This is a genomic window from Kitasatospora cheerisanensis KCTC 2395 (assembly GCF_000696185.1).
Classification (GTDB): Bacteria; Actinomycetota; Actinomycetes; order Streptomycetales; family Streptomycetaceae; genus Kitasatospora; species Kitasatospora cheerisanensis.
This window is the reverse complement of record NZ_KK853998.1, coordinates 1-50,647: the sequence shown is the minus strand read 5'-3', so window position 1 is coordinate 50,647 and position 50,647 is coordinate 1. Positions and strand designations below refer to the sequence as shown.

The window sequence follows — 50,647 nt, the reverse complement described above, 5'->3', positions numbered from 1 at the left end:
GGTGCGGGGCGGTCGGCGGTGGGGGTGCGGGTCAGGCCGGCCGGGATCTCGCGGCGGCGGCTCTCGCTGGTGCGGACGCGGTCGGTGAGGCGTTCGGCGATGGCGATCAGCGCGTCGAGGCCGGTGAGGTGGTCGGGCAGGCCGTGCTCGGCGGCGTGCAGCCACACGTCCTGGGCGATGTCCTCGTCGAGGTCGATGGCGGTGGGGCCGATGGCGGCGAGGAGTTCGGTGACAGCGGCCTGCAGGCGGCACGCGTAGCGGGTGTAGAGGTGGGTGAGGTCGGCGGGCTGGTGGTGGATGATGGTGTCCACGGTCGTTCTTCCTCTCGCCTGGTGGGCGTGGTGGTGCGCGGCCGGTCGGGCCTCGGGGGCGCAATCCCCGAGGCCCTCTTCTGTGTGGTCGTGCTGGTCGTACGGACCAGCACGGCCGCCGCCCACCCCGGTGTGCGGCGGGGTGGGCGGCGGCCGTGAAGGGCCGTGCGTGACGCGCTGTCAGGCGACGGGGGCCTGCGTGAAACAGGCGAATTCGTCGGTGACATCGGCACCGGCCTCGTCGAGGACCTCGATGCTCCAGGCGTGGCCGCGGGCGGCGGCCCGCATCACGACGGGACCGATCAGGTCGACCTGGCGCCGGGTCAGGGTCCGCTCCATCAGCCTCGCGTCGGGGCCGCAGGAGTACCGCAGCAGAACGGTCTCCTCGACCGGCTGCGCGGCGGGCGCCGGGGCGAGCCGGCGGACCGCGATGTACGGCACGGCCAGGCCGCGGTGGGTCCGGGCCGGGCCGACCACGCGGACGTGCCGGCCGACGGCGTAGTGGTCGGCGGGCATCTCCATCGCCCGGGCGAGGTCCAGGGCGGCCAGGCCCCGCGCGCCGCTGGCGGTGCGCAGGTGCAGCCACAGGGTGCGGCCGGTGTGGCGCCGGTCCGTGATGATGCCGGTGGCGGTGACGAGGCGGGCGTCGGTGAGCCGGTGCAGCGGCGCACTGGCGGGGCCGGCCAGGCCGAGAAACGTCGCCTTGAACGCGCTGCCGATGTGAGTGCCGGTCGGGGCGGTGGTCATCGGGGTAGTGGTGGTCAGGGTATCGAGCGTGGCGGTCACGAGGCCTCCGGGGCAACGAGAAGCGGCGGCCCGGAGAGATCCGGGCCGCCGCAGCGAGAATGAGATGACAGAGGGTCAGGCAGTGGTTCCGGCAGCGGCTCGGGCCGCCGCCCGGCGGATCGGACTCGCCTCCCGGATCGCGGCCTCGGTACGGGCCTCGGCCAGCGCACGGGCGGTCTCGCGGGTGTCGCGCTCCTCGACCTGGAGGTCCGGGCCGTAGAGACGCCGGCGGGTGTCCGCGTGCAGCGCGTGGGAGGTGGTCCGGCGGACCATGTCGGCGTTCTCGGCCTTGGGGTACCGCTCGGCCCACTGGGCGGTCCGGCGCCGCAGCCGCTGCTCGGCCTGGCCGCGCTCGGCGATCCGCTGCCCCTGCTCGGTGCGGGCCTGGGCCGCACGGCGCTCCGGCTCCCGGTACAGCGCGACCCGCAGGTCGCCCTCCAGCCGCAGGCCGTCGGCGCACTGCTGCGCCGGGTCGGTGCAGGCGGCGCAGCGGGAGCGGTGCGTCTCGTAAGCGCGGCGGGCGGAGTCGGCGGTCGGCGCGGCCGGGGTGAGCTGGTGAAGCGCCGGCGGGACCGGCGTCTTCACCTTCCGCAGGACCTTGGTCGGCCGGCGGGCGGCGACGTCGGCGCTGGCCTCAACCTGCTGTTCCCGCAGCCGAACCAGCGTCACGTCGATCGTGACCAGGCGGTTCGAGTTGCTGCAGCGGCGGGCACCGGGAGTGCCGGCCTTCGTGGTGTGGTGCGGGACCAGCTTCCACTGCCTGGTGCCCTTGTTCAGGGTCAAGGGGCACCAGGTCTGGCAGGCCGGGCAGGCCAGGACCTCGGCGCGGTGGGTGAGCTGGACCGAGGCGATGGGGAGCATCGACACCAGGAGCGCTGGCTGGGAGGAGACGTTGGTGGTGCGGGTCCGGCTCTTGCGCTGCCGGGCGGTGGGGATCGCGGTCGAGGTGGTCATTAGGTGCTCCTCGTCTGTGCGGAGAGAGGTGAGGGCCGCGTGGTGCTCTCTCCGACCGCCAGGCCGCGCGGGAATCCCGGCGTCCTGGAGAGCGGACAGCGCATCAGCACTGCCTGCGAGGCAGTCGCACGGGTTTGGTGGAGCTACCCGGCACCCGGTGGGCGGCGACTACCTGCGGTTTCGCATTGAGCGAGGTGACCAACAAACACCACCTTGCCCTCTTGCCCCGCTTGTTGGGACAAGTTGTATAGTGATCGTGCACCCACGCGGAGCTACAAGTCAAGGGGGGACGCACAACATGTACCAACAGGCTGGTTCAGTAGGGCAAGATGAGCCCATGAGCAAACCGTTGTATCGCCAGGTCGCCGACACCCTTCGGGCGGAGATCGCAGACGGAGTCTTCGGACCCGGCGACGACCTTCCCTCCGAGCGGGAGTTGCGCGAGCGCTTCGACGCCTCCCGCAACACGGTCCGGCAGGGCTTGCAGCTGCTGGTCTCGGAAGGCTTGCTCAACTCCTCACAGGGCCGCGCCTACCAGGTCAGGTCCCACGAGATCTTCGTCCTCAACGCGTCCAAGTTCGAAAACCTGCAGTTCTCCCAGCGAGAGGATGGTGACTCGTACGACAACGAGGTGCTGCACTCCGGACGACAGCCCCACCAGGAGTTCCGAGTCGAGATGGTGAAGGTCCCGCAGGACATCGCCGAGCGGCTCAAGGTCGCGCCAGGCGAACAGGGGGTCCTCCGGTTCTGCCGTCGCTTCGTTGACGACACGCCCTGGTCGACACAGGCCACTCACTACCCGAAGTGGCTGGTCGACGCACACCCCCGCCTCGCCGAACCCGACGATATCGAAGAGGGCAGCACTAGATACCTGGCCGACCGAGGTATCGAGCAAATCGGCTACCACGACGAACTGATGACCCGGATGCCGACTCCGGAAGAGGCCCGCGAACTCCAGATCGGCCCCGGCGTTCCGCTGCTGATCTGGATCCGCACCGGCTTCAGCACGGACAAGCCGGTGCGCTGCACGCGCACCACGTTCCGCGGCGACCTGAACCACATCACCTACGACCTGGGCGATCTCCGAGCCCTCACCACCAGAGGCGACCTTCATTGATCATCACCCGCGCAACGCCGACCGATCTGCCGCTGCTCCTCCAATACCGGCAGGAGGCAGCGGCCTGGCTCAGCGAGCTAGGGATCAACCAGTGGAGCAACGCCTTCCCCGAGGCCCACATCCTGGCGAGCATCGAGGCGGGCAACGTCTTCCTATTGAAGGACGGGCCCCACACCGCTGGCACGATCACGCTCGACAGTGAGCCCGAGCCGGACCTTTGGACAGAAGCCGAACTGCGCGAGCCGTCCATGCACCTCCACAAGCTGATCGTGAGCCGTACTTACGCGGGTCAAGGCCTCGGCAGTCGCCTGGTGGACTGGGCTAGCGACCGCACTGCGCAGGCTGGCGGCCACTGGGTCCGAATCAACGTGTGGAGCACCAACGATCGTCTCCAGGCCTACTGGGGCCGCCAAGGCTTCCAGCATGTGCGGACCGTGGTTGGCGGCGGAATCGGAGGCGCTGGTGTTGCTGGGTGGCTCGGCCAACGCGCGGCGCACCGGAGCGATCGACACGGATTCGTCGAGGTGATCTAACGACCGTTCACCGGCACTCCCCCCTTCTGCCGGCACCCGGCGTCGATCACCGTGCCTCGACAAAAGGGGCCGCAGAAAGTGACACGACACGGTGACAGTGAGATGTCACCGGCACTTGTCACCTCCGAACAACCCGACCGCAATGCCACACTCGCCGCATAGACAGCTGGGGAGGGAACTTCAATGGCTGGTGACCGTCCGGACTGGACGCGTCGAATGGTTGAGTACAAGTCCGCAGTCGCCGCGACCTTCAGCACCACCACTAGCACGTTGTTCCCCGAGCGCGGTCGGCCGGACGATCGCGCCGAAATCCTCCAGGTCAGCGGCATGCGACGGGACCGAAGTGACGCCCCCGCATACACACGGCACCCCGTCATGGAGTTGACCGCATGGGTCCTCCAGCGAGGTGCCGTCTGCGTGGGGACACACCTCACCCCCCGAAGGGGGCTGGTGTGGTGACTTAGACCATAGGGGTGCCGGCCCTTGCCGGGGCTGGCTACCCCAAGACCGCATTCAGTGGATGCCACCACCACGTGCGGTCTCTCGATCCGCTCGGTTTGCCGACCGAGCGAGGGCCCGGAACGGACCTCGGCTTGCCGGCCGGGGCCCAGGAAGGGCGGAACTACAGGTTCTCCAGAACCAGGCCCCCGGAAGGGGCCCAACTTGCTGTACCAGCTCCCGCCAAGGAGCTGCTGTTGCCGTACCTCCGCGAGGAGGCCCGTTGTACCGGCCCCAGACGAGGGGGCCGTTGCCGTATCCAGTTGAGAAAAGGAGGGCTCTGTCATTTTGCAGCAGCTCAGCACCCCTTTCCAGTCTTCCCATGTCGCGGCCGAAGGGCACGGCGTCCCCAGTCCAAGCCCGCGCGACGCGGGTGAGGAGGGGAGAGATCTCTCTTCCCCCGTTCCTGCCTTGGGATTCGATGGCGGACCAGTTGACGGACCGGTTGTCGGAGACACCACCTCGCTCCCCACGGGAGTGACGTACATCACACGTCCGGATGTACGTGTCGGGGGTGCCGATGACAGCCCCTCGGATGTAGGTCCGGCCGCGCAGCATATTCCCGGCCAGCGCCGGCAGTCGGTCGATATTGCTCCGGCGCCAGCCCAGGTGGCGTGGGTGCCGCAGGAGCAGCAGTTGGTGTCCGGGGCGGCGGGGCGAGTCACCCTGGACGGGTACTCGTGGCGACAGGCCGCGCACTGGGTGCACGGCGCTGGCCTGTACGTTGCGACGCACGGTCCGCGATTTGGGGAGACGACGCTGCGGCTGGTGGAGGTGCTGGCGGAGCTGACGCCGTGCCGGCCGACGATCGCGTACCTGATGCGGCGGCTCGGTTGCTCGCGTCGGACCGTGCAGTACCACCTGGGGATCCTGCGGTCGACCGGACTGCTGGCCTGGCGGTCGATCGGCACCCGGCTGCCGATGACGGAAGGCCAGAAGCGGGTGGAGAGCCTGGCGTCGGAGTACGAGCGGCTGATCCCGGTCTCCTACGACCAGGCGCTGGGGATCCGCACCGCGGGCGAGGGCCTGGAACGCCGGATGGTCGGCATCTCGGAGGAGGGCCGGACAATCATCGCGGAGCTCGGGAAGAAAGCCGCGACGAAGCCCCGGCGAGTCTGCCGCACCGTTCGTCACAAGAGCATCGGACGGCCCGTCAAGAACCCTCGTTGCACCCCAATGGTGGGTGGTACCACCCACTACCTGAGCTCTCCCTCCGTGGGTGATCAAAAGACTACGGGCGGCGCCCGTGTCGAGAAGTCAGCCACCAGGAAGAAGCGCCCGGCGCGGCCGACCGGAGAGCGGCGCCGTACGGTGCTCGGCCAGGTCGTCACCGCCGCGATGATGGCGGCCGGTGACCGGATGGCCCAGGTCGCCTACCGGCGGGTGCCGTGGGTCCGGCGGGCCAGCCACGACCAGCTGCGATGGGTGCTGAACGACATCGCGGACCGCGGCTGGGGCCCGGAGCGGGCGGTGGCGTGGCTGGCCGAGATCGCGGGCCAGTACGGCGCCGGGGCGCTGTGGCGGCCGGAACGCCCGCACGCCCTGATCGCCCACGCCCTGCGCCAGGAGACCGAGCAGGACGCCTACGACCAGCAGCTGCGGCAGGACGTCGCCGCCCGCGTCGAGCCGATGGACAACGCGGCGATGCGTGAGCTGGCGGGCCTGGCCGGCCTGTTCGCGCTGATGGACACCCCCGGGCCGAACCCGGAGTCCGGCCCGGCCGAGGAGACCCTCGCGCAGGCCCACTGGGCGCCGCGCACCGTCGTCGCCGCGATCGACGACGACGTGGACGCCGCGATCGACCGCTACGGCATCGACCTGGTCGCCCGCTACGCCGGGCTGGCCGCCAACCCCAACGTGCAGATCGGAGTCCGGTGAGCGCCACCGACCCCACCAGCAGCGCCGTCCGGGCGGCCGCCGAGCACCACGACGGCCACGACCAGGCCCACGACGACGTTCGCGAGCCGCAGCTCTCCGGTGCGGACCTCGCCCGGACCATGCTGCGCGCCGCCCAGCGGGCCGCCCGCACCTCCAGCCACGCCCCGGCCAAGCGGAAGCCGCCGACCGCGCGGGAGATCGCCCAGCTCGGCCGCGACGCCTGCGAACCCGCCCTCGCGGGCGGCGTCATTGCGACGATGGCCGACATCGCCGGCTGGGCCACCGGCACCGCCCGCGGAACCCTCCACAACAAGTGGGCGACCATCGTCGGCGACCAGCACGCCCGCCACTGGACCCTCGCCGGATTCGACACCACCACCAGCACCCTGCGCATCCTCGCCGACACCCCGGCCTGGGCCACCCAGCTGCGCCTGCACCAGCGCGACGTCCTGCGCCGCCTCGAGCAGCACCTGCCCGCCGGAAGCGTCCGCGCCCTCGACGTCCGCGTCGGCCGCGCCAGCAGCGAGAGTGCGGACCTGGACAACGACCCGCACTACACCCCGCTCGCCCCAGCCCTGCACCCCGTGGCCGACAGCGGCGTCTACCGGCAGCTGCGCCAGCAGATGACCGAGTTCACCGCCGACCGCCAGGCCGCCATCGAGGAGGCCGCCGCGGAACGCGAGGAGATACTGCGCCGCCACTACAACCGCCTCCGCGAGCCGGAGACCACCGACTGGCTGCCGGTCGAGGAGGACCCGCAGCTGGCGGCCGCGACCGCCCACGCCCGCGAGCAGCGCCAGCGGCACCGCGCCGCACTCCTGCGGGCCCGCGCCGAGCGAGCCGGAGCCACCCCGCTGACCACCGCCCGCCGTGCGGCCAAGGCACCGGCCGCCGTGCGAGGCGCCGCGTGACCTGCTGTCGGTCACCACCCGTGCTGAGTCCATTGGTGACGCCCGCCAGAACGTCGGGCAGCCGCAGCCGGTTGCGGAGCTGGGCGGCTCCTCCCAACGCAGGGTCGGGTGCTCGCGCGGCGACGACTCGGCGCGACCGAGGAACGCGCCGAGCGCGCCCGGCTGACCCCGCTCGCGCGGGGAGGAGCCCTTGCGGCCCAGGAAGGAGGCGAGTGTGCCCGGCTGACCCCCGCTCGCGCGGGGAGGAGTGATTCGGGCGGCCGTCGTTTCGGCGGCACGCCGGCTGACCCCCGCTCGCACGGGGAGGAGGTCGCAGGGAGGACCTTGCCGGTGGCACTCTCCGGCTGACCCCCGCTTGCGCGGGGAGGAGGACCTGGAGGGCATGCTGCCGGAGTGGGCTCGCGGCTGACCCCCGCCTGCGCGGGGAGGACGATGATCCACGTGGCCAGTTTTTCGGCGTCGGCGGCTGACCCCCGCTCGCGCGGGGAGGAGCGACCCACCCGGTTCAGGACGCGCCGCTTCGGCGGCTGACCCCCGCTCGCGCGGGGAGGAGACGCCAGCGATGTACTCGTCCCAGCGCTGCAGCGGCTGACCCCCGCTCGCGCGGGGAGGAGTTCAGGGAGAAGCCGCGCGGCCTGGGCTACCGCGGCTGACCCCCGCTCGCGCGGGGAGGAGTGGTCGCTGACCAACACCAGCGCCCCGCAGTACGGCTGACCCCCGCTCGCGCGGGGAGGAGGCTTCGCGACCTGCAGCGTTGTGGCGGCTTTGCATTTTCTTTGCAGTGCCTGGCGGTTGAGGGAGGTTCAGATCTCAAGGGGCGGCGTGCGGGGGCATCGTGTCACGGCAGTACGACGGTTCTCCCGGTGATGCAGATTTCAGACCCGCGCCGACTGAAGCGCGGGGACCACCCGGCCCGGCCGCCGCGGCGGCGCCGAGGACCGCCGACGGCCGACCCCGATCGAACAGGGAGAACCCGGGACTCCGAGGCGAGAGCCTGCATCCCGCCGGCTGACCCCCGCTCGCGCGGGGAGGAGAGCAGCAACGGTTCTCCGCCCCGGCGGGCCGGCGGCTGACCCCCGCTCACGCGGGGACGACGACGGCAAGGTTCGCGGCGGCCGGCCGCAGGGCGGCTGACCCCCGCTCGCGCGGGGAGGAGCGCACCGTCACCAACGTGCAGGCCGGGCCCGGCGGCTGACCCCCGCCTGCGCGGGATCGAGGACGCTGACCCGGTCTTCTCGGACACTTCGCCCAGACCCGCCCGGTCACCCGATCAGCGGCTCCCATTCCCGCCGAAGTGGCCCCCGAACTCACCGAAGAGCACCCGTCCCGGGCGAGCACCCCACCGCCACGAACGGTCTACACCCGGCTCCCGTTCACACCGAAGTAGTGGCTCTCATATGACCCGACAAAATCACAGCGGCCACGTCCACCAGCTTCGAGTGGACCTCAGCATGCCAGGGATGCCCGAGCCGCTGCGGCAGAACATCCAGAGCAACCTTGCCGAGCACGAACGGGCCTTGCCGAGCACGACTCTGCCCGGCCAGGACTCCCCAGCCCAGGAACAGCCCCGTGACCAGCAACCTTGTCAGGCCGAGACCCGTGACCTCGCCGCAGCGATCTCACGCCTGCTCGCTGGCGAGCCCATCCGCAGCGACGGCAAGCTCACCGTCTCCGTCCTCGCGGCCGAGGCCGCCATCGCGCGGCAGCGACTCTACGAACACCACCGCGAAGCGCTCACGGACTTCAAGACCCGAGCCGGTGGCGGCCCGCTCGTCCCGAACCAACAAGCTCTCCAGCAACGACTCGACGACGTCACAACCAAGATCAAGAAACTCGAAGCCGAGAAGCAGCTGATGAAAGACCAGATCGCATCCCTGACCGTCGTGGTCGTCGAACTCACCCACGAGGCCCAGGCCAAGAACATCATCAAACTCCCACCCCGGCGGCGCCGAGCCAAGTGACGCCAGCGAGCTGCCCACACAGCTGATCCCCGCTTGTTAATTTGGGCTCCGCCAAGGCGTTGCCCCACTTTCCGCACGCCAATGTCTGGTGCGACGGAATACGCTTGTGGTCTCAAACGCTTCGCGCCCGAGCGCTACCCGGGCAGTTCTCTCAACCATGTCGGCTGCGGCATTTGAAGCCCAGCGTTTCTTGGCGACAGCGGCGAAAGCCTTCGCCAGGTCATGTCCAGAGCAGTACTGTTCGCGATCTGAGGCAGTAGAAATTTCCCGCTCAAGCAGGTCCTGCAAGCCAGGGAAGTCGGCAGGGTCCTTCTCAGCGCGCTTGCACGCGATCTCGATCAACTTGGCCAGGTCGACAGTTCCCCGTGTGACGTTTATTACTGCAGGCAAGGGGAAGTCCCTAAGGCCGAGCCCAAGGCCGTCGCGATGCGATATGAATCTGAGCATGCCCACAGGAAATGCCAAGTCCACGCATGCCTTGAAGATTTCCTGCTGCCCGCATCCAGGGGTTCCGTGCTTGAAGCTGAGATTGGTGCAGAAGCTGGCCGCGAGATCCTCGTAGACAAATGGGGCAAAAAAGATGCAGGCATCCAGGTCATAGTAGTCCGTGTAAGTGACCCCTGGATGATCCAGCCCCTCTTCCAGGGTGCCTACCCAGTCTCGATCCAGGGCTGCATAAATAGCAGTCAATGTCGGATTCTTGTGAACTCTCGATACCGCGCCAAGTGCAGTGGTCTTACTATGGGCCGGAACCGTGGCGAAGTGGTCGTGATCGATGAATCGGTCCAATACTGCACAGTCTCCTCGGCCTTCCACGATGATGAATCCGCGGAGATCATTGGAGCGTGTCATGATTAGGTCGGCATAAAGTTCGTCGGGGCCAATTTCTTCCAGCATGCCCGTCTACTCCGCACTTGGGCCGAGGCGGACCATCCTGTCCGCCCACTTGCCAGCGATCTGAGGCGAATGGGTGGCTACGATTGTCCGGAATTGAACCAGGTCGGCGATTCGCCGCAGGTCGCTCATGAAGCGCTTCTGCCACGACACGTGAAGGGAGATTTCTGGCTCATCGATCAAGACGATAGCCCCCGGATTGACATTGAATAGCAAGTCGTAGACTAGGACTAGTTCATGTTGTTCTCCCGAGGACAGGGATGCCAAGTCGAGTTCCTGGCCGTCATCGCTAACCAGGCGAAATCCGTGGTCGCGATCGATTTCTAGATCCTTGAAGAGGAATCGACTGTTAACGATGTCACGAAGCAGTGATACTCGCGCTAGGACATCTTTGAAAGTTGATAGCTTTTCCTCTGTATCTTCAAGATAAGTCCACAGGACGGCGCGCTGCCAATCCTCCATGTGCTCCGGGATCTCGATCACCCCAGAGCGTTCATCGATAAGCGAAATATCACCGAGCTGACGCCTTAGATCTTCTTGATCGTCGTAGCGGTCTCTAATCTCTTGCTCGCTGGCCACATGCATCAGGGACGTTCCCAGGAGCCGGCGAGGATAGGTGCGGTCCCGCTCCTGAGAGGTGCGTGAGTTCTCAGCCAGCTCCTTGGAGAGCCTCTTGCTGAGATCCTGCGAGAATTCCTCGACCTTCGTTGAGGCTGGCCGCCTCCGTCGCCGATCCTCCTCGCGCGGCTGTACAAGCAATCGATGGGTGTCGATCACGTGGACGCGAAGGCCGGACAGGAATTTCTTCAAGGTGTCGGGGGCGCTGTCAAGCAGGAGTTCGCGAACATTTGTGGGAAGTTCCGAATGCCAAGGGTCCTGCGATTCCCAAAACCTGGTGATCGCCATGTGGTGGGCGAGTGTATTGCGCAGCTCGCGTTCATGCGCGCTGAGATTGCGGGAATCCCGGTCGATCCATGTGGAAATATCGGTATCGAGCGGGCTTTTTGCTGCTGGCGACCACTTGGTGGTTTCCAGGTTTTGGGCGGTTAGGGTGAAAGTAATTCCAAGCTCTCGAGGTCGATTTCGGCGCTGGTCGTCGCTGTCTAGCTTTGGCGTTTTCTTGATTACGGTTAGGCGGGTATTGTCACTGAAGCTCAGGTTCAGGGTGCCGAATGGGAGTTCAAGAAGAGTGTCGAGCTGAATGGGCCAGGCAACGGCGCTCAGAAGCTCAAGGAGCTTGGTCTTGCCGACGCCATTTGGCCCGTGCACAATCACAAATGAGTCTGATTCGGGAAATGGAACTTCGTGGTGGAATCGGTCCAACAGGCCCGTTACTTCGACCTTTGTCAACGCGCGCGCTTCGTTCATGCCTCGGCCACTCCGCTCTGTGCTCGATGGTGCCTTTAGGCGAGGCCGATGCTATGCGGGGTCGGGGTCGTGTGTCCCCAACTTCCGTAAATGAGGTGGTACGGCGGTTTCGAAGCCACGTACTGGCGGTCTCCCGCCGGATGCCGGCTGCATCTCCCGCCTTGTGGGCCGGAGAGCTGCAGGGGTCTGTGAGTGGAGCGCGCTGACGCGGCGGCGCCCAGCCAGTTGGGCGACGGGGTCGGCCTCTATATACACAAGCGCGGGGCAAGCCTCAGCGATGGGCACCCGTGAGCTCCGGACTGGGTGGCTGCGACAGGCCAGACATCAAGGTTGCCGGGCATGCCCAGCACCAGGGCCTCGACAGGTGTCGGCTGGGGGGAGAGAACGCCGAAGCCGTGCAGGTTCAGGCCGGCTGACCCCCGCTCGCGCGGGGAGGAGTTCATGTTGCCGGCGTTGACGGTGTACGACTGCGGCTGACCCCCGCTCGCGCGGTGAGGAGTCCGTCCACTCGTAGCCGGCCGCGCGGGCCGCCGGCTGACCCCGCTCGCGCGGGGACGACCGGTACTTCTCCAGTGACGACTTCCCGACTAGCGGCTGACCCCCGCTCGCGCGGGGACGACTCCGGGACGTTGCGGAACTGTGCGAACCGCGCCGGCTGACCCCCGCTCGCGCGGGGAGGAGGCCACCATCAGTGGGACGGCACCGTGTGGCAGCGGCTGACCCCCGCTCGCGCGGGGAGGAGAACTACTTCGTGGTGGACCCGGCGAAGTTCGACGGCTGACCCCCGCTTGCGCGGGGAGGAGGGTCGTGCGCAGCTTCACCCGCGGGTCGTGCGCGGCTGACCCCCGCTGGCGCGGGGAGGAGGTGCGCCCGCAGGTGGGGCAGGTGCCGGTGGGCGGCTGACCCCCGCTCGCGCGGGGAGGAGCCGTTCTCCGGGCTCGGCAGCAGATCTGCGAGCGGCTGACCCCCGCTCGCGCGGGGAGGAGGCGGCCAGCGAGTTGACGCGCATCGACTCCGCCGGCTGCCCCCCGCTTGCGCGGGGACGACCGGAAGCTGACCGCGGGTCAGCAGGTGCTCCGGCGCCAGCGGCTGACCCCCGCGTGCGCGGAAAGGACGTCCCCGAACATGGGGAACAAATAGCGCTCGGCGGCTGACCCCCGCCTGCGCGGGGAGGACCTGCGCTTCATCCCCATCGGCCTCAGTGGCGGCGGCTGACCCCGCCTGCGCGGGGAGGACTGCGGGGTGCGCTGGCCGGCCTTCCGGCCCTCCGGCTGACCCCCGCCTGCGCGGGGAGGACAACGCGGTCTACGGACTCGCGGTGAAGAAGGGCGGCTGACCCCCGCTTGCGCGGGGAGGAGGCCCACTCGATCGTCTCGTAGGCCTCGGGGATCGGCTGACCCCCGCTTGCGCGGGGAGGAGGAGCGCATCCGCACTGCCAGCGACGCCGGAGTCGGCTGACCCCCGCTTGCGCGGGGAGGAGTCCACGTCGTCGGGGGTGTGCGCGCCGAATAGCGGCTGACCCCCGCTTGCGCGGGGAGGAGGCGAGAACGGTAATTTCCCGCTCGGGAAGTGGCGGCTGACCCCCGCTTGCGCGGGGAGGAGGAAATTGGCCCCGACGAACTTTATGCCGACCTAGGCTGACCCCCGCTTGCGCGGGGAGGAGCGAGGTCAAGGGCCGGGGGCATCAGCAGTCTCCGGCTGACCCCCGCTTGCGCGGGGAGGAGACCATGGCCACTCTGTCTGACGTCCTGCACACCGGCTGACCCCCGCTCGCGCGGGGAGGGGGACAGCACCGACCAGCCCCGCTACCCCTTCACCGGCTGACCCCCGCTCGCGCGGGGAGGACCTGGCCGGCGCGGTCCGCACCGTCCGGCTCAGCGGCTGACCCCCGCTTGCGCGGGGAGGACACCGTCAACGACCTCGACGGCGACCTCATGACCGGCTGACCCCCGCTTGCGCGGGGAGGACCGCCACCGGTCGTGACTCGGCGTGAAGTTCATCGGCTGACCCCCGCTTGCGCGGGGAGGACTTGCCGGGCCTCGGGGCCCAGATCCGGATCGACGGCTGACCCCCGCTTGCGCGGGGAGGACGACGCCGGCCGCATGCATTCGGTGCATCACCTCGGCTGACCCCCGCTTGCGCGGGGAGGACGCCTGGTCCTCGTCGGCCTCGGGTGCCTCCAGCGGCTGACCCCCGCTTGCGCGGGGAGGACTCGCGCTCCGCGTCCCGGGCGGCCCGCAGTGCCGGCTGACCCCCGCTTGCGCGGGGAGGACGTGGACGTCGTGTGCACTTCTGAACCGGTGACCGGCTGACCCCCGCTTGCGCGGGGAGGACTGGATGAGGACGGCGCGGTTCGGGTCGAGGGTCGGCTGACCCCCGCTTGCGCGGGGAGGACGCAGGCGTGGGCGTCCGGTGGGCGATGGGCGGCTGACCCCCGCTTGCGCGGGGAGGACGTCATCGGTTTCACGTTCAAGGCGGCGTCGGGCGGCTGACCCCCGCTTGCGCGGGGAGGACGTCTCCGGCACCGTCCTCCAGATCACCGGCAACGGCTGACCCCCGCTTGCGCGGGGAGGACTCCGAGCCGCGGAACGCGATCGGCAGCAGCAGCGGCTGACCCCCGCTTGCGCGGGGAGGACACTTCGCGACCTGCAGCGTTATGACGGCTTTGCACTTTCTTTGCCGTACCTGGCGGTTGAGGGAGATTCAGATCTCAAGGGGCTGCATGCGGGGGCATCGTGTCACGGCAGTACGACGATGCCCCCGGTGAGCGAAGACCTCGAGGCCCGCACCCGACTGAACCCGGGGACGACCCGGCCGCCGCGGCGGTGCCGAGGACCGCCGACAGCCGACCCCCGACCGAGCGGAGAGGATCGGGAGGCGTTCGAGCGCGCCGGCGATCCGGACGGCCGACCCCCGCATGCGCGGGGAAGACAACAGAAGCGCCTGCGGCGTCGGCGCCGTCAGCGGCTGACCACCGCTTGCGCGGGGAGGACATCTCGCTGCGTGCTGAGCTGGCCCGGATCTACGGCTGACCCCCGCTCGCACGGAGACGACGCTCAGGAAGGCCATTGGATGATCCACCAGCGATCCAATCACCGGCCCCTGCCCCTCGACATTCCCCGGGCCGTAGAGTTTCGCCCACGGAAACTGAGTCGACCGGTGAATGGAGAGCGGGCCCGTTGCAGGAGGACGTGTGGTCGATGGCCGCCTGGACACCGTGGGTGTCCTGGGACCAGGCGCTGGCTGTCGCGCCGCGCGAGCCCGGTGTCTACCTCGCCCGTTCCGGCCCGGCCGGGCCGCTCATCTACGTGGGGATGGCCGGACCTCGCAACGGTCAGGGGATCCGAGGCCGACTACGCGTCTACACAAGCGGTCTCTCGTCCGGACTGGGCGAGGCGGCCATGGACCAGGCACTCGCCGACCCCAAGTGGCTGCGCGAGCGGCTCGCGGAGGCAGAATCCGGCCGCGCCTCGCGGATCCGGGAGTGGGGACGCGCCGCGCTCGAGCGCGCCCGGATCGACCTGTGCTGGGCCGTGACCGCCACCGGCACCGAGGCCACCGACCTCGAGGAGCGCGTCCAGCGCGCCCTAGTCGGCAAGTTGCTGTGGAACCGGCAAACCCCCAATTGAGGCGCCGCCGGGGCTCCGGCCTCGGCATCGGCGACCAAATCGGCTGACCGCTGACCCCCGCTCGCGCGGGGACGACGGACTGCAGCTCGTCCGCGTCCAGTTCGCCGGCGGCTGACCCCCGCTCGCGCGGGAACGACGCCGGATACCGATTGGCGAGCTGGGCCCACAGCGGCTGACTCCTGCTCGCCCGGGGAGGACGCCCCGGGACGCGTTGCCCGCCTGCTCCTTGAGCGGCTGACCCCCGCCTGCGCGGGGAGGACCAGATCCAGTCGATCGCCACCAAGGTCTCGGACGGCTGACCCCCGCCTGCGCGGGGAGGACTTCAGCACCCAGCGCAGCTGGTCGTGGGATGCCGGCTGACCCCCGCTCGCGCGGGGACGACGCCGTGCCCTTTCCGGCCTTCGCAGCGCCACGCGGCTGACCCCCGCTGGCGCGGGGACGACGATCGCCCTCATCTGACCCCGCCCCGCGATACCTTGACCGCCCGGCCACGCCAGGCTCAACCGCAGGAGCCCGCCACCATGATTTCGCTCCCGAACCCGCACCGTCGTACGGTCATCGACCAGATGGTGCTCGGAACCACCGACGCTGGCACCACCAACACGATGATCGACGCCCTGCTCTCCGCTCACGAACGGCGGGCCGGCGCGGCTGCCGCCGGGCGGGTGCTCGCTCTCCAGGTCCGCGAACCCGGCCCCCACGCCGATCCGCCCGGCAACTGACCCGAGAACAGCGGGGTCAATGTCCCGCCCTCCGCGCCCGCGGCAAGGCACGGATGCTCGGCGGCCTCACTCCGGTCGTCCGGCTCTACGGCCACGGCGCAGCATCTCGCTCACCCACATCGACCTGCGCGACGAGACCATCAGGGCCGGCCAAGGATGGCCGCCTACCCGCGTCACTACCGCCGAGGAGACCCCCGCGATGACCCAGCCCCAGCCCATGGCCACCTCAGTCGATCGCCGCGTACGCCTGTGGGGACGCGATGTCGTCTGCGCTGTCCAGGACACCCCGACATGGCGACACGGCACGACCCTCTGCGGGGTGGGGCTGACCACTCCGGACGAGCGGCAGCAGCCCAACACCCCCGTCACCTGTCCCAAGTGCATCCGCGTCCAGGAGACCTCGCGATGACCCAGACCACCGGCACCTGCCCCACCTGCGGACGCGAAGGACTGCGGGCTGACCCCCGCTCGCGCGGGGACGACTGCTCGGCGAAGAACCGTACCTCTCGCCCGTCCGGCTGACCCCCGCCTGTGCGGGGAGGACGATCCACCACCCGACGGTCGCCCACGGAAGATCGGCTGACCCCCGCTCGCGGGGAGGACTACCGGAAGCGCACCGACGACGCCGGCGTCCACCGCTGACCCCCGCTCGCGCGGGGAGGACCTTACCAACGACGTCGCCGCGGCGGCGGAAATCGGCTGACCCCCGCTCGCGCGGGGAGGACCACGCGACGGTGACGCGCACCAGGCGCTGGCGCGGCTGACCCCCGCTCGCGCGGGGAGGACCGCACGGCCACCGAGGTGCTGATCTCGGTGGTCGGCTGACCCCCGCTCGCGCGGGGAGGACCTCATGACCGCCGGCGGCGCCCTCGCCGTCACCGGCTGACCCCCGCTCGCGCGGGGAGGACGCGCCCGGCCTCCGCCCATCCGTCACACTCCGCGGCTGACCCCCGCTCGCGCGGGGAGGACGCTTCACGACCTGCAGCGTTATGGTGACTTTGCACTTTCTTTGCCACGTCTGGCTGTTGAGGGAGGTTCAGATATCAAGGAGCTGCGTGCGGGGGCATCGTGGCACGAAAGTACGGCAATGTCCCCGGTGAGCGCCGACCTCGAGGCCCACGCCCACTGAACCCCGGGGACGATCCGGCCGTCGGCGGCGCCGAGGACCGCCGACGGCCGGCCCCCGCTTGCGCGGGGAGGACGCCGCCACGGAATCGTTCAGCTCCGGGGTGAGCGGCTGACCCCCGCTCGCGCGGGGAGGAGACCTGCGCCCGCTGCGTCGTCCTCGCCGGCACCGGCTGACCCCCGCTCGCGCGGGGAGGAGGCCGCCCTGCTCGCCGATGACCAAACCCTCCGCGGCTGACCCCCGCTCGCGCGGGGAGGAACCGTTCTCCGGGCTCGGCAGCAGATCTGCGAGCGGCTGACCCCCGCTCGCGCGGGGAGGAGTGACCATGTCGGCGGAGCGCTGAGTGACATGCCGGCTGACCCCCGCTTGCGCGGGGAGGAGAGGAACTGGCGGGAGACACCGCGCACTGGGCGCGGCTGACCCCCGCTTGCGCGGGGAGGAGAACCACAGCACCAGCACCGCGGACGTCATCGACGGCTGACCCCCGCTTGCGCGGGGAGGAGGCGGCGGGGGTTTGCTTGGTCATGTGCTGCTCCGGCTGACCCCCGCTTGCGCGGGGAGGAGGCTTCGCGACCTGCAGCGTTGTGGCGGCTTTGCGTTTTCTTTGCAGTGCCTGGCGGTTGAGGGAGGTTCAGATCTCAAGGGGCTGCGTGCGGGTGCATCGTGTCACGGCGGTACGACGGTTCTCCCGGTGATGCAGATTCCAGACCCGCGCCGACTGAAGCGCGGGGACCACCCGCCCGCCGCGGCGGCGCCGAGGACCGCCGACGGCCGACCCCGATCGAACAGGGAGGACTCGGGACTCCGGGGCGAGGGCCCGCGTCCCGGCGGCTGACCACCGCTCGCACAAAAAGGACGTCTCTCGATCTCGGGCCTTTACGCCGGAAAGGGGCTGACCCCCGCCTGCGCGGGGAGGACCAGGAACGGTTCTCTGCCGAACTGGCGAAGCCCGGCTGACCCTCGCTCGCACGGGGACGACGGCACGGGGGCGGTGCACGACAGCGAGCCGGTCGGCTGACCCCCGCTCGCGCGGGGAGGACTCACCTGACCGAAAGAGCCGACCCTTGCCCGACGGCTGACCCCCGCTCGCGCGGGGAGGACGAGCCCCACCCCGACCAGCGGGCCAGCACCTGCGGCTGACCCCCGCTCGCGCGGGGAGGACTCGGCGAGCCGGGCCTGCAGCTCCGCCCGATCCGGCTGACCCCCGCTCGCGCGGGGAGGACTCGGCGAGCCGGGCCTGCAGCTCCGCCCGATCCGGCTGACCCCCGCTCGCGCGGGGAGGGCTGCCGGGGATCGCCCAGGTTGAAGCCACCCCACGGCTGACCCCCGCCTGCGCGGGGAGGACCGGTGCGCCCGCAGCTGAGCCTCGATCAGCTCCGGCTGCCCCCGGCCTGCGCGGGGAGGACGGCACCGGGCGCTCGGCGACTGCCGCGCGGTCCGGCTGACCCCCGCCTGCGCGGGGAGCACCTGCGACACCGGCTTTAGGAGAGCCGGGCTAAGGGCCCCGCCTGCGAGGGGAGAACATCGCCAGGATGTGGTGTCCAGACGGAATCGGATCGGCTGACCCCCGCTCGCGCGGGGACGACGCCAGCTCGGTCTCCCGTTCCTGCACGGCCGCCGGCTGACCCCCGCTCGCGCGGGGACGACATCGCCAGGTCCTCGCCCCGGACCGGGTCCAGCGGCTGACCCCCGCTCGCGCGGGGACGACGGCGCCGGTGGTGCTGAACTCCATGGTCTGTCCGGCTGACCCCCGCTCGCGCGGGGACGACTGGTCGAGACGGATGCTGGCGATACCGGCGGCCGGCTGACCCCCGCTCGCGCGGGGACGACCCCGCGCGTGCGAGGGCAACTCCGAGCCGACGGCGGCTGACCCCCGCTCGCGCGGGGACGACGCTTCACGACCTGCAGCGTTATGGCGACTCTGCACTTTCTTTGCCACGCCTGGCTGTTGAGGAAGGTTCAGATATCAAGGACCGGTGCGCGGGGGCATCGTGTCACGGCGGTACGACGATGCCCCCGGTGAGCGCCGACCTCAAGGCCCGCGCCCACTGACCCCGGGGACGATCCGGCCGCCGCGGCGGCGCGGAGGACCGTCGACGGCCGACCCCCGATCGAGCGGGGAGGACCGCTGACGGCTCGCCGGGAGTCTCGAAGGCCGCGGCTGACCCCCGCCTGCGCGGGGAGGACCGCCGAGATCCGAACCGCGGCCGTTCCCGTGACGGCTGACCCCCGCTCGCGTGAGGAGGAGAAGCGGACCAGGCCCGACAACCCGACCACCCACGGCTGACCCCCGCTCGCGCGGGGAGGAGGCCGTCCTCCTCCTGGCCGTCCTGCGCAAGGGCGGCTGACCCCGCTCGCGCGGGGAGGAGCAGCCCATCGTGCGCAGCTCGGCGGCGAGGTCCGGCTGACCCCCGCTCGCGCGGGGAGGAGAGCACGAGGAGCACGAGGAGGAGGAGGAGGAGGAGGAGGAGGAGGAGGAGCCGGGGCTGACCCCCGCTGGCGCGGGGAGGAGAGGCCCTTGGCCTCTGCCCGGCCGGGGCGCCCGGCTGACCCCCGCTGGCGCGGGGAGGAGGCCAGGACGCCCTGCAGAGCCCTCCGCACCCCCGGCTGACCCCCGCTGGCGCGGGGAGGAGTCGCTGCCAGCGGGGGCCGGTCCCCAATGGGGCGGCTGACCCCCGCTGGCGCGGGGAGGAGGCTTCGCGACCTGCAGCGTTGTGGCGGCTTTGCGTTTTCTTTGCAGTGCCTGGCGGTTGAGGGAGGTTCAGATCTCAAGGGGCTGCGTGCGGGGGCATCGTGTCACGGTGGTACGACGACGCCCCCGGTGAGCGCAGGCTCCAGGGCTGAAGCGCGGGGACGACCCTGCCGCCACGTCGGCCGCCGAGGACCGCCGATGGCAGACCTCCGATCGAACAGGGACGACATCAGTCGACGTGCCCGACCCCGGATCCGGCGCGGCTGACCTCCGCTCGCGCGGGGAGGACTGACCCAAGGCCAGACCGACCCGGCCGGACCTCGGCTGCCCCCGCCTGCGCGGGGAGGACCCCGGCACCCGCAGCGGCACACCCGCCGCCTACGGCTGACCCCCGCTTGCGCGGGGAGGACACGCGCTGCTCGATCGCCGGCTGACCCCCGCTCGCGCGGGGAGGACACCAGTGAGTCACGGCCCGCGGTCGAAGCGTTCGGCTGATCCCGGCCTGCGCGGGGAGAGGTGGCAGTTGCAGTTCGCGGTCTCGGAGTCCGGCTGCCCCCCGCTCGCGCGGGGACGACGACTCGGGGCGGCCAGGCCCAGGTGCCGGGCTGGGTGTCGGCTGACCCCCGCTCGCGCAGGGAGGACTGCCGGGGCTCGCCCAGGTTGAAGCCACCCCACGGCTGACCCCCGCCTGCGCGGGGAGGACCCGTACAGCTCGACGTTGTCCTTGCGGATGAGCGGCTGACCCCCGCCTGCGCGGGGAGGACCTCATCGCCTGGACGTCCGGCACCGCTGGCGACGGCTGACCCCCGCCTGCGCGGGGAGGACTCCTGCGTCCCCGGGCACTCCCGGCGCCGCACCGGCTGACCCCCGCCTGCGCGGGGAGGACCGGTGCGCCCGCAGCTGAGCCTCGATCAGCTGCGGCTGCCCCCGGCCTGCGCGGGGAGGACGGCACCGGGCGCTCGGCGACTGCCGCGCGGTCCGGCTGACCCCCGCTCGCGCGGGGAGGACAACCCGCAGCTCGTCTGCACCCAGTACGTCACCGGCTGGCCCCCACCTGCGCGGGGAGGACACGGCCCCAGTTTGGGCAAGTCGGCCGAGTCCCGGCTGCCCCCCGCCTGGGCGGGGAGAACGGGCACTTCGGATGCGGGAAACGGGAAAATTGAGGCTGCCCCCGCCTGCGCGGGGAGGACCCGTCCTTCCTCCGTGCCCTCCGTGCCGGCGACGGCTGACCCCCGCTTGCGCGGGGAGGAGCTGGAGCCCGGGGAGAACCGGCCCGAGGGGCGCGGCTGACCCCCGCTCGCGCGGGGAGGAGATGGGCATGCCCGAGTACGACGTCACCGAGCACGGCTGACCCCCGCTCGCGCGGGGAGGAGGCGGAACCGGTAGCCGTCGAGGCGTCCGGCCGGGGCTGACCCCCGCTCGCGGGGGGAGGAGGCCAAGGGCCGCGTGATCCTCGCCAGCCAGTACCGGCTGACCCCCGCTCGCGCGGGGAGGAGTACGCGCTGAACGGTTCGGCCCGGACTGCGGGCGGCTGACCCCCGCTCGCGCGGGGAGGAGCGCCGTGCGTACTACCTGCGCTACGCCACCCTCGGCTGACCCCCGCTCGCGCGGGGAGGAGCGCTTGAACGCGTCCTTCAGGTCGTCGGTGATCGGCTGACCCCCGCTCGCGCGGGGAGGAGGCCGACAGCCCCGACCCGAAGGACCCCAGTGACGGCTGACCCCCGCTCGCGCGGGGAGGAGATCAGCTCCAGCAGGCGCGTCAGCCCGAGGAACGGCTGACCCCCGCTCGCGCGGGGAGGAGGCTTCGCGACCTGCAGCGTTGTGGCGGCTTTGCGTTTTCTTTGCCATGCCCGGCGGTTGAGGGAGGTTCAGATCTCAAGGGGCTGCGTGCGGGTGAATCGTGTCACGGCGGTACGACGGTTCTCCCGGTGATGCAGATTCCAGGGGCCCCGCGCCGGCTGACGCGCGGGAACGACCCGGCCGCCGCGGCGGTGCCGAGGACCGCCGACGGCCGGCCCCGATCGAACAGGGAGAACCCGGGACTCCGGGGCGAGGGCCTGCATCCCGGCGGCTGACCACCGCTCGCACAAAAAGGACGTCTCTCGATCTCCGGTCTTTACGCCGTAAAGGGGCTGACCCCCGCCTGCGCGGGGAGGATGCGCGTCGAAGCCATCCACGGCTGGGCCGGCTGACCCCCGCTTGCGCGGGGAGGACAAGCTGCCGGGTGCCGGCCTCAACCCGAAGACCGGCTGACCCCCGCTCGCGCGGGGAGGACCCGCTGATCCGGAGTCAACTCGCGCTCCTCGCCGGCTGACCCCCGCTCGCGCGGGGAGGAGCAGACCATCGCCGAGTAGGCGATGTCGATGTACGGCTGACCCCCGCTCGCGCGGGGAGGAGAGCTGGTCGATGTCGGCCTGGATCTGGACGCGCGGCTGACCCCCGCTCGCGCGGGGAGGAGTACTCGACCAGGGCGGGCATCGTCTTCGTCACCGGCTGACCCCCGCTCGCGCGGGGAGGACGCCAGCGCCTCCCGCTCCGGTTCCGTCAGCACCGGCTGACCCCCGCTTGCGCAGGGAGGACGGTGCCCGCGTACACACCTGCTGCTGCGCGTACGGCTGACCCCCGCTTGCGCGGGGAGGAGGCGGGCGCCGGCTGGCTCGCCGGGGCGGGGTTCGGCTGACCCCCGCCTGCGCGGGGATAGCCGGTGCTCAGGTCTAGAACGCAAGCTCGACGGCACCTTCGAAGGGGTGAGTCGTTCGTCACGATTGGGTGAACTGCCGGAAGGGTACTGGATCCCGGTGTAACAAGGACCCACCAGCTTCACGTGCAAGGGCAGGCGGTGGGATGGCAAACAACGGCGGCAAGCGGCGCGGCCGCGTCGTGGACATGAGTGCGGGCGAACCGGCACACTACAAGCCGCCTCCATGCCCTCCGGCGGTCGAGTCCAACACCCGCATCGAGATCACGGACACGGATGAACTCCGGATCCGCATGCAGGTCTACAAGGATTTGATCACGTTCTTCGCCATCATGCAGATGGTGTGGGATGACGGAGAATGGAAGGAAGTCGCCCGGATCGACTGCTGCCACAGCACGATCCACCGGCATCAGTTTGTCCTTCCTGACGGCCGCGATATCCACGATCACCAGCTGATCGTTGAGATCCCGCCCGATGGCGGGGAACGCTGGAGCGTGGTGAACGACGGCTACCACAAAGCGTTGGCAGTGATGTACGAAGAGTGGGAGACGAACGTGCAGAGGTGGCGAGATGGCCGGTGACCGGGCCCTGCGACTGAAGGCCGGATTTGCTCTGGCCAAGGCCCTCGGCGATCGCGACATGCGGAAGCTCTTCGAGCAGCACGGTTACCGCTCAGGGGACGAAGTCGTAACCGCGCTCGAGTCGGATCTCATCCAAGATGTCTTTGCCAGGCTTCGCCGATACTCTCCGCCTGTAGTCGTAGCCATCTACTGGCCTGACACAGGGGAGCTCAAGTTCACGTCCTTCTCCCCTTCCCAGGAAGTTGCCTCTGAGGATCAGAAGGAAGAAGTCGGCGGCACCAGCACCATCGGCATGCTCTATCGTCATGCCGAGGCTCAGCAGAACCCTCGCTTCGTGTTCAAGATGAACTGGGCAAACCCACAAGTAGACATTCAGACCTTTGCGTTGTCCGGAGCCTGCTAGGGGCTGTCTGAGTGATCATCCGGCTGGTTGGCGACCGGTGCCGGCGCGAGGGACGCGGATCCCGTCGAGAACCTCAGCCGACGAGCGGCTGACCCCCGCTCGTGCGGGGAGGAGCAGGTTCGGCCGCCGGAGTAGGCCTGGTACAACGGCTGACCCCCGCTCGCGCGGGGACGACATGTTGTCGCGGATCGACGTGTCGGAGCCCATCGGCTGACCCCCGCTCGCGCGGGGAGGCGCACCGGGCCGACTACGGCGACGTCGCCGCCGCTGGCTGCCCCCCGCTCGCGCGAGGAGGAGGTCGTAGGCCTCCCAGACCTGCCCGAAGCCGCCGGCTGACCCCCGCTTGCGCGGGGAGGACGCCTCGCACACCACTTCGCCCGCGGTGTGGGCCGGCTGACCCCCGCTTACGCGGGGAGGACGGCGGTGAGGCGGTCCTTCACGCGGCCTGGGCCGGCTGACCCCCGCTTGCGCGGGGATGACGGCGCGAACCGCTGGCTGTGGCGCGGGAGCTCCGGCTGACCCCCGCCTGCGCGGGGATGACGGGCGCCTGCTGTGCTGCGGCTGCGTGGGCGGCGGCTGACCCCCGCCTGCGCGGGGATGACTCCGCCCGCGTCCGGAAGTACACCGGCCAGGACGGCTGACCCCCGCCTGCGCGGGGATGACCCTTCACGACCTGCAGCGTAATGGCGACTTTGCACTTTCTTTGCCACGCCTGGCGGTTGAGAGGGATTCAGATCTCAAGGAGCTGCGTGCGGGGGCATCGTGTCACGGCGATACGACGATGCCCCAGGACCTCGAGGCCTGCGCCAGCTGCCCCCGCTCGCGCGGGGAGGAGGCCGCCGCCTACGTCCGCACCGAGACGTTCGGCTGACCCCCGCTCGCGCGGGGAGGAGGTCCAGCGGGCGTGCTCGGACAGACCGCCGAGCGGCTGACCCCCGCTCGCGCGGGGAGGAGGTCTCCTCCCGCGGCCCGGGCGGCGACGTCAGCGGCTGACCCCCGCTCGCGCAGGGAGGAGGCAGACCCGGCCGCCGGCGGCTACCTGAGCCACGGCTGACCCCCGCTCGCGCAGGGAGGAGCTCGCGGCCAGCAGCAGGGCCTCGGCGAAGGTCGGCTGACCCCCGCTCGCGCAGGGAGGACCGCCGAGGAGCTGGAGGCCGACGCCAAGGCACGGCTGACCCCCGCTCGCGCAGGGAGGAGGCGACGGAGAGGGAAGGATAACGGTGATTATCCGGCTGACCCCCGCTCGCGCGGGGAGGAGTTGCTGCTCCAGTTCGGCGACGCGGGCGCGCGCGGCTGACCCCCGCTCGCGCGGGGAGGAGCGCAGCTTGTCCCGGTACTCGTCCTCCGGCAACGGCTGACCCCCGCTCGCGCGGGGAGGAGTCCGGGTCCTCCACGGACTCGGCGGCCAGCGCCGGCTGACCCCCGCTCGCGCGGGGAGGAGCGCCGAGATCCCGGTGCAGGCGTGCGCGGTGCTGGCTGACCCCCGCTCGCGCGGGGAGGAGGACAGGCGCTCGGCCACCAGGGCGTCGTACGCCGGCTGACCCCCGCTCGCGCGGGGAGGAGCCCCAGGCCCGGACGGCACGGCACCAACCACCGGCTGACCCCCGCTCGCGCGGGGAGGAGCGGTGCGCCCGCAGCTGAGCCTCGACCAACTCCGGCTGACCCCCGCTCGCGCGGGGAGGAGGCCCCGCTGCTGATCAACGAGACCGCCACCAGCGGCTGACCCCCGCTCGCGCGGGGAGGAGTACTCCAGGCCGACCTCGCCGTACAGCTGCCACGGCTGACCCCCGCTCGCGCGGGGAGGAGTGGTTCGTCGGCATCAGCACGCGGTTCGACAACGGCTGACCCCCGCTCGCGCGGGGAGGAGCGGCGGCCAGAATCGCGGCCTCTTCCTGCCGACGGCTGACCCCCGCTCGCGCGGGGAGGAGATCGCCGCGATCCGGATGTCCGCCACGTCGTGCGGCTGACCCCCGCTCGCGCGGGGAGGAGCTGTTGATCCCGCCGTGCCGCTGCTCGATGTTCGGCTGACCCCCGCTCGCGCGGGGAGGAGACCGCCTTGCCGGAGTTCGGGAAGATGATGTTCGGCTGACCCCCGCTCGCGCGGGGAGGAGGCTTCGCGACCTGCAGCGTTGTGGCGGCTTTGCGTTTTCTTTGCCATGCCTGGCGGTTGAGGGAGGTTCAGATCTCAAGGGGCTGCGTGCGGGTGCATCGTGTCACGGCGGTACGACGGTTCTCCCGGTGATGTAGATTCCAGACCCGCGCCGACTGAAGCGCGGGAACGACCCGCCCGCCGCGGCGGCGCCGAGGACCACCGACGGCTGGCCCCGATCGAACAGGGAGAACCCGGGACTCCGGGGCGAGGGCCTACATCCCGGCGGCTGATCACCGCCCGCGTGGGGAGGACGTCTCTCGATCTCCGGTCTTTACGCCGTAAAGGGGCTGACCCCCGCTTGCGCGGGGAGGAGGAGCTGAACCCGGCCCGGAACGGTGCCGCGATCGGCTGACCCCCGCTTGCGCGGGGAGGAGGACGGGCCGAGCGGGACCCGCTCCAGGTCGACCGGCTGACCCACGCTTGCGCGGGGAGGAGGGCGGTGAGCGTGGGCATCGGCGGGTCCTCTCCGGCTGACCCCCGCTTGCGCGGGGAGGAGGAGCAGGATCTCCTCGCTGTCCTCCTGGCCGACAGCTGACCCCCGTTCGTGTGGGGACGACGAGCTGGGACGCCGACTCTGCTCGGACCCGGACGGCTGACCCCCGCCTGCGCGGGGAGCACCTGCGACACCGGCTTTAGGAGAGCCGGGCTAAGGGGCCCCGCCTGCGAGGGGAGAACATCGCCAGGATGTGGTGTCCAGACGGAATCGGATCGGCTGACCCCCGCTCGCGCGGGGACGACATCGCCAGGTCCTCGCGCCAGACCGGGTCCAGCGGCTGACCCCCGCTCGCGCGGGGACGACGCCTCGATCAGCCCCGGGTTGGCCTGAAGGAACGGCTGACCCCCGCTCGCGCGGGGACGACACCCCCCGGAGCTCCACCACGACCACGGGGAACGGCTGACCCCCGCTCGCGCGGGGACGATGCTTCACGACCTGCAGCGTTATGGCGACTTTGCACTTTCTTTGCCACGCCTGGCTGTTGAGGAAGGTTCAGATATCAAGGACCGGTGCGCGGGGCATCGTGTCACGGCGGTACGACGATGCCCCCGGTGAGCGCCGACCTCAAGGCCCACGCCCACTGAACCCCGGGGACGATCCGGCCGCCGCGGCGGCGCCGAGGACCGCCGACGGCCAGCCCCGATCGAGCGGGGAGGACGCCGCCACGGAATCGTTCAGCTCCGGGGTGAGCGGCTGACCCCCGCTCGCGCGGGGAGGAGTTGGCAAGGTCGTCGTACTGGAGGACGAGGCGCGGCTGACCCCCGCTCGCGCGGGGACGACGCGCTGGCCAACGTGACGCACGCGCCGAACGCCGGCTGACCCCCGCCTGCGCGGGGAGGACCGCATCACGGCGTTGATCTGTCCTTGCACCGTCGGCTGACCCCCGCTTGCGCGGGGAGGAGCCGGCCAGGATCGCCACGCGCAGCAGTCGGAACGGGTGACCCCCGCTTGCGCGGGGAGGAGGAAGAGACCACCACCGACCGGGCCGCACCCGACGGCTGACCCCCGCTCGCGCGGGGAGGAGGCAACCGCCTCGGCGACGAGCTCGTTCAACGACGGCTGACCCCCGCTCGCGCGGGGAGGAGTGCGTCATGAGCTGGCGGTAGATCTCGCGCTCCGGCTGACCCCCGCTCGCGCGGGGAGGAGGCGTCGTGGTAGCGGATGCGCTGACCCCGGGCCGGCTGACCCCCGCTCGCGCGGGGAGGAGTGGATCGCGGCCTGCAGCAGCGCCGCCTCGTGCGGCTGACCCCCGCTCGCGCGGGGAGGAGACCGCCACTCCCGGGGCGAGCCGTAAGCACTCCGGCTGACCCCCGCTCGCGCGGGAAGGAGGGCGGCCAGGTCGCGGTCGCGGGTCGTGGGGTCGGCTGACCCCCGCTCGCGCGGGGAGGAGTGCTCCTGCGCCCGCGCCAGCTCCTCCGCCGCCGGCTGACGCCCGCTTGCGCGGGGAGGAGGCTTCGCGACCTGCAGCGTTATGACGGCTTTGCGTTTTCTTTGCCATGCCTGGCGGTTGAGGGAGGTTCAGATCTCAAGGGGCTGCGTGCGGGGGCATCGTGTCACGGCAGTACGACAGTTCTCCCGGGAGTGCAGACTCCAGGCCCGCGCCGGCTGAACCCCAGGGACCACCTGCCCGCGGCGGCGCCGATGACCGCCGACGGCCGGCCCCGATCGAACAGGGAGAACCCGGGACTCCGGGGCGAGGGCCTGCATCCCGCCGGCTGACCACCGCCTGCGCGGGGAGGACGCAGTCTGGGCCCGCTGGCCGGCGCCTGCCCCCCACTCGCGCGGGGAGGACCACGGGTCTGCTCCGCTGGCCGCTCCCCGGGACGGCTGACCCCCGCTCGCGCGGGAAGGAGGACTCGTGCGCGGACATCCCCTGCAAGGAGGGCGGCTGACCCCCGCTCGCGCGGGGACGACGGAGTGGTCATGCGCGTTTTCCTGCGCTACAGCGGCTGACCCCCGCTCGCGCGGGGAGGACCCGTCGCCCGAGAAAGGGCCGCGCACCATGGACGGCTGACCCCCGCTCGCGCGGGGAGGACTCGCTCCCGGAGGCCAACGGCCGCGTCTTCCACGGCTGACCCCCGCTCGCGCGGGGAGGACAGCTAGGAGGCCCTCTGACTGCCACGGAACTGCGGCTGACCCCCGCTCGCGCGGGGAGGACGTCATCGTCCCCATGATCACCGAACCTCTGTGCGGCTGACCCCCGCTCGCGCGGGGAGGACGCTTCACGACCTGCAGCGTTATGGCAACTTTGCACTTTCTTTGCCACGTCTGGCTGTTGAGGGAGGTTCAGATATCAAGGACCGGTGTGCGGGGGCATCGTGGCACGAAGGTACGACGATGCCCCCCGGGGACGGACCTCGAAGCCCACACCGGCTGAACCGCGACCCGGCCGCCGCAGCGGCACCGAGGACCGCCGACGCCCGACCCCCACTCACCGACCACACCACCTACCAGGCGCCACACCGCTGCATACACGAGCCCGCCGCCCGCCAGGCCACGCACGACGACACAACTGCCGAACGGGAAACCATCCTGCGCCAGAACCACAACTGGCTGCACAAGCCCAAGGACGCCCACCGGCCCGCGATCGAGGCCCCCGGTCACCGACACCCACGAGCACGCCCCGCCAGCACCGCGAACACCACCGTGCCGCGCCGGCCACCGCCCGCGCCCGGGCCGGGCGGCCCTGCTGCCCATCGCTCGCCCGCCGCAGCCAGCACCCGCTCGCAGGGCCGCGCGAGGCCGCCGACCGTACGTCCCAGAGCGAGTAGCCTCGCAGCAGACAAGAGAGGGAGTGACGTCATGAGTCAGCCCGTGCACGACGGAGTCGAGCTGATCCCCCGGCCCGAGCAGAGTCCGGCCGCCCTCAAGGCCGCCCTTGCGGTCGTCGCCACAGACCGTCTCCCCGAGATGATCGACGGCCAGACGAAGGCCATGGCCGAGGCCATCGCCACGGGCAGTGTCCAACCGATCCGCTCGTTCGTCGCGCACTGGGCCGCCGTCGTGGAGATCGAGCGGCATCCGGCCACCGCACAGGCCTACCACCGGGCGAACTACCTCGCCAACCACGCCGTCACCATCCAGGAGTGCCGGGAACACGCCACCACCGTTGCCGAGCTCTACCGCGCCGCCTTTGCAGCGGTGAACGAGTGACCTGGAGCTGGGAGTACCTGCCCAACGAGCAGCACGTCACCGCCGGCACCCCGACCGACTTCCTTGCCGCCGTCGAGCAGCGGGCCGCCGAACTCGTCCGAGCTGCCGAAGCGCTCTACCTGGACGGCACCTCCTACCAAGGCAGCGGCGAGCCGATGCGCTACCTCGACGTCGCCGGCGGCTTGGTCGCCTACTACATCGTCCCGCGCCTGGAGCTCGTCGTGGTCTGCCAGCTCACGCCACCGCCGACACCCTGAACCTCCAACACCGCCGCGGGGAAGGACCGGCTGCCCCCGCTCGCGCGGGGAGGAGGCCGCCGCGGTGACCGGGGACGTCGAGGACTACGGCTGACCCCCGCTCGCGCGGGGAGGACTCGCCGCCCGCGCGCAGCTCCCGCAGCACCGCCGGCTGACCCCCGCTCACGCGGGGAGGACCTCAAGACGGTGCGGGCCGCCCTGGGCGCGCTCGGCTGCCCCCCGCCTACGCGGGGAGGACTTCCTCATCGGCCATGTCTACATCGGGCGGTGCGGCTGACCCCCGCTCGCGCGGGGAGGACGGACGCCGCACCCAGGCCGGCCGCTGGCCCGGCGGCTGACCCCCGCTCGCGCGGGGAGGAGGCGGTGGAGTAACGCAGGACGGTCGCGGTGATCGAGTGACCCCCGCTTGCGCGGGGAGGACTGCCCAGCTCGGCATCACCGATGAGTTCGAGCCGGGTGGCCCCCGCTCGCGCGGGGAGGACGTCGAAGGCAGGACCTTGCCGGTGGCCCTCTCCGGGTGGCCCTCGCTCTCGTGGGGAGGACGCCGGAACGCTGTTGAACAGCCGGCCGGGTGCCGGCTGACCTCCGCCTGCGCGGGGACAACCCATCAGGCAGCCTCCAGGTACAGCTCGGTGGAGGCTGACCCCCGCTTGCGCGGGGACGACGACACCGAGGCGCAGCTGTTTGCCGACGCCGACGGCTGACCCCCGCTTGCGCGGGGAGGGCGCCGCGACGCCACAAAGCGCCACCGCTACTGTCGGCTGACCCCCGCTTGCATGGGGAGGACCTCCTCCCCAGCTTCGCCACCGGCCTCGCCCGCGGCTGACCCCCGCTCGCGCGGGGAGAAGTTCTTCATCACCGCGATGACGTCCTCGCGCGGCGGCTGACCCCTGCTCGCGCGGGGAGGAGGGCCGCCGCGCCTACGGCGGTCTGGCCTACGACGGCTGCCCCCCGCTCGCACGGGGAGGACTGCGGGATGATCCCCGGCACCCGGTGGTTCTGCGGCTGACCCCCGCTCGCGCGGGGAGGACGGTCGCCGACGATCCGACGCCGCACCGTCAGGCGGCTGACCCCCGCTCGCGCGGGGAGGAGGGGGTGGGGGCGGCGGGTCGGTGGAGATGAGCGGGTGCCCCCCGCTTGCGCGGGGAGGAGTGCGCACCGGCCCGGTCGTCGGCCGGCTCAGGCAGGTGACCCCCGCTTGCGCGGGGAGGACGAGCGGCCGGTGGACATCGCGAACGACTGGTTCGGCTGACCCCCACTCGCGCGGGGAGGACTGCTCCGGCTTCGGTTTCGGGCATCGCGAGAGCGGAGGACCCTCGCTTCCGCGGGGAGGACGCTCGCGGTTTGTCAGTGGGGGCTGGCACCTCCGGAGGACCCCCGCTTGCGCGGGGAGAGGATTTGCTGCGTGTCTGGCCCGGTCTGAAGAGAGGGGGCCCACCCCCGCTGTTGCGGGGCTCGTCGATGCTACCAAGCCTCTATTCAGGCCGACGCAGACGCGCAGCGCAGCAGTGGCAGACGGCGAAATGAAAGTGGTGCCACCGTTTGACGTGGCCTGCTAGTGATTGCTCGCCTGGGGCGGCTGTGTCATCGCTGGAACTGGTGATGGCCGCTCGGGCCGGTGCATTGAAGGCGCTACGGGAAATATGATTGGGGATAGTCGGATGGCTGCCGGGTCCGGCTTTGCTTGCGTCTTCGACGTGATCCTGGCTTTAAAGAAGGAAGGGTCGCGCTATTGCGTGCAGCAGGTGAGGCGACCCTTCCTTCCCGTCGAGGTGGCTTCCCGCTGGGGATGGTTGAGTTGGCTTACAGCTTCTCGATCATCTCCAGCAGGTAGTAGGCGATCATCAGTGCCGTCTTGACGGTCTCCGAGATCTTCCCAGCCACTCTGACGATGCGCCGCAGGCTACCCATTGGCGACTCCCTTGTTGTTCCGAGATTTTCCACCAAGGTTTTCCCAGGTGTCCTCTGCGGGGCCCGCAGCGGGTTTTCGTGGAACGGGAGCAGGGGCAGTTTAGGCGTCGAAAAAATCGATCTACTTTTCGATCGAATGCTTTATCTAAAATCGATCGGGAGTCGAAAGCCTCAAGCGTCCGAAGGTGGCGCTTTCTGACGCTTTTTGATCGGATCGCCCGATCGGCTCACAGATTGTCAGTGGCCTCTGATAACCCATCTGCATGAGCAACACTTCTGGGGCCGGCCCGTTCTGCGGCATCGACACTGTGCTGTGGGGGAAAGAGAACGGTCTCGACAGGGCGTATCCGCTGATCTGCCACCTGTTGGACACCGCAGCGGTCGCGGGCGCGCTGTGGGACCAGGTTCTCGGCAGCGGCACGCGGGCTCGCCTTGCCGAGGAGTTGGGGGCCGACGAGGCCGAGGCGCGCCGGTCGGTGATGGTGTGGGCCGGGTTGCACGACATCGGGAAGATCACCCCCTCGTTCCAGGCGCTGGTTGACGCGGAGTTCGCGAAGCTCGCGTCCGACCCCCGCTACGCGGAGCCCTCGAGCCCGGAGTACGTGCGGCACGAGGCGGCGACGCACTGGGGCCTGGTGGACCTGCTGAAGGTGTGGGGCTACCCGGCCGAGGGACGCCGGATGCGGTCGTGGACGGCGCACCAGGCGGCGCAGCTGCTCGGTGGTCATCACGGCTGCTTCGAGCGGGCGCTGCTGCGCAAGGAGCTGGACCACCCGTCGGCGTACCTGCCCGGGCTGGGGACGGCAGAGCGCTGGGCGGAGCAGCGGGCGGCGCACGCGGAGGCGGTGCGGGGGATCGTCGGCGGCAGTGCGGTGCCGAGGGGCGGGCTGTCGGGGTGGGCGGCGGTGGTGGTGCTGGGTCTGGTGGTGGTGGCGGACTGGTTGGTGAGCCAGGTCGGGGTGATCGAGGGTCGGATTCCGGTCGAGGGGTGGGTGGCGGACGAGGGGGCGTTGCGGGCGCACTACGACGTGGCGGTTTCCGGTGCGACGGGCTGGGTGGCGGAGGCCGGTCTGGGGCGGGCGGTGTTCCCCGCTCGGGCGATCGAGGAGATGTTCGACTTCGAGACGGCGAATCCTCTGCAGCGCAGCCTGGCGAAGGAGTTGCCGGCGCTGGTGTCGGGGCCGGGTCTGGTGCTGGTGACGGCGCCGACGGGTGACGGCAAGAGTGAGGCGGCGTTGTTCGCGGCGTCGGAGTTGGCGCGGGTTTCGGGGTCCGGGGGGCTGTACTTCGCGTTGCCGACGATGGCGACGGCGGATGCGATGTTCGGGCGGGTGCGGAAGTTCGCCGACGACAACCTTGAAGGTGCGCTCGGGTTGATGCCGGTGCACGGGATGGCGCGGCTCAGTCCGCTGTTCAAGCCGGCGCAGGGGGCGGGGGAGGGCGAGGAGGTTCGGGAGAGCCGGGGAATCTCCTCGCAGGAGGGCACATCGACGGAGGCCGCGCAGTGGTTGTGGGCGGGCCGGCGGGGGCTGTTGGCGCCGTTGGCGGTGGGGACGGTCGATCAGGCGCTGACCGGGGTGTTGCCGGTGCGGTACGGGTTTCTGCGGCTGTTCGGGTTGGCGAGCAAGGTGGTGGTCGTCGACGAGGCGCATGCGTACGGGCCGTGGATGCACAGCCTGCTGGTGCGGCTGCTGGAGTGGCTGGGGGCGTTGCGGGCGCCGGTGGTGCTGCTGTCGGCGACGTTGACGGGGCGTTCGGCGTCGTCGCTGGTGGAGGCGTACCGGCGCGGGGCGGGGTTCGAGGACCGGGCGGTGGTCGAGCCGTGCTATCCGGGTTGGTTGTTCGTGGACGCGGCCACGGGGTGGGTGAGCAAGCCGCGGGCGGTGGAGAGTGACCGGGCGCGGGAGCTGGTGGTGGAGCGGCGGCCGGTGCGGTGGGACGTGCACGAGGACGGTGTGCCGGCGGCGGGGTCGCGGCGGGCGGCGTTGGTGGAGCTGGTGGCGCCGGTGGTGGACGGCGGCGGGTGCGTGCTGGTGTGCTGCACGACCGTGGAGGAGGCGCAGCGGACGTTCTTGTTCCTGCGGGAGGCGTTTTCGGGGTTGGCGGGGAGTGCGGGGGGGTTGCGGCTGCTGCATTCGCGGTTTCCGGCGTTCGAGCGGGAGCGGATCTCGGGGGAGTGCGAGGAGGCGTTCGGGAAGGGGAGCGGTGGGGGGGTGAGGGCGGGTTCGGTGTTGGTGGCGACGCAGGTGGTGGAGCAGTCGCTGGATCTGGACTTCGATCTGGTGGTGTCGGATTTGGCGCCGTTGGCGCAGTTGCTGCAGCGGGCGGGGCGGGGGTGGCGGCACAAGCGCGGTGAGCGGCCGGGGTGGGTGGGCGGGCGGCTGCGGCTGGTGGTGCTGGAGCCGGTGGGGGATCACGGCGGGGTGCGGGTGCCTGGGTCGTGGGGGTCGGTGTACGACGCGTCGTTGCTGGTGCGGACGAGCACGCTGCTGGCGGGTTTGGGCGGACGGGCGGTGGCGGTGCCGGGGGACGTGCAGGGGTTGGTCGATGCGGTGTACGAGGACGACTTCGGGCGGCGGTTGGAGGAGTCGGCGCGGCGGGAGTTCGAGCGGTGGGACGTGCGGCGCGAGGCGGGGGAGTTGGCGGAGGCGCAGCTCGCGGATCTGGTGCGGATTCCGGCGCCGGGGGATGTGGACGGTGACTGGTCGGTGCTGACGGATGCTCCTGAGGGGGTGTCGGAGGAGTTGCTGGCGACGCGGTTGGGGGCGGAGACGGCGCGGGTGGTGTTCGTGTATGCGCGGTCGGGGGGTGGGGTGAGTTTGGATCGCGAGGGGCGGGTGCGGGTGCCGGGCTGGTCGCGGGGCCGGGGCGTCGGGCGGGCGGATGCGGTCGAGGTGCTGCGGCATTCGGTGCCGCTGCCGGCCGGTTGGGTGGTAGGGGAGTCGGAGGGCGATGGGCTCGCGGGGCCTTGGGCGAGGACGGCGATGCTCAAGGGCCTGCGGGTGGTGGTGCTGCGCGAGGACCGGGAGGGCCGGTGGGTCGGTCGGGTCGGCGGTCAGGAACTGCAGTTGTCCGATGTCGGGGTGACGCGGGGTTGGAGGGTCGACGAGCCTCAGCGGTTGGCGGTCCCGGTCGTCCCGGACGAGTTGCCGGCTGGTGTGGCAGCTGCGCCTGCGGCCGAGGAGCCGCCGCCGGCTGCTGCTGAGGTGGCGTCCCGGGACGGCGCCGCAGGACCAGAAGTGCCCAAGGACCGCTCGGCATCGCGGCGGGAGCCGGTGGTCGGCGGAAAGCAGAGAAGGGGAAGGGCTGTGACGGTGTCCGATGCGCCGGCGGTGTTCAACCTGGTCGACGAGCCGTGGATCCCGGTGCGGTGGTGTGCGGGCCTGCCGCCGCTCGCGGAGGGCGGGGAGCGTCCCGGCGCGGTGGGTCTGCGGCGGCTGCTGGTGGACGCGCACGAGATCGAGGAGATCGCCGTCGGCCTGCCGCCGGCTCTGGCCGGGCTGTACCGGGTGCTGGTGGCGATCACGGCGCGGGTGACGGGCCTGGACGAGCGCGGGCCGGGACTGTGGGGGGCGCGGCGCGAGCGGGTCCAGGACGGCGGGCGGTTCGATGCGGAGGCCGTCGGCGCCTATCTCGACCGGTATTGGCACCGGTTCGACGTGTTCGACCCGGTGCGGCCGTTCCTGCAGGACCCGCGGCTGGCGCAGCAGTGCGACGCGTCGAACACGGCGGGGGTGGACAAGCTGGTGACGACCAGGCCGTCGGGCAACAACCATGCCTGGTTCGAGCACGTGGCGGCGGGCGCGCCGGTGCTTCCGGGGACGGCCGAGGCGGTTCTGCACCTGCTGGTGTGGCACTACTTCGGGCCGTCGGGCCGGTGCTCGAGCCGGACGGTCGGCGGGGTGAAGGCCGCGGACGCGAAGGCCGGGCCGCTGCGCAGCACCCTGTCGTACCACCCGCAGGGGGAGAGCCTGTTCGAGACGCTGCTGGCGAATCTGGTGCAGCCGGGCGGGCAGGTGCGGCGGGAGGAGGACCTGTGCCCGTGGGAGCAGGCGGAGTTGAACGACCCGCTGGGGGTGCCGGCGCGGGTGCAGGGGCCGTGTTCGTCGTTGACGGGGCGTTCGCAGCATGCGCTGCTGCTGGTGCCGGACGGGGACGGGCGGCGGGTGCGGGATGCGTTCATCACGTGGGCGTGGCGGGAGAAGGTCGCGCGGGAGGGTGATCCGTATCTGATCTGGCAGCTCTCCAAGGAGGGGAACTCCTATCCGCGGCCGGCGGATTCGGGTAGGGCGTTGTGGCGGGATGTGGACGCGCTGCTGCTGAGTGAGCTGCCGGGGGAGAGTCGTCCGCGGCGTCCGGAGGTGTTCCGGACGGCGCCGGAGGTCTCGGAGTGGCTGCGGGTGCGGGCGCTGGGGTTCGAGCAGGACGGCCAGGCGAAGGACGTCCAGTTCGTCGACGCGTCGACGCCGCCCGTGCTGGGGCTGTCGGAGCGTCGGTCGCCGGAGTCCGCCGTGCTGGTGAGCAAGTTGCGGGCGGTCGGAGAGATGTACGGGCGGCGGCTGGAGTTGGCGGTGAAGAGGGCGTGGCAGCAGTTCACCGACGCCCCGAAGTTGAAGGACTGCGCGTGGGCGGTGGACGCGGGTGCGCGGTACTGGCCGGCTGCGGAGGCGGAGTTCTGGGACCGGTTCGGGAGGCGGGACTTCGACGGCGCGGGCGCGGTGTTCCGGCGGCTGGCGGAGGAGGCGTTCGAGGCGGTGACCGCGCGGGCGGTGGTGTCGGTGCGGGGCGCGCGGGCCTGTGAGGCGGCGCGGATCGAGTTGTACGGCGGCCGGCGCAAGAGCGTCCCGGCGCCGGCGGCGGGCGGCTCTGCCCGCCGGAGTGCGAGCAAGGAGGTGGCGAGGTGAGCGAAGCGGTGACGGTGGTCGAGCAGGAACCGCCGGGGACGCCGGCGGGCGGCGTTCCCGCGCAGCGGGGCGGCCGCCGGCCGAGGAGGCCGGAGGCGGCGTTCACGGCGTGGGTGGAGCAGCGGTGTGCGGCGGATCCGGGGGTGCGGTCGGCGCTGCGGCGCGGGGCGGGCAAGGGCCTGGATCGGGTGCCGTCGATGCACCGGTTCGTGGCGCGGTGGCTTCCGGCCGGTGCCGGCGACGAGGTGCAGCGGGCGTACTACACGGTGGCGGCGATGATCGCCGCGCAGCGGCGCAGCCAGTACACGGTGCCGGCGGGCGCAGCGGGCGGGGTCGTGGAGGCCGAGCCGTCCGGGGCTGGCGGGGCTGGCGGGGCGGTCGGGGACGCCGGGGACGCGCCGCAGGGTGCCGCCGTGGCGGGGCCGGACGACGGGGCGCCGGAAGCGCGATGGCTGTCGCGGCAGAGCTTGGGGCGGTCGTTCGCGCAGGCGGTCGCGTCCGGGGGCTGCGGGAGAGTTCGGCGGAAACGCGGCTGAACCTGCTGTCGCGGCAGAGCGTGGACGGCCTGCACCGGCATCTGCCGGGCGCGGTGCGGCAGTTGCGGGAGGCCGGCGCGCCGGTGGACTGGGCGCAGTTGCTGGGGGATCTGGCCGGCTGGCGCCAGTACGGGGGCGAGGTGAAGCGGCGCTGGCTGCAGGACTTCTACCGCGAGCGGCACCGGTCGGGTGTGCGGGCGGCGCGGGAGGCGGACGACGCGGAAGGCGCCGGCGGCGACATGTAGCAGGTGCGGGGCCGGGCGTCGCCCGCCGGGTGGCGCCCATTCAGTTCGGGTTCATGACAGGAATTTTGAGGAGAAGAGCATGGTGGCGAAGTCGAACACGGGCGCGCGGTTCGTGGACGTGCACGTGGTGCAGAGCGTGCCGTTCGCGAACCTGAACCGCGACGACAACAACTCGGTGAAGACGGTCGCCTACGGCGGGACCGAGCGGACCCGGGTCAGCAGCCAGTCGTGGAAGCGCGCGGCCCGCACCTACTTCCAGGAGAAGATGGGGGACGCGGCGCTGCGCACGCGGCGGATCGGAGAGCGGGTGGCGCGGCTGCTGGAGGAGGAGCGGGGCTGGCCGGATGCGCTGGCGGCGCGGGCGGGGCAGCACGTGGCGGCGGGCAGCAGCATCAAGTTCGAGGTCGACGATGACAGCGCGGCGGTGACGACGAACGCCATGGTGTACGTCCCGCACGGCGCGGTGGCGGAACTCGCGGATCTGGCCGGGGAGTTCCGGGCCGCGCTGGAGGCGGCGAAGGACATCAAGAAGCCGAGCGACAAGAGCGTGCTGCCCAAGGATCGGGTGGACGGGGTGCTGCGGTCGCGCAACGGGGTGATCAACCTGTTCGGTCGGATGCTGGCGGAGGTCGACGACGCGGGCGTGGACGGGGCGGTGCAGGTCGCGCACGCGCTGACCACCCACGGCACCGACATCGAGTTGGATTACTTCTCGGCCGTCGACGACGTGACCGACGTCTGGAACGACAGCACGGGCAGTGCGCACATGGGGCACGCCGAGTTCTCCGCCGGCGTCTTCTACCGTTTCGCGACGATCGACCTGAAGGAGCTCGCGGACAACCTCGGCGGCGACCTGGCCGCCGCGCGCGAGCTGGCGGCCGGCTTCCTGGAGGCCTTCGTCCTGTCGCTGCCGCAGGCGAAGAAGACCGCGACCGCGCCGCACACCATCCCCGACCTCGTGCACATCGCGGTGCGCTCGGACCGGCCGCTGTCCTTCGCCGCCGCGTTCGAGAAGCCGGTCCGCGCCGGCCAGCAGGGCGGCTACTCCGAACCCTCCCGCAACGCCCTGGCCGAGTACGCGGCGGCCGCGAACGCGCTGCTGGGCAACCGCGGCGTGGTGGCGGCCGGCTGGGCCGGAGTCGACCCGAAGAACCCGAAGGAACTGGGCGAGCGTGCCGCATCCTTCCCCGCCCTGATCGCCGCCGCCATCGCCGCCGCCTACCCGCAGGCGGACCGGTGAGCAGTGAGGCGGGCCTGCTGCTGAGGCTGGCGGGCCCGCTGCAGTCCTGGGGCGAGCGCAGCAAGTTCAACGAACGCGACACCGCGCCCTTCCCCACCCGCTCCGGAGTGATCGGCCTGCTCGCCGGCGCGCTCGGCCGCCGGCGCGGCGAGGACATCGGCGACCTGGCCCGGCTGTCGCTGACGGTGCGCGCCGACCGGCCGGGGGTGCTGCTGCGCGACCTGCACACCGTCGGCGGAGGACTGCCCGCCCGGCACACCGTCACCACCGCCGAGGGCAAGAAGCGCCCCGCCGCCGCGGCGACACTGCTCTCCCACCGCCACTACCTCGCCGACGCCGTGTTCACCGTGGCGCTCACCGGCCCCGCAGACCTCCTCCAGACGTGCGCCGCGGCGCTGCGCGAGCCGTTCTGGCCGCCCTACCTCGGCCGGCGCTCCTGCCCACCCGAAGGACCACTGCTGCTGGGCGAGTTCGACGACGTCCACCGCCACCTGCTGGACCTGCCGCTGGCCCGCACCCGCAGGGGAGCGGCCGGCACGGTGCCGGTGGTCTTCCACAGCGACCGGCCCCTCACCCACCTCGCCCCCGCCGCAGCGGACACCGACAGCGGCAGCGAGCCGGCCGGCCAGGTCAACGACCAGCCGCTCAACTTCCACCCCCACCGCCGCGCCTACCAGAGCCGCGCCCGCTACCAGCGCACCCTGCACCTGCCCGCCGACCGCTGCCACGGCCTGGGCGCCGACTACCTCAAGGCCCTCGCCGCCTACCTCGCCCCCCACCCGACCCGTCCCGAAGGCACGCCGGCATGACCCTGTGGCTGACCCGCATCATCCCCGACCAGCGCCACCGCGACGTCCACCGCGACGGCGACGACGCCGTCAAACTCCACCACAGGATCATGTCGCTGTTCCCCGACGACATCCCCAGCACCGAACCCCGCCGCCACCTCGGCATCCTCTTCCGCACCGAGACCAGCCACGACGGCGACCGGATCCTGCTGCAGAGCAACCGCGAACCCGACCTCACCCAACTCCCCGCCGGCTACGGCACCACGGCCGCCAAACCCCTCACCCCGCTCCTCGACGCCCTGCGCAAAGGCCTGCCCGTGCGCTACCGCATCGCCGCCAACGCCGTCCGCAAGCCCGGCGCCACCACCCGCGCCCTCTACAACCTCCCGGAAGTCGTCCCCCTGACCGGCCCTCACGCCGACGAATGGTGGACCCGCCAGGCCGAAGCCGCCGGCCTCGCCCTCGCCACCCTGCACTCGACCCCCCTGGACGCCGCCACTGGCAACCGCCACGACAAGCAGCGCGTCCAGCACGCCCGCACCCTCTTCGAAGGAACCGCCCACATCACCGACCCCAACCTCCTACGCACCCGCATCCGCGAAGGCATCGGCCGCGGCAAGGCCTACGGCTGCGGCATGCTCAGCATCGCCCCCCACCGGGAAACGCGGTGACGCCCCCGCGCCCACGCTCCGGCAGCCCGGCCGGCGCCCGGCGCAAACTCGCCGCACCCACCGTGGCGATGCTGCCCCGCATCGCCGACTCCCTGTCCTTCCTCTACCTGGACATCGTGCGGATCGTCCAGGACGACACCGGCGTCTGCGCCGAGATCACCACCGCCCAGCGCGGCACCGAAACCCTCTACCTCCCCACCGCCGCCCTCAGCTGCGCCCTGCTCGGACCCGGCACCTCCATCACCGCCCGCGCCCTGGCCACCCTCGCCCGCCACGGCACCACCGTCGTCATCGCCGGCTCCGGCGGCGTCCGCTGCTACGCCGCCACCCTCCCCGAATCCCTCAGCACCACCTGGCTCGAACGCCAAGCCCGCGCCTGGACCGACGACCGGCAGCGGATGGCCATCGCCATCGCCATGTACCGCCAGCGCTTCGGCAACACCGAGATGCCCACCGACATCAACCTCGACAAGCTCCGCGGCATGGAAGGCCAACGCATCAAAGCCCACTACCGCCTGCTCGCCCAGCAACACCGCATCGGACGCTTCCGCCGCAACTACGACCCCGACTCCTGGGACACCCAGGACCCCGTCAACCTGGCCCTGTCCGCCGCCAACACCTGCCTCTACGGCATCGTCCACGCCGCGATCCTCGCCCTCGGCTGCTCACCCGCCCTCGGCTTCGTCCACAACGGCAACCAGCAGGCCTTCGTCTACGACATCGCCGACCTCTACAAAGCCGAACTGACCATCCCGCTGGCCTTCTCCCTCCACTCCTCCACCGAACCGGAAGCCGAAGCCCGACGCGGGTTCAGAGAAGGGCTCCGCCTCTTCAAACTCCTGCCAAGGATCGTCACCGACGTCCAACGCCTGCTCGCACCCGGCGCCGACATCGCCGCCCCGGACCCTGACGAGCAGCTCGTCGACCTCTGGGACCCGGTCGTCGGAGTAGTCCCCGGCGGCGTCAACTACTCCGCCGGGGAAGGCCCGTGAACCGTCCACAGCCCGCAGGCAAGGAGCCGCTGTGGCGTCCCTGACCGTCCTGTCGATGACCGCCGTCCCGGACCACCTACGAGGGGCCCTGACACGATGGCTGCTGGAAGTCACACCCCAGCTGTACGTCGGAACCATCTCCGCCAAAGTCCGCGAAGAACTCTGGGCATCCGTCAGCAACTGCATCGCAGACGGAGTAGCCGTCCTCGTCCACCCCGCCGCCAACGAACAGGGCTTCGCACTGCGGACAGCAGGAACCCAACGACGCCAGCCCGTCGACTTCGACGGACTGCTGCTCATCGCCCAGGCACGGCCAACTGCACCAGAAAGTCAAGAAATCGCAAAGCCCTAGAGAAAGCGCAGTTCAGAAAGGGTCCTCCCCGCGCGAGCGGGGGTCTGCCGCTTCGACCGGTGAGGATGCTCGCCCACTCGATGTCCTCCCCGCGCGAGCGGGGGTCTGCCGCTGCGCCCGCACGGTGGCATTGACCTGACTGGGTCCTCCCCGCGCGAGCGGGGGTCTGCCGGACGCATGCCTGCCCCCGACGACCTGACCGTTGTCCTCCCCGCGCGAGCGGGGGTCTGCCGGCCTGGGCCCAGGATGCCGGCATCCGCCCTGAGTCCTCCCCGCGCGAGCGGGGGTCTGCCGCAGGCGGCGATCGCGTCGCGGATCTGTGCGGAGTCCTCCCCGCGCGAGCGGGGGTCTGCCTACACGGCGACCTGGGTGGCCCAGATGAAGCCCGTCCTCCCCGCGCGAGCGGGGGTCTGCCGCCGCACGCCATGGCCCGGATCGTCCTCGCCGACCAGCCGCGCCCGCACCCGTTCGGCGACGGGCCCGGTGCCAGTCAGCAACTCGACCGTGGCGCTGGCGTCGATCACGATCACCGCGACCCGCCCTGCTGTTTCTCCGCCCAGGCCTCCAGCAGATCGGCCATCGTCAGATCCTCGGGCAGGCCGGCCAGTTGTTCCGGGGCCGCGGCACCGGATTCTGCCAGAACCGCGCGAACTGACCGGAACGCCCAGACGACATCCGCCGCCCCGGCGTCGGGCTGCGCCACGGCGCGGAGCTCCTGCAGAAGTGCATCGAGCCGGCTCTCCAGCCGGGTGAGGTAGGTGGGCAAGGCCTCGGCCTGGCTTTCCGCGCGGACGTCCTGGAGGGCTTCGTCGATCTGGTCGCTGGTGGGGCGGCGGCTCGCGGACCGGGCTCGTTCGGCGATCCGCTCAAGGTCGGTGGCCTCCATGGGCCTGGGGCCCAGGTGCGCGGGGGCGAGCAGGTGGAGCAGGGCGGCCGGGACGACCGCGGCAACGGGCCTGCCGTAGCGGGTGATGGCGGTGACCCGGCCGGTGTGCTCGGCCGGCCCCCGTAGGTCCTGCGCACCACGGTGTTCAGCAGCCAGTCGGAGTTGTGGCCGCCCGATTCGGCCAGACACACGCCGTTCCCTCGGTCTAGAACTCTCGGAGGAAGCAGTGCAGGCTGTGGTCGAGCAGGGGCCGACCTGCTCCTCGATCCCGAAGACCAGCTGGCTGCCACCGGTTGATAGGCGGGATGGCCGTGGATCTGACCGTAGGAACAACGGGGCCACGGGGCGACCCCTCCGCCGGAGCTGGCGCAGCCGAACTGCGGATCGTTCCACTCCGCCCCGGTGGTTCTGACCATGGGGTGTACCGGTTCAGGAGGGGCTGAGCTCACGACCCAGAGCAGGGTGGTGCTCAGGTCGCCACCTGTAGACAGATGGCGAGGTTCGACCTAAGTGCGGGTCAGTGGGGGGTGGCCCGGCTGTGGTTGCTGTCGGCCAATCCCGCTGTGACGCAAGGTTCATGAAGCAGCGTGGTTGCTGTGATCGATGGGCGTTGGCGGATGAACCTGCGGGTCCTCAGTGGTTGGCGGGACACCCGCAGTGCTCAGGGTCGGGGGCAGCCTCGCCTCTTTAGTAAGAGCCCACAGGCGATAAATGGGGTCTGACCTGCTGGTTTGTAAAGGCCAGTGTCTGGTCCTACCGGACACTGGGGTGCTCGAAGTGCCCCGTGGGCGGGGACAGCAGGGCAGAAGAGTTGCGGGCAGCTGAAAGTTTTCCACAGGGTGGGCATGTGATGCTGCTGTCGCGCTCGGAGGTGGAGTGTCCCGGATCCAGGACACTTGCGGTTCAAGTGTCCGCGATTCGCTACAGAAACTTGCGACTATCAGCAAGTCTTCTTGCGGTCGACGCCAACTTCGAGCCGGCCGGGAAGCTCTGGCTGTATGCCAGGAACGATCGGCGGCAAAACTTGCGCCTATCCGCAAGGAAGCCGCCAACCCGGCTGCCTCGCCCACACCAATCAGAGTCCGGTGTCGGGTCCCGTGAACAAGAGTTGCGACTCGCCGCATCAAAACTTCGAGCCGTCCGCAAGTTCCGCTAGTGTCATGCCGACAATCCGTTCCAGGAGGCACTGTGCGAGCAGAACGACGGACCGGTCCCGCCGGCGCAACACCCAAGCCCCGGCCGGTCCGATCCGCAGCCGAGCCCGAGCTCGTCAGCCTGCTCGACCGCTTCGGCGAACAGCTCGCGATGGACATCGCCACGCAGCCCGCCGCCGCCGCCGTCGACGAAGTCACCGTCAAATTCCGCCCCCGCCGCGCCGCCCACGACATGGCCGGCTCCATGGGCTATTCCCTGACCAGCAACTGGTTCCTCGCCAAAGTCCTGGCCAGGTGCATCGTCGCGCACCGCCTCAGCCCCGTCGAGGTCGCCGTCCTGCTCCACATGATGGGCTCCCAGAACCGAGGCCAGATCAACCAGACCCAGGTCGAGATGGCGAACGAACTCGGCGTCGCCCGCAGCAGCGTCAACTCCGCCATCGGCAGGCTCTGCGAACTCAACTACATCCGCCGGCACAAGAAGCGCGGCCAGTACGACGTCAACCCCCGCCTGTGCTTCCGCGGCAACGGCGACGAGCAGAACGGCGTCCTCGCCCTGGTCCGGGCGGAGAAGCTCGCCTCCGAGTTCCCCGATACGATCGGGCCCGACGACTTCGCCCGCGAAAGCTGAGGAGGACCCCATGGAGATCACCCCCTCCGGCGTGCTCGGCATGATCCCCCGCCTGAAGCTGACGCCCTCCGCGATCGCCGTACTCGGCATCATGTCCGAACTGCAGCAGCCCGGCGGAGAAGTCCGCCACAGCCAGGTCGAGATGGCCGAACGACTCGGCCTCGCCGAATCCGCCGTTAGCCGAGGCATGAAGTGCCTCGTCGATCGGCACCTCGTCATCCGCAGCGGCGACGGCCGCGGCCACAACTACCGCCTGCACCCCTTCATCGCCAAGTACAGCTCCCAGTCCCAGATGGAGGCCGCGCTCCGCGAAGCGGCGCTCGATGTTCGCGAGGGTCGGCTCCCCGACATCGCGGCCCCGCTCTACCGGAAGCAGCCGCCCCGTTCGACCGGGCGCCCCAACCTCGTCGCTGTTTAGAGGTTCTGTCACTCCCTCCGCATGGGGCGCCAGAAGCCCCGCCCGTGGATCGCCGTGGTGAGCGTGTGGTTGAGTTCGCAGAGCGACCGCTGACAGGCAACCAGTTGCCCAGGCACGCCGCACCAGGTCGTCGACGGCGGCCGCCGTCGCGATCGGGAAGTTCACCCTTGGGCAACAAGGTCCGTCCGGCCAGCGACCACCGTAGAGTGCGGGTGCCCCGCCGTGAGCAGCACGGCGGGGCACTGTCGTGTCAGCGACTCTTGCGGGAGTGCGGAATGGCGATTGTGGCTGCCTGCTCGCCGGCGTAGTAGATCGCAGGCTGGGCTTCCTCGGGGTATTCGCTGTGGACGAGGTTGTCGAGGGTGTTGCGGGCTGCTTCGATGCGGTCCATGGCCTGCTTGAGTGCGCGGTACGGGGCACCTTCGGGGCCGCTGCGGGGGTAGGCGTTTGCGAGGTCAACGCCTCGGTGGAGGAGCTCGTTGCGGATGCCGGTGAGGACGGACCCGAGTTCGAGGTGTTCTTCGAGGGTGAGGCGGGGCTTGGTCACGGGGGCGGCTCCTGTCCGTTGGGGTTGTCGTAGTAGGTAACCCGGGATGGTTAACGAGCCGTGGGGGTGTAAGGCCCGGGCCTGACGGGAGCCGGTCTTGGTGGTGGTGACGAAAGCCGGTTGCAGGTGTTCGAGTGGCGGCGCCAGCCTGATCGGGTGGCCTCGCGTGCGCGATGCCACACCTGGCCCCGTGGCCGTCTCCTCGTCCATGTTCGGCTCATTCCCGGTACGACCTGCAGGGGGATCGGGCTCGCCGGGCTACAGGGACGGCTCGGTGAGCCCGATCCGAGGACCTGTAGGTCCCGCTCGCGGGAGGCCGGCCCCGACTGCACCGCGACGCCGGCGACGCCCTCGACGCGATCTACCGCGACGCGCAGGAGGCCGACCGCCCCGCCGCACCTGCCGACCGGGCGTCGAACGGCCGGCCTCAGGCCCCCGCCCCGGCCCGGACCCGCCGTCCTGCCGGTCCCGACCACGCCGTCCCCGGCGCCGGCACCGCCGGGGACGCTGTGCCGCACCTGCCCTACGACCTCGCGCTCGGCCGCCCCACCCGCTGGACGCCGCCCACCGAGCGAGGCCTCGGCGCCCCCGGCCGCTCGTACACCCTCGGCGGCGGCCTGGTCCACCTCACCTGGCCCGACTTCCCCGGCGTCCAGGGCCTCGAGCGGCACGGCCGCCTCGCCGGCTGGGTGGAGGAGTGGGACGTCGCGGCCGGCACCTGGAGCACCCTGGTCGACGGCTGCCAGGTCATCGACGCGGCCGACAACCAGGTGCTGCTGTCCGCCAACGCCGCCGACGCCCTCGAACTCCTGCGCCTGGCCCTGGAACGGCGCGCCGCCGGACAACTGCCCGCTCCCGACGCCGACTCCGAGCCCGGCAGGACAACCTGATCCCCGCGCCGCCGGCATCGGGCTGGCTCGTACATCGGGACCGAGCAGGTCGGCGGTCACCACCGCCATCGGCACCTCGACCGTCTCCAGCTGCAGCAGTCGCGCCAGGTGCGAGGAGTTTGCGCGGCGCCTGGGACGACGTTCCGTTCCTCGGCGGCGTCGTTGCCTACTGCGTAGACCCGACGCTGTAGCCGGGCGGGCCCAGTCGTCGGTCGAAGAATTCTCCGCGCCGGTAGTTCCGCAGGATTGTTCGGCGTAAAAACGCCAGAAGGAATTCGAAGGACGATTCGAGTGCCACCAGAGGGATTCACGCCGCCGGTCGGTCGATTTCGGAGCAGTCCGTTTCCGGCGTCGCTCGCTATCGTTGGCAGGGCATGATTTCCTGCATTCACATCGGCGGGCGGAAACTGCCCGTCGCTCACACCGCCGCCGCCCTCCCAAGCGGGGAGGCGGCGACGTGAGTGACGTGTTCGCGGAGCAGCGGCGTGTGGACCGCTCTGCTGCCGAGCGGGTCCGGCGCGACGCCGCGAACCTGGCGGCCTCGATCACCGCGGCGCTGCGTGTCCTGGACGCCGCCGGGCCGGAGGCCGACGTCGGGGCCGGCCTCGATGCGCTCGCCTCTGCGCTGGCGCCGGTGCGGCCGGATTTCCCGGCCGCGTACTACCCGCTCGGTGAGGCGGCGGCCCGCGCGGCGGGTGTCGCCGCCGACCTCGGCCGGGCCGCCTCGGCGTCACGGCGCCGCGCGGTCGGGCCGTCTTGATGCCGGGGCGGCGCCTGGGCTCGCGGGAGCGGGCGCCGGCGGAGGAGCTGCTCGCCGCCGACGACGACAGCGGACAGGCGGACCAGGACGGCGCTCTGGCCGTCCCCGTGCAGCGCCGGGCCCGGGCGGTGCAGCACGCGCAGCGCGAAGCGCAGCACGATGCGCACGCCGTGCAGCACATTGCGCAGCAGCCGGACGCGGTGCAGCAGCCGGTGCCCGCCGCCCGCCGGGCGGCACCGTCCCACCTCGCGCCTACGATGCCGATCATGGGAACTGACGCGCGAGTCATCGAGGAGACGGGCAGCGCCGCGGAGCAGCCGCGCTGCAAGGTGTGCGGCACGCCGATCAGGGGGGACGGCCCCGGGCAGCGTCCGGCCTACTGCGGCCGGGCCTGCTCCTCCAAGGCGTACCGCGCCCGCACCCGGGACAAGCAGGCCGCCGCCCTCGCCGCCACCAACCTTGATGCCTCGCGCGAGCCACTGGACAGCGAGGCGGCGCAGCAGATCGCCGACCTCGGCGCGCTCGTCGACCGTGCAGCTCGCGGCCTCGCCCAGACCCTGGACCAGGGGGTCGGCCCGGACGTCGGCGCGCAGACCGGCCGGATGCTGCTGCGCCTGCCACTGTCCGGTCTGGAGCGCGCGGCGGAGGAGCTGCTGGCCCGCGCGCGCACCGCCGTGCAGCAGGCGCAGGCCGCGTTCGAGCGGGAACTCGATGCCTCCCGGGAGGCACCAAGTCAGGCTGTCCGGACGCCCGTCCAGGGGGCGGAGCGGGCGCCGGCCGAAGCGGCCCGCCCGCTCGACCGGGCTGCTGCGGCGGCCGCCCCGCCCCGACCTCTGGATGCCTCCCGCGACGCATCAGGGGGGGCAGCACGATGCCTCCCGCGATGTATCGCGTTCGGGACCCAATGCCTCCCGCGACGCATCACCGGGACGGAACGAAGCCTCCCGCGACGCATCACCCGCGCTGCCCGGGCCCGCCGCGCGGCCGGACCCGCTCGCCGTGGTGCCGGTCGACCAGCGCCGCCTCGGTCCGACCACCTTCGCCACCCTGCTGCCGGAGATCGGCCCCGGCTGGGAGATCCGCGGCTGGATCGACCAGGACGACGTGTGCCTGGTCGCCCGCGACGACCGGCTCGTCGGCTGGACCGAGGCCGCCCGCGACAGCCTCGGCGGCTGGATCGCCTTCGTCGGGTTCGGCGAGCCGCTCACCTACCTGGTCGACACCCAGGACCGCCCCATCCGGCACCCCGACGCCCGCACCGCCACCCGCAGCATCGCCCTGGCCCTGCGTCAGGATTCGACCCGCACCTGACCCCACCGACGATCGGGTTCTGTCCAGGGGAAACGCCCGATTGTCCAGGGGAAACGCGGCACCCGCCGGGCCTGTCCATCGCGGCGCGGCCGGTGCCGGCCACCTGCCCCGCCCGGCACCGACCAGCACCGAGGAGAGACCGTGTCCCGTCCCGAGATCACGCCCGGCCAGATCTACACGACCTGCCGGGGCGGCGCGACCAGCACCTACCCCGAGACCGTGATCGTGCGCGCCCTCGACGTCGACGCCCGGACGGTCGAGGCCACCGGCGAGGCCAGCAGCGTGCGCCACACCATCCCCGCCTCGTACTTCCACGCCACCGCGACCACCGCGGCCGGCAAGCCCCGCCGCACCGGCTACTACCTGACCGGCACCCTCTGACCACCCCGCCCCCGGCCCACCGGGCGCGCAAACGTCGATGCCGGGCCCGGACGGTGCTGGGACACCTGTCCCAGCACCGTCCCACGCTGCCCCACTATGTCCGTTTTGCTGGGACGAACCTGGGACTGTCCCACCCCATTTCCCCTGGTGGGAGTGCTGCGTGCCCGGTCTGGGACAGGCCTGCGAGCGGGGCGTGGCTTCTTGTCCTCGGACGGGTGACCTTGACGGTTTGCCATCCGATCTTGACCACCGGCAAGTTCCTGCCAGCTGGTCTTGATCGGTGGGCGGTGGTTGTCACCGCTACTACGTACGGTGGTGCCGGTTTGCCGACCTTCGGGATGAGCTTCACCGGGCCGCCGGGCACGGGGGCCGGGCGGGAGGTCCGAGGGGCCGATCGGCGCGAGCGACCGTCCGAGGAAGGAGTGCGCGATGTTCGGTGCCTGGCAGGTTGTCGAGGAGGACGACCGGGTCCGGTGGGAGTTCGACCCGCTCAAAAGCGTGGGTCCGCTGCGGTTCGGCATGTCGTACGAGGACGTGCTGGAGACACTCGACGGGTTCCTGGAACCCTCGTGCGCCAGCACGCGCCACTACGGCCAGGTGCTGAGCGACGAGTTCTACCTTCCGCGCTCGTCGAACGACTCGGTGCTCACGCTCTACTACGACGCCGAACGCCTGGCCTGTGTGGTCGTCAACGCGTTGCGGGGTCCGCAGGTCACCCTGGACGGGCTGCCCCTGGTCGGCCGGGTGCCGTCCGAACTCGAAAGCGACTTCGCCGCGTACACGGCCGCCCGCGGACACGAACTGCGCTACAGCCAGGACACGTCTCCGGGCTCGGACACGCTCGGGGTGGTCCTGCGTGCCCAGCGTGCCGGGGACGTCGTACTGAGCCGACCCGTGTTCGTCGCCCCGATGTGGGCGGAGCGCTGCGGCGACGTCTCGGAGGGCCCGGTCCCCAGAGCGGAATGGGACGGCGGGCACTGGTGAAGGACGCAGGCGGCTGTCCGGCACGGGCGAGAGCCGCACCAGACCGTCAAGATCGCCTGGCAATCGGTCAAGGTCGCGTGTCAGAGGACACCTGCCCGCCCCGGCCGCCAGCGTCCGCCAGGACGCCCTGCAGGGCCCTCCGCGCCCCTTTCCCGCCCCCGGCCCCGCTCCGACCCTGCCGAAGCCGTACAGCGGCTCTCCCGGCCCCGCTCCGGCCCGCTGCGCCGGTTCCGATGGTGGTTCCGATGGCGGTTCCGACGGTGGTTCCGATGGCGCTCCCCCTTCTCGGCGCTCGGCCACCTCGTCCGCCCAGGTCAAAGGGTTGGAGGAGCACGCCCCGAAGGTCTGGCATCCCTCTGTGCGGCCTGCTGTTGGTGGTGGGTGGCGGTGGAGCCGGTCGGGATCGGCGGCGCTGCGCGGGCTGTTCTTCGGCGCCTGCGGCTGGCCGACGGCGACGGCCGGGCCGCCACCGGGCCCGCGTGCTCGACGGCCCGGCCGTCGCCGGCCCGGTCGAAGCCGCGGTAGTGGTCCCGACGTAGGTCCTGGCCTGGGTCCTGCCCCAGGTCCTGACGCAGGTCCTGACGCCAGTCCCCCAGGTCCGGCGGAAGGCTGGCATACGTGCAGCTCAGAGGCCCATCCAAGGTCCCGGAAATTCCGACATCCCTGTCCCTGGCCCCTCTTCCTGCTGTGGTGGTGGGTGGGCGGTGGTGGCCGGTCGGGATCGGCGGTGCTGCGCGGGCTGGTGGTTGGCGCCTGCGGCTGGCGGCGACGGCCAGGCCGACGCGCGCGGGTTCGGCCACGGGCCGGCCGGGCCGCCTGTGTCTTGTGGGCCCGCGGGCCGGGGTTGCTACTGGGGGTTGCTACTGGCGGTTGCTACTGGCGGTTGCTACTGGCGGTTGCTACTGGCGGTTGCTACTGGCGGTTGCTACTGGCGGTTGCTACTGGCGGTTGCTACTCGCGGTTGCTACTGGGGGTTGCTACTGGCGGTTGCCCCAGCCCCGCCGCCCGGACCGGCATCAGCCCAGGTCAGCGCCCGCTTGTCCACTGTCCATCGGCGCCGACTACTTCTCCCTGGCCACCTCCGGTGCCGGGCGAAGCCCCCGAGCAGCAGGACAGGCGCAGCACCAGGCGGAACGGGAGTCGACCACCTGCTGCGCGCGCCGGCCGAGCCGGGTTCTCCACCGCCCGGCCGGGCGGATCGCCAGCGGCCGGCAGGCCGCCCCGGCCGCTGCGCAGCCGCCCGCCCGGCCCGGGCCGCCCGGGTGCCCGGTGGGGCCGGACCACGACGACGACCAGGCCGTCGAGCACCTGGTCGGTCTTGAGACGGGCTGCTCACCGGCGCTCGGCCTCTTCTCCTGCGGCCGGCCGACGGCGACGGCCGGGCCGTCGAGCACGCGCCCGCCGGCGCGTCCGCCGGCGGGCCGAGGGCCGGTTTCGTATCGGGTTTCGCATCTGGTTTCGTCTCTGGTTTCGCACCTGGTTTCGTCTCTGGTTTCGACTAGAGGCACCCCCTCCCGCTGCGCCCGGCGCGTTTGTGCAGGTCAGGCCCGGCAAGTTTGCGCAGGTCGGTGCCGACTTACCTCTGGGAGCCCCGACCGACCGACGAAGGAGGGGAGGGAGGGGTGGGCGTGGAGCGTCCGTCGGTTCGGGGGCGCTGCGCTGTGCTGTTCGTTTCCTCGGCCGGCGGGGCCGGTCCCAACGTCGGCGGGCTGTCGCGGTGGGGTGTCGTGTGGGGGCGCGACAGGGGTGCTGTGGTGCCCTGTGAGCTGGGTGGAGGGTTGTGGATCCCTGTGCCGGGGTCGGGCGTGACAGGTGGCCCGTCCTGGCCTGTCTCCGGCCGTTCAGGGCCGGGCTGCCTGGTGGTCGGTTTGGTCGGGGGTGGTGCCGGCCTTGCCGGTGACGTCGTGGTGCTGGGGCGTCGTGGCG

The 50,647-nt window shown here is 71.3% G+C and carries 33 protein-coding genes and 11 CRISPR repeat arrays; of the genes, 26 read left to right on the top strand and 7 right to left on the bottom strand.

Features of this window, described 5'->3' with window-relative positions; genetic code table 11:
• The 3 genes from KCH_RS43090 to KCH_RS38445 form a co-directional block, all read right to left on the bottom strand.
• The coding region (locus tag KCH_RS43090) for a hypothetical protein (protein ID WP_035875902.1) at nt 1-311 on the bottom strand (311 nt) is incomplete at its 3' end.
• 180 nt (nt 312-491) lie between these two features.
• Nucleotides 492-1,058, bottom strand: coding sequence for a hypothetical protein (locus tag KCH_RS36120; protein WP_157032489.1), 567 nt, complete (start codon nt 1,056-1,058; stop codon nt 492-494).
• 114 nt (nt 1,059-1,172) lie between these two features.
• Nucleotides 1,173-2,051: a hypothetical protein gene (locus KCH_RS38445; protein WP_051654110.1), complete on the bottom strand. Its 879-nt coding sequence runs from the start codon at nt 2,049-2,051 to the stop codon at nt 1,173-1,175.
• Nucleotides 2,052-2,388: 337 nt separating this feature from the next.
• On the opposite strand from KCH_RS38445, the gene KCH_RS36110 reads away from it, so the two are divergent.
• The 5 genes from KCH_RS36110 to KCH_RS38435 all read left to right on the top strand — a co-directional run bounded on the left by KCH_RS36110 (nt 2,389) and on the right by KCH_RS38435 (nt 8,949).
• Nucleotides 2,389-3,168, top strand: coding sequence for a GntR family transcriptional regulator (locus tag KCH_RS36110; RefSeq protein ID WP_035875897.1), 780 nt, complete (start codon nt 2,389-2,391; stop codon nt 3,166-3,168).
• Complete coding sequence (locus tag KCH_RS36105) at nt 3,165-3,701, top strand: GNAT family N-acetyltransferase (protein WP_035875894.1); 537 nt, start codon at nt 3,165-3,167, stop codon at nt 3,699-3,701. The genes KCH_RS36110 and KCH_RS36105 overlap by 4 nt, the downstream gene beginning before the upstream one ends.
• 1,116 nt (nt 3,702-4,817) lie before the next feature.
• A complete protein-coding gene (locus KCH_RS42025; RefSeq protein ID WP_157032488.1) occupies nt 4,818-6,077 on the top strand; it encodes a hypothetical protein in 1,260 nt (419 codons plus the stop codon).
• The gene (locus tag KCH_RS36090) at nt 6,074-6,988 is read left to right on the top strand and encodes a DciA family protein (RefSeq protein WP_035875886.1); all 915 of its coding nucleotides are present in this window, start codon (nt 6,074-6,076) and stop codon (nt 6,986-6,988) included. Before KCH_RS42025 ends, KCH_RS36090 begins: the two co-directional genes overlap by 4 nt.
• 219 nt (nt 6,989-7,207) lie before the next feature.
• Nucleotides 7,208-7,724: a CRISPR direct-repeat array (repeat unit 29 nt; unit sequence CGGCTGACCCCCGCTCGCGCGGGGAGGAG).
• 724 nt (nt 7,725-8,448) lie between these two features.
• The gene (locus KCH_RS38435) at nt 8,449-8,949 is read left to right on the top strand and encodes a hypothetical protein (protein WP_157032487.1); all 501 of its coding nucleotides are present in this window, start codon (nt 8,449-8,451) and stop codon (nt 8,947-8,949) included.
• A 36-nt stretch (nt 8,950-8,985) separates the two neighbouring features.
• Here the strand turns inward: KCH_RS38435 and KCH_RS42020 are convergent, their stop codons facing one another.
• Complete coding sequence (locus tag KCH_RS42020; protein ID WP_157032486.1) at nt 8,986-9,846, bottom strand: hypothetical protein; 861 nt, start codon at nt 9,844-9,846, stop codon at nt 8,986-8,988.
• A gap of 6 nt (nt 9,847-9,852) precedes the next feature.
• Nucleotides 9,853-11,211 (bottom strand): AAA family ATPase, encoded by a 1,359-nt coding sequence (locus tag KCH_RS36080; protein WP_084224321.1) that lies wholly within the window; start codon nt 11,209-11,211, stop codon nt 9,853-9,855.
• Nucleotides 11,212-12,478: 1,267 nt separating this feature from the next.
• Nucleotides 12,479-13,847: direct repeats of the CRISPR family, unit length 29 nt.
• Nucleotides 13,848-14,390: 543 nt separating this feature from the next.
• Between KCH_RS36080 and KCH_RS36075 the strand changes: the two genes are divergently transcribed.
• The 14 genes from KCH_RS36075 (at nt 14,391) to cas2e (ending at nt 40,759) form a co-directional block, all read left to right on the top strand.
• Complete coding sequence (locus tag KCH_RS36075; RefSeq protein WP_208866102.1) at nt 14,391-14,840, top strand: hypothetical protein; 450 nt, start codon at nt 14,391-14,393, stop codon at nt 14,838-14,840.
• A gap of 521 nt (nt 14,841-15,361) precedes the next feature.
• Nucleotides 15,362-15,562 carry a hypothetical protein gene (locus tag KCH_RS36070; RefSeq protein ID WP_035875868.1) on the top strand — a complete coding sequence of 67 codons (201 nt, stop codon included), beginning with the start codon at nt 15,362-15,364 and terminating at the stop codon, nt 15,560-15,562.
• A 634-nt stretch (nt 15,563-16,196) separates the two neighbouring features.
• Nucleotides 16,197-16,531: direct repeats of the CRISPR family, unit length 29 nt.
• A gap of 203 nt (nt 16,532-16,734) precedes the next feature.
• Nucleotides 16,735-17,252: direct repeats of the CRISPR family, unit length 29 nt; unit sequence CGGCTGACCCCCGCTCGCGCGGGGAGGAG.
• 992 nt (nt 17,253-18,244) lie between these two features.
• Nucleotides 18,245-18,580: a CRISPR direct-repeat array (repeat unit 29 nt).
• A 508-nt stretch (nt 18,581-19,088) separates the two neighbouring features.
• Nucleotides 19,089-19,382: direct repeats of the CRISPR family, unit length 29 nt; unit sequence CGGCTGACCCCCGCTCGCGCGGGGAGGAG.
• 1,219 nt (nt 19,383-20,601) lie between these two features.
• Nucleotides 20,602-21,181: direct repeats of the CRISPR family, unit length 29 nt; unit sequence CGGCTGACCCCCGCTCGCGCGGGGAGGAG.
• A 327-nt stretch (nt 21,182-21,508) separates the two neighbouring features.
• Nucleotides 21,509-22,021: a CRISPR direct-repeat array (repeat unit 29 nt; unit sequence CGGCTGACCCCCGCTCGCGCGGGGAGGAG).
• A 203-nt stretch (nt 22,022-22,224) separates the two neighbouring features.
• Nucleotides 22,225-22,659, top strand: coding sequence for a DUF7718 family protein (locus tag KCH_RS36060; RefSeq protein WP_035875861.1), 435 nt, complete (start codon nt 22,225-22,227; stop codon nt 22,657-22,659).
• On the top strand, nt 22,649-23,062 hold the full coding sequence (locus tag KCH_RS36055; protein WP_035875858.1) for a hypothetical protein: 414 nt from the start codon (nt 22,649-22,651) through the stop codon (nt 23,060-23,062). The genes KCH_RS36060 and KCH_RS36055 overlap by 11 nt, the downstream gene beginning before the upstream one ends.
• An 863-nt stretch (nt 23,063-23,925) precedes the next feature.
• Nucleotides 23,926-25,173: direct repeats of the CRISPR family, unit length 29 nt; unit sequence CGGCTGACCCCCGCTCGCGCGGGGAGGAG.
• A 1,226-nt stretch (nt 25,174-26,399) separates the two neighbouring features.
• Nucleotides 26,400-27,161: direct repeats of the CRISPR family, unit length 29 nt; unit sequence CGGCTGACCCCCGCTCGCGCGGGGAGGAG.
• A 1,351-nt stretch (nt 27,162-28,512) separates the two neighbouring features.
• Entirely contained in the window at nt 28,513-28,863 is a 351-nt protein-coding gene (locus KCH_RS36050) for a hypothetical protein (RefSeq protein WP_035875855.1), read from the top strand.
• Complete coding sequence (locus KCH_RS36045) at nt 28,860-29,120, top strand: hypothetical protein (protein WP_051654107.1); 261 nt, start codon at nt 28,860-28,862, stop codon at nt 29,118-29,120. The genes KCH_RS36050 and KCH_RS36045 overlap by 4 nt, the downstream gene beginning before the upstream one ends.
• Before the next feature lie 2,174 nt (nt 29,121-31,294).
• Nucleotides 31,295-35,935, top strand: a complete 4,641-nt coding sequence (gene casA / locus KCH_RS45710; protein ID WP_244305752.1) for a type I-E CRISPR-associated protein Cse1/CasA — start codon at nt 31,295-31,297, stop codon at nt 35,933-35,935.
• Nucleotides 35,932-36,471, top strand: a complete 540-nt coding sequence (locus KCH_RS46355) for a type I-E CRISPR-associated protein Cse2/CasB (RefSeq protein ID WP_051654106.1) — start codon at nt 35,932-35,934, stop codon at nt 36,469-36,471. Before casA ends, KCH_RS46355 begins: the two co-directional genes overlap by 4 nt.
• Complete coding sequence (gene casB / locus KCH_RS46350) at nt 36,384-36,716, top strand: type I-E CRISPR-associated protein Cse2/CasB (protein ID WP_279635958.1); 333 nt, start codon at nt 36,384-36,386, stop codon at nt 36,714-36,716. The genes KCH_RS46355 and casB overlap by 88 nt, the downstream gene beginning before the upstream one ends.
• A 79-nt stretch (nt 36,717-36,795) precedes the next feature.
• The gene (gene cas7e / locus KCH_RS36020) at nt 36,796-37,956 is read left to right on the top strand and encodes a type I-E CRISPR-associated protein Cas7/Cse4/CasC (RefSeq protein ID WP_035875851.1); all 1,161 of its coding nucleotides are present in this window, start codon (nt 36,796-36,798) and stop codon (nt 37,954-37,956) included.
• Complete coding sequence (gene cas5e, locus KCH_RS36015; protein ID WP_035875848.1) at nt 37,953-38,765, top strand: type I-E CRISPR-associated protein Cas5/CasD; 813 nt, start codon at nt 37,953-37,955, stop codon at nt 38,763-38,765. The genes cas7e and cas5e overlap by 4 nt, the downstream gene beginning before the upstream one ends.
• Nucleotides 38,762-39,415, top strand: coding sequence for a type I-E CRISPR-associated protein Cas6/Cse3/CasE (cas6e, locus tag KCH_RS36010; RefSeq protein WP_035875845.1), 654 nt, complete (start codon nt 38,762-38,764; stop codon nt 39,413-39,415). The genes cas5e and cas6e overlap by 4 nt, the downstream gene beginning before the upstream one ends.
• A 68-nt stretch (nt 39,416-39,483) precedes the next feature.
• Complete coding sequence (gene cas1e, locus KCH_RS36005) at nt 39,484-40,407, top strand: type I-E CRISPR-associated endonuclease Cas1e (RefSeq protein ID WP_051654121.1); 924 nt, start codon at nt 39,484-39,486, stop codon at nt 40,405-40,407.
• A 31-nt stretch (nt 40,408-40,438) separates the two neighbouring features.
• A complete protein-coding gene (cas2e, locus tag KCH_RS40620; RefSeq protein WP_084224320.1) occupies nt 40,439-40,759 on the top strand; it encodes a type I-E CRISPR-associated endoribonuclease Cas2e in 321 nt (106 codons plus the stop codon).
• A 21-nt stretch (nt 40,760-40,780) separates the two neighbouring features.
• Nucleotides 40,781-41,175: direct repeats of the CRISPR family, unit length 29 nt; unit sequence GTCCTCCCCGCGCGAGCGGGGGTCTGCCG.
• A 110-nt stretch (nt 41,176-41,285) separates the two neighbouring features.
• Here cas2e and KCH_RS36000 read toward each other — a convergent pair.
• The gene (locus KCH_RS36000; protein WP_157032485.1) at nt 41,286-41,645 is read right to left on the bottom strand and encodes a hypothetical protein; all 360 of its coding nucleotides are present in this window, start codon (nt 41,643-41,645) and stop codon (nt 41,286-41,288) included.
• A gap of 1,188 nt (nt 41,646-42,833) precedes the next feature.
• Here KCH_RS36000 and KCH_RS35995 point away from each other — a divergent pair.
• Both KCH_RS35995 and KCH_RS35990 read left to right on the top strand, forming a co-directional pair.
• Nucleotides 42,834-43,430, top strand: coding sequence for a helix-turn-helix domain-containing protein (locus KCH_RS35995; protein ID WP_035875824.1), 597 nt, complete (start codon nt 42,834-42,836; stop codon nt 43,428-43,430).
• A gap of 10 nt (nt 43,431-43,440) precedes the next feature.
• Nucleotides 43,441-43,848 carry a hypothetical protein gene (locus KCH_RS35990; protein ID WP_051654104.1) on the top strand — a complete coding sequence of 136 codons (408 nt, stop codon included), beginning with the start codon at nt 43,441-43,443 and terminating at the stop codon, nt 43,846-43,848.
• Between the two features lie 250 nt (nt 43,849-44,098).
• Here KCH_RS35990 and KCH_RS35985 read toward each other — a convergent pair whose 3' ends face one another.
• The gene (locus tag KCH_RS35985; protein WP_035875823.1) at nt 44,099-44,395 is read right to left on the bottom strand and encodes a hypothetical protein; all 297 of its coding nucleotides are present in this window, start codon (nt 44,393-44,395) and stop codon (nt 44,099-44,101) included.
• 509 nt (nt 44,396-44,904) lie between these two features.
• Here KCH_RS35985 and KCH_RS35980 point away from each other — a divergent pair.
• The 5 genes from KCH_RS35980 (at nt 44,905) to KCH_RS45705 (ending at nt 48,721) form a co-directional block, all read left to right on the top strand.
• A complete protein-coding gene (locus KCH_RS35980; protein WP_035875820.1) occupies nt 44,905-45,285 on the top strand; it encodes a hypothetical protein in 381 nt (126 codons plus the stop codon).
• Nucleotides 45,286-45,751: 466 nt separating this feature from the next.
• Nucleotides 45,752-46,045, top strand: a complete 294-nt coding sequence (locus tag KCH_RS35975) for a hypothetical protein (RefSeq protein ID WP_157032484.1) — start codon at nt 45,752-45,754, stop codon at nt 46,043-46,045.
• 1,002 nt (nt 46,046-47,047) lie between these two features.
• Nucleotides 47,048-47,356 carry a hypothetical protein gene (locus KCH_RS35970; protein ID WP_157032483.1) on the top strand — a complete coding sequence of 103 codons (309 nt, stop codon included), beginning with the start codon at nt 47,048-47,050 and terminating at the stop codon, nt 47,354-47,356.
• A 141-nt stretch (nt 47,357-47,497) separates the two neighbouring features.
• Complete coding sequence (locus tag KCH_RS35965; protein WP_244305751.1) at nt 47,498-47,737, top strand: hypothetical protein; 240 nt, start codon at nt 47,498-47,500, stop codon at nt 47,735-47,737.
• Between the two features lie 429 nt (nt 47,738-48,166).
• Nucleotides 48,167-48,721 carry a hypothetical protein gene (locus tag KCH_RS45705; RefSeq protein ID WP_244305750.1) on the top strand — a complete coding sequence of 185 codons (555 nt, stop codon included), beginning with the start codon at nt 48,167-48,169 and terminating at the stop codon, nt 48,719-48,721.
• The last annotated feature ends 1,926 nt before the right edge of the window (nt 48,722-50,647 follow it).

Bases quoted from the DNA above. Each gene is read 5' to 3' on its own strand.
- KCH_RS36120 (WP_157032489.1), bottom strand. From the start codon at position 1,058: ATGACCACCGCCCCGACCGGCACTCACATCGGCAGCGCGTTCAAGGCG.
- KCH_RS38445 (WP_051654110.1), bottom strand. From the start codon at position 2,051: ATGACCACCTCGACCGCGATCCCCACCGCCCGGCAGCGCAAGAGCCGG.
- KCH_RS36110 (WP_035875897.1), top strand. From the start codon at position 2,389: ATGAGCAAACCGTTGTATCGCCAGGTCGCCGACACCCTTCGGGCGGAG.
- KCH_RS38435 (WP_157032487.1), top strand. From the start codon at position 8,449: ATGCCCGAGCCGCTGCGGCAGAACATCCAGAGCAACCTTGCCGAGCAC.
- KCH_RS42020 (WP_157032486.1), bottom strand. From the start codon at position 9,846: ATGCTGGAAGAAATTGGCCCCGACGAACTTTATGCCGACCTAATCATG.
- KCH_RS36080 (WP_084224321.1), bottom strand. From the start codon at position 11,211: ATGAACGAAGCGCGCGCGTTGACAAAGGTCGAAGTAACGGGCCTGTTG.
- KCH_RS36070 (WP_035875868.1), top strand. From the start codon at position 15,362: ATGATTTCGCTCCCGAACCCGCACCGTCGTACGGTCATCGACCAGATG.
- KCH_RS36060 (WP_035875861.1), top strand. From the start codon at position 22,225: ATGGCAAACAACGGCGGCAAGCGGCGCGGCCGCGTCGTGGACATGAGT.
- KCH_RS36055 (WP_035875858.1), top strand. From the start codon at position 22,649: ATGGCCGGTGACCGGGCCCTGCGACTGAAGGCCGGATTTGCTCTGGCC.
- KCH_RS36050 (WP_035875855.1), top strand. From the start codon at position 28,513: ATGAGTCAGCCCGTGCACGACGGAGTCGAGCTGATCCCCCGGCCCGAG.
- casA (WP_244305752.1), top strand. From the start codon at position 31,295: ATGAGCAACACTTCTGGGGCCGGCCCGTTCTGCGGCATCGACACTGTG.
- casB (WP_279635958.1), top strand. From the start codon at position 36,384: ATGGCTGTCGCGGCAGAGCTTGGGGCGGTCGTTCGCGCAGGCGGTCGC.
- cas7e (WP_035875851.1), top strand. From the start codon at position 36,796: ATGGTGGCGAAGTCGAACACGGGCGCGCGGTTCGTGGACGTGCACGTG.
- cas6e (WP_035875845.1), top strand. From the start codon at position 38,762: ATGACCCTGTGGCTGACCCGCATCATCCCCGACCAGCGCCACCGCGAC.
- cas1e (WP_051654121.1), top strand. From the start codon at position 39,484: ATGCTGCCCCGCATCGCCGACTCCCTGTCCTTCCTCTACCTGGACATC.
- KCH_RS36000 (WP_157032485.1), bottom strand. From the start codon at position 41,645: ATGGAGGCCACCGACCTTGAGCGGATCGCCGAACGAGCCCGGTCCGCG.
- KCH_RS35990 (WP_051654104.1), top strand. From the start codon at position 43,441: ATGGAGATCACCCCCTCCGGCGTGCTCGGCATGATCCCCCGCCTGAAG.
- KCH_RS45705 (WP_244305750.1), top strand. From the start codon at position 48,167: ATGTTCGGTGCCTGGCAGGTTGTCGAGGAGGACGACCGGGTCCGGTGG.